The sequence below is a fragment of the Pseudomonas donghuensis genome, from assembly GCF_000259195.1.
Lineage (GTDB): Bacteria > Pseudomonadota > Gammaproteobacteria > Pseudomonadales > Pseudomonadaceae > Aquipseudomonas > Aquipseudomonas donghuensis.
Map to the genome: position 1 here is coordinate 1 of NZ_AJJP01000185.1, position 47186 is coordinate 47186.

Annotated in this window: 51 protein-coding genes, 1 pseudogene and 1 riboswitch; of the genes and pseudogenes, 17 read left to right on the forward strand and 35 right to left on the reverse strand. The window is 63.8% G+C overall.

Features of this window, described 5'->3' with window-relative positions:
• Positions 1-28: 28 nt before the first annotated feature.
• A complete protein-coding gene (locus UW3_RS0101305) occupies positions 29-961 on the reverse strand; it encodes a LysR family transcriptional regulator (RefSeq protein ID WP_010220335.1) in 933 nt (310 codons plus the stop codon).
• Positions 962-1078: 117 nt separating this feature from the next.
• Between UW3_RS0101305 and UW3_RS0101310 the strand changes: the two genes are divergently transcribed.
• Positions 1079-1342 (forward strand): DUF2798 domain-containing protein, encoded by a 264-nt coding sequence (locus UW3_RS0101310; protein WP_010220336.1) that lies wholly within the window; start codon positions 1079-1081, stop codon positions 1340-1342.
• Positions 1343-1348: 6 nt separating this feature from the next.
• Here the strand turns inward: UW3_RS0101310 and UW3_RS0101315 are convergent, their stop codons facing one another.
• The 14 genes from UW3_RS0101315 to cobO all read right to left on the reverse strand — a co-directional run bounded on the left by UW3_RS0101315 (position 1349) and on the right by cobO (position 12544).
• Complete coding sequence (locus tag UW3_RS0101315) at positions 1349-1900, reverse strand: glutathione peroxidase (RefSeq protein ID WP_010220338.1); 552 nt, start codon at positions 1898-1900, stop codon at positions 1349-1351.
• Between the two features lie 42 nt (positions 1901-1942).
• The gene (locus UW3_RS30045; protein WP_257792352.1) at positions 1943-2065 is read right to left on the reverse strand and encodes a hypothetical protein; all 123 of its coding nucleotides are present in this window, start codon (positions 2063-2065) and stop codon (positions 1943-1945) included.
• Positions 2062-3264 carry an MFS transporter gene (locus UW3_RS0101325; protein WP_010220339.1) on the reverse strand — a complete coding sequence of 401 codons (1203 nt, stop codon included), beginning with the start codon at positions 3262-3264 and terminating at the stop codon, positions 2062-2064. The genes UW3_RS30045 and UW3_RS0101325 overlap by 4 nt, the downstream gene beginning before the upstream one ends.
• Before the next feature lie 62 nt (positions 3265-3326).
• On the reverse strand, positions 3327-3731 hold the full coding sequence (locus UW3_RS0101330; protein WP_010220341.1) for a MarR family winged helix-turn-helix transcriptional regulator: 405 nt from the start codon (positions 3729-3731) through the stop codon (positions 3327-3329).
• A 50-nt stretch (positions 3732-3781) separates the two neighbouring features.
• Complete coding sequence (locus UW3_RS0101335) at positions 3782-4510, reverse strand: adenosylcobinamide-GDP ribazoletransferase (RefSeq protein ID WP_010220342.1); 729 nt, start codon at positions 4508-4510, stop codon at positions 3782-3784.
• 1 nt (position 4511) lies between these two features.
• Positions 4512-5081 (reverse strand): alpha-ribazole phosphatase family protein, encoded by a 570-nt coding sequence (gene cobC, locus UW3_RS0101340; RefSeq protein WP_010220343.1) that lies wholly within the window; start codon positions 5079-5081, stop codon positions 4512-4514.
• Positions 5078-6133, reverse strand: a complete 1056-nt coding sequence (gene cobT / locus UW3_RS0101345) for a nicotinate-nucleotide--dimethylbenzimidazole phosphoribosyltransferase (RefSeq protein WP_010220344.1) — start codon at positions 6131-6133, stop codon at positions 5078-5080. Before cobT ends, cobC begins: the two co-directional genes overlap by 4 nt.
• Positions 6130-6651 carry a bifunctional adenosylcobinamide kinase/adenosylcobinamide-phosphate guanylyltransferase gene (gene cobU / locus UW3_RS0101350; RefSeq protein ID WP_010220345.1) on the reverse strand — a complete coding sequence of 174 codons (522 nt, stop codon included), beginning with the start codon at positions 6649-6651 and terminating at the stop codon, positions 6130-6132. The genes cobT and cobU overlap by 4 nt, the downstream gene beginning before the upstream one ends.
• Position 6652: 1 nt before the next feature.
• Positions 6653-8107 carry a cobyric acid synthase gene (locus UW3_RS0101355; protein ID WP_010220346.1) on the reverse strand — a complete coding sequence of 485 codons (1455 nt, stop codon included), beginning with the start codon at positions 8105-8107 and terminating at the stop codon, positions 6653-6655.
• Complete coding sequence (gene cobD, locus UW3_RS0101360) at positions 8104-9096, reverse strand: threonine-phosphate decarboxylase CobD (protein WP_010220347.1); 993 nt, start codon at positions 9094-9096, stop codon at positions 8104-8106. The genes UW3_RS0101355 and cobD overlap by 4 nt, the downstream gene beginning before the upstream one ends.
• A complete protein-coding gene (gene cbiB, locus UW3_RS0101365) occupies positions 9089-9997 on the reverse strand; it encodes an adenosylcobinamide-phosphate synthase CbiB (RefSeq protein WP_010220348.1) in 909 nt (302 codons plus the stop codon). Before cbiB ends, cobD begins: the two co-directional genes overlap by 8 nt.
• On the reverse strand, positions 9997-10650 hold the full coding sequence (gene bluB, locus UW3_RS0101370) for a 5,6-dimethylbenzimidazole synthase (RefSeq protein ID WP_162471120.1): 654 nt from the start codon (positions 10648-10650) through the stop codon (positions 9997-9999). Before bluB ends, cbiB begins: the two co-directional genes overlap by 1 nt.
• On the reverse strand, positions 10641-11936 hold the full coding sequence (locus UW3_RS0101375) for a cobyrinic acid a,c-diamide synthase CobB (RefSeq protein ID WP_010220351.1): 1296 nt from the start codon (positions 11934-11936) through the stop codon (positions 10641-10643). Before UW3_RS0101375 ends, bluB begins: the two co-directional genes overlap by 10 nt.
• Positions 11933-12544 carry a cob(I)yrinic acid a,c-diamide adenosyltransferase gene (gene cobO / locus UW3_RS0101380; RefSeq protein WP_010220352.1) on the reverse strand — a complete coding sequence of 204 codons (612 nt, stop codon included), beginning with the start codon at positions 12542-12544 and terminating at the stop codon, positions 11933-11935. Before cobO ends, UW3_RS0101375 begins: the two co-directional genes overlap by 4 nt.
• 164 nt (positions 12545-12708) lie before the next feature.
• A riboswitch (cobalamin riboswitch) is annotated at positions 12709-12931 on the reverse strand.
• 148 nt (positions 12932-13079) lie between these two features.
• Between cobO and UW3_RS0101390 the strand changes: the two genes are divergently transcribed.
• Both UW3_RS0101390 and UW3_RS26360 read left to right on the forward strand, forming a co-directional pair.
• A complete protein-coding gene (locus UW3_RS0101390; RefSeq protein ID WP_010220353.1) occupies positions 13080-13658 on the forward strand; it encodes a hypothetical protein in 579 nt (192 codons plus the stop codon).
• A 68-nt stretch (positions 13659-13726) separates the two neighbouring features.
• Positions 13727-15043: pseudogene (locus UW3_RS26360) on the forward strand (PQQ-dependent sugar dehydrogenase).
• Between the two features lie 78 nt (positions 15044-15121).
• Here UW3_RS26360 and UW3_RS0101400 read toward each other — a convergent pair.
• The 6 genes from UW3_RS0101400 to UW3_RS0101425 all read right to left on the reverse strand — a co-directional run bounded on the left by UW3_RS0101400 (position 15122) and on the right by UW3_RS0101425 (position 20215).
• Positions 15122-15769 carry an O-methyltransferase gene (locus tag UW3_RS0101400; RefSeq protein WP_010220354.1) on the reverse strand — a complete coding sequence of 216 codons (648 nt, stop codon included), beginning with the start codon at positions 15767-15769 and terminating at the stop codon, positions 15122-15124.
• A gap of 17 nt (positions 15770-15786) precedes the next feature.
• The gene (locus UW3_RS0101405; RefSeq protein ID WP_010220355.1) at positions 15787-16320 is read right to left on the reverse strand and encodes a C40 family peptidase; all 534 of its coding nucleotides are present in this window, start codon (positions 16318-16320) and stop codon (positions 15787-15789) included.
• 133 nt (positions 16321-16453) lie between these two features.
• Positions 16454-17089, reverse strand: a complete 636-nt coding sequence (locus UW3_RS0101410) for a C40 family peptidase (RefSeq protein ID WP_010220356.1) — start codon at positions 17087-17089, stop codon at positions 16454-16456.
• Between the two features lie 115 nt (positions 17090-17204).
• Complete coding sequence (gene hda, locus UW3_RS0101415; protein WP_010220358.1) at positions 17205-17909, reverse strand: DnaA regulatory inactivator Hda; 705 nt, start codon at positions 17907-17909, stop codon at positions 17205-17207.
• A 157-nt stretch (positions 17910-18066) separates the two neighbouring features.
• The gene (locus tag UW3_RS0101420) at positions 18067-19140 is read right to left on the reverse strand and encodes an AI-2E family transporter (RefSeq protein ID WP_010220359.1); all 1074 of its coding nucleotides are present in this window, start codon (positions 19138-19140) and stop codon (positions 18067-18069) included.
• 25 nt (positions 19141-19165) lie between these two features.
• Positions 19166-20215 (reverse strand): DUF2066 domain-containing protein, encoded by a 1050-nt coding sequence (locus UW3_RS0101425; protein WP_010220360.1) that lies wholly within the window; start codon positions 20213-20215, stop codon positions 19166-19168.
• Positions 20216-20560: 345 nt separating this feature from the next.
• Here UW3_RS0101425 and purM point away from each other — a divergent pair, with 345 nt between their 5' ends.
• The 4 genes from purM to UW3_RS0101445 all read left to right on the forward strand — a co-directional run bounded on the left by purM (position 20561) and on the right by UW3_RS0101445 (position 23368).
• Positions 20561-21619 (forward strand): phosphoribosylformylglycinamidine cyclo-ligase, encoded by a 1059-nt coding sequence (gene purM / locus UW3_RS0101430; RefSeq protein ID WP_010220361.1) that lies wholly within the window; start codon positions 20561-20563, stop codon positions 21617-21619.
• Positions 21619-22272: a phosphoribosylglycinamide formyltransferase gene (gene purN / locus UW3_RS0101435; protein ID WP_010220362.1), complete on the forward strand. Its 654-nt coding sequence runs from the start codon at positions 21619-21621 to the stop codon at positions 22270-22272. The genes purM and purN overlap by 1 nt, the downstream gene beginning before the upstream one ends.
• Before the next feature lie 8 nt (positions 22273-22280).
• Entirely contained in the window at positions 22281-22991 is a 711-nt protein-coding gene (locus tag UW3_RS0101440; protein WP_010220363.1) for a DUF3108 domain-containing protein, read from the forward strand.
• Between the two features lie 194 nt (positions 22992-23185).
• A complete protein-coding gene (locus tag UW3_RS0101445; protein ID WP_010220364.1) occupies positions 23186-23368 on the forward strand; it encodes a hypothetical protein in 183 nt (60 codons plus the stop codon).
• Positions 23369-23413: 45 nt separating this feature from the next.
• Here UW3_RS0101445 and UW3_RS0101450 read toward each other — a convergent pair whose 3' ends face one another.
• The 7 genes from UW3_RS0101450 to UW3_RS0101480 all read right to left on the reverse strand — a co-directional run bounded on the left by UW3_RS0101450 (position 23414) and on the right by UW3_RS0101480 (position 31756).
• A complete protein-coding gene (locus UW3_RS0101450; RefSeq protein ID WP_010220365.1) occupies positions 23414-23953 on the reverse strand; it encodes a DUF2058 domain-containing protein in 540 nt (179 codons plus the stop codon).
• 23 nt (positions 23954-23976) lie between these two features.
• A complete protein-coding gene (gene mazG, locus UW3_RS0101455; RefSeq protein ID WP_010220366.1) occupies positions 23977-24807 on the reverse strand; it encodes a nucleoside triphosphate pyrophosphohydrolase in 831 nt (276 codons plus the stop codon).
• A 77-nt stretch (positions 24808-24884) separates the two neighbouring features.
• A complete protein-coding gene (gene relA, locus UW3_RS0101460) occupies positions 24885-27125 on the reverse strand; it encodes a GTP diphosphokinase (RefSeq protein WP_010220367.1) in 2241 nt (746 codons plus the stop codon).
• A gap of 99 nt (positions 27126-27224) precedes the next feature.
• Positions 27225-28583 (reverse strand): 23S rRNA (uracil(1939)-C(5))-methyltransferase RlmD, encoded by a 1359-nt coding sequence (rlmD, locus tag UW3_RS0101465; RefSeq protein ID WP_010220368.1) that lies wholly within the window; start codon positions 28581-28583, stop codon positions 27225-27227.
• Complete coding sequence (gene cysM / locus UW3_RS0101470; RefSeq protein ID WP_026001147.1) at positions 28583-29485, reverse strand: cysteine synthase CysM; 903 nt, start codon at positions 29483-29485, stop codon at positions 28583-28585. The genes rlmD and cysM overlap by 1 nt, the downstream gene beginning before the upstream one ends.
• Positions 29486-29697: 212 nt before the next feature.
• Positions 29698-31068 (reverse strand): sensor histidine kinase, encoded by a 1371-nt coding sequence (locus UW3_RS0101475; RefSeq protein ID WP_036995139.1) that lies wholly within the window; start codon positions 31066-31068, stop codon positions 29698-29700.
• Positions 31040-31756, reverse strand: coding sequence for a response regulator transcription factor (locus UW3_RS0101480; protein WP_010220372.1), 717 nt, complete (start codon positions 31754-31756; stop codon positions 31040-31042). Before UW3_RS0101480 ends, UW3_RS0101475 begins: the two co-directional genes overlap by 29 nt.
• Before the next feature lie 213 nt (positions 31757-31969).
• Here UW3_RS0101480 and UW3_RS0101485 point away from each other — a divergent pair, with 213 nt between their 5' ends.
• From UW3_RS0101485 to UW3_RS0101500, 4 genes are all read left to right on the forward strand, one after another.
• Positions 31970-34723 carry a response regulator gene (locus tag UW3_RS0101485; RefSeq protein ID WP_026001148.1) on the forward strand — a complete coding sequence of 918 codons (2754 nt, stop codon included), beginning with the start codon at positions 31970-31972 and terminating at the stop codon, positions 34721-34723.
• Positions 34724-34799: 76 nt separating this feature from the next.
• Positions 34800-35789 (forward strand): 2-hydroxyacid dehydrogenase, encoded by a 990-nt coding sequence (locus tag UW3_RS0101490; protein WP_010220374.1) that lies wholly within the window; start codon positions 34800-34802, stop codon positions 35787-35789.
• A gap of 31 nt (positions 35790-35820) precedes the next feature.
• Positions 35821-36258: a hypothetical protein gene (locus UW3_RS0101495; RefSeq protein WP_010220375.1), complete on the forward strand. Its 438-nt coding sequence runs from the start codon at positions 35821-35823 to the stop codon at positions 36256-36258.
• On the forward strand, positions 36255-36659 hold the full coding sequence (locus UW3_RS0101500) for an META domain-containing protein (RefSeq protein ID WP_010220376.1): 405 nt from the start codon (positions 36255-36257) through the stop codon (positions 36657-36659). Before UW3_RS0101495 ends, UW3_RS0101500 begins: the two co-directional genes overlap by 4 nt.
• A gap of 99 nt (positions 36660-36758) precedes the next feature.
• Here the strand turns inward: UW3_RS0101500 and UW3_RS0101505 are convergent, their stop codons facing one another.
• Positions 36759-37223 (reverse strand): TlpA disulfide reductase family protein, encoded by a 465-nt coding sequence (locus UW3_RS0101505; protein WP_010220377.1) that lies wholly within the window; start codon positions 37221-37223, stop codon positions 36759-36761.
• Between the two features lie 86 nt (positions 37224-37309).
• Between UW3_RS0101505 and arsC the strand changes: the two genes are divergently transcribed.
• The 3 genes from arsC to UW3_RS0101520 are packed head-to-tail and all read left to right on the forward strand — an operon-like array spanning position 37310 to position 38674.
• Positions 37310-37663: an arsenate reductase (glutaredoxin) gene (gene arsC / locus UW3_RS0101510; RefSeq protein WP_010220378.1), complete on the forward strand. Its 354-nt coding sequence runs from the start codon at positions 37310-37312 to the stop codon at positions 37661-37663.
• On the forward strand, positions 37660-38265 hold the full coding sequence (wrbA, locus tag UW3_RS0101515) for an NAD(P)H:quinone oxidoreductase (protein ID WP_010220380.1): 606 nt from the start codon (positions 37660-37662) through the stop codon (positions 38263-38265). The genes arsC and wrbA overlap by 4 nt, the downstream gene beginning before the upstream one ends.
• Complete coding sequence (locus UW3_RS0101520; protein ID WP_010220381.1) at positions 38258-38674, forward strand: DUF2069 domain-containing protein; 417 nt, start codon at positions 38258-38260, stop codon at positions 38672-38674. The genes wrbA and UW3_RS0101520 overlap by 8 nt, the downstream gene beginning before the upstream one ends.
• An 81-nt stretch (positions 38675-38755) precedes the next feature.
• On the opposite strand, the gene UW3_RS0101525 is transcribed toward UW3_RS0101520, so the two are convergent.
• Entirely contained in the window at positions 38756-39427 is a 672-nt protein-coding gene (locus UW3_RS0101525; protein ID WP_010220383.1) for a DNA-3-methyladenine glycosylase I, read from the reverse strand.
• A 5-nt stretch (positions 39428-39432) separates the two neighbouring features.
• Positions 39433-40257 (reverse strand): tRNA 2-thiocytidine(32) synthetase TtcA, encoded by an 825-nt coding sequence (gene ttcA, locus UW3_RS0101530; protein WP_010220385.1) that lies wholly within the window; start codon positions 40255-40257, stop codon positions 39433-39435.
• 266 nt (positions 40258-40523) lie between these two features.
• Between ttcA and UW3_RS0101535 the strand changes: the two genes are divergently transcribed.
• Positions 40524-41123: a Yip1 family protein gene (locus UW3_RS0101535; protein WP_010220386.1), complete on the forward strand. Its 600-nt coding sequence runs from the start codon at positions 40524-40526 to the stop codon at positions 41121-41123.
• 137 nt (positions 41124-41260) lie between these two features.
• Positions 41261-41755, forward strand: a complete 495-nt coding sequence (locus UW3_RS0101540; RefSeq protein ID WP_010220387.1) for a SprT family zinc-dependent metalloprotease — start codon at positions 41261-41263, stop codon at positions 41753-41755.
• A gap of 102 nt (positions 41756-41857) precedes the next feature.
• Here the strand turns inward: UW3_RS0101540 and UW3_RS0101545 are convergent, their stop codons facing one another.
• The 4 genes from UW3_RS0101545 to UW3_RS0101560 form a co-directional block, all read right to left on the reverse strand.
• Positions 41858-43180, reverse strand: a complete 1323-nt coding sequence (locus tag UW3_RS0101545; RefSeq protein WP_010220388.1) for a dicarboxylate/amino acid:cation symporter — start codon at positions 43178-43180, stop codon at positions 41858-41860.
• A gap of 271 nt (positions 43181-43451) precedes the next feature.
• On the reverse strand, positions 43452-44807 hold the full coding sequence (locus UW3_RS0101550; RefSeq protein WP_010220389.1) for an ATP-binding protein: 1356 nt from the start codon (positions 44805-44807) through the stop codon (positions 43452-43454).
• Entirely contained in the window at positions 44804-45481 is a 678-nt protein-coding gene (locus UW3_RS0101555; RefSeq protein WP_010220390.1) for a response regulator, read from the reverse strand. The genes UW3_RS0101550 and UW3_RS0101555 overlap by 4 nt, the downstream gene beginning before the upstream one ends.
• Positions 45482-45595: 114 nt before the next feature.
• Positions 45596-46198 (reverse strand): outer membrane protein, encoded by a 603-nt coding sequence (locus tag UW3_RS0101560; protein WP_010220391.1) that lies wholly within the window; start codon positions 46196-46198, stop codon positions 45596-45598.
• Between the two features lie 162 nt (positions 46199-46360).
• Between UW3_RS0101560 and UW3_RS0101565 the strand changes: the two genes are divergently transcribed.
• Positions 46361-47158 carry a dienelactone hydrolase family protein gene (locus UW3_RS0101565; RefSeq protein WP_010220393.1) on the forward strand — a complete coding sequence of 266 codons (798 nt, stop codon included), beginning with the start codon at positions 46361-46363 and terminating at the stop codon, positions 47156-47158.
• The last annotated feature ends 28 nt before the right edge of the window (positions 47159-47186 follow it).

The window sequence follows — 47186 nt, forward strand, 5'->3', positions numbered from 1 at the left end:
TTGCAAAAAATGGGGTGACCATAGATTTTCATGCTTGCTCGCAAGGCCAGAGGTGGGCCAGGCGGCCCTGTAAGTAGTCCATGAACAGCCGCACCTTGACCGTCATGGCAAAGCGGTCGGCCACGCACAGGTAGACGTCCATCGGCTCGGTCTGGGCATAGGCCCTGGCCGATTGCGAATATTCGAACAACGCCACCAGCTGGCCGCGCTCGAGCAAGGGCCGGGCGACAAACTCGGCCAGGCGGGCAATGCCGCCATCCTGCACGGCCATCTGGGTCAGCACGTCGATGTCATCGCTGATCAGCACCTTGTCGAACTCGGCATCGAAGCGCAGCCCTTCGCGGACAAAACCCCAGCGCAGAAAACGACCGTCCACCGGGTAGCGGAACACCAGGCAGCGATGCTCCTTGAGTTGCTCTGGCGATTGCGGCCAACCGGCTGCCGCCAGGTAACCCGGCGACGCACAGCAAATGAACGGCACCCGGGCGATGTGCCGGGCCAGCAGGCCATCTTCAAGTTGCGGCTGGATTCGCAGGCTGACATCGACACCTTCCTGAGCGTGGTTGACGCGCCGATCATTCGTAACCAACTCAATTGAAAGCTGCGGATAGCGCGCGCTGAACGCCGGAATCAACGGTGCCAGTACGTGACGGCCGAACGCCGAGGACGAAGCGATGCACAAGCGCCCTTTGGGCTCGCAATCCGGGGTTGTGACCGCCTGCTGCGCCTGCTCGAGGTCGCGCTCAATGTGTTTGACCTTGTCGTAGTACAGGCTGCCACTGGGGGTCAGGGCCATGCTACGGGTAGTACGCGCGAGCAGGCGCACCTGCAGGTGGGCTTCCAGGCGGGCGATATTCTGGCTCACGGCGGCGGCACTCAGGCCCAGGCTACGAGCGCCACCGGCAATGCTGCCGGCTTCGACAACCTTGATGAAACTCTTGATCGAACCAAGCAGGTTCATGACAGGCTTCCGGGCATTCGTAAGATCTTCTTTATAAAGACCTAAGTCCGAGGCGTCTACCCCGGCCACAGGCAGCCTTGTTAGGCTGCGCCCTCATCCACTGCCAACGGAGTCCGCATGACGACCCAGACCAGCGTCCGCAGCCGACGCAAGCTCGGCGTTCGCGCCACCCCTTACGTGTTCGCCTTCTACATGTCGGCGATCATGGCCCTGCTGATGTGCTTTGTGATTACCGCCGCCAACGCCGGCATCGACGAGCAGTACCTGGGCAACGTGCTCAGGGCCTACCAACTGGCCATGCCGGTGGCCTTCGCCTGCGTACTGGTGGTGCGCCCGATCGTGCTCAAGCTGGTGGCCTGGACCGTGCACGCCAGCCACTGAGGCAGCTCAGGGCTGGGAAGCGATGGCCTTCTCGATCGCCGCCTTGAACGCCGGATCATCCGGCTTGGTTCGGCTGGAGAAGTTAGCCACCACCTTGCCCTGGCGGTCGATCACGTACTTGTAGAAATTCCACTTCGGCGCGCTGCTCTGCGCAGCCAGCGCCTTGAACAGTGGCGTGGCATCACTGCCGCGCACCGGCTGGGCCTGGGTCATGGTGAACGTCACGCCGTAGTTGGCGTAACAGACCTTGGCGGTCTTCTCGGCGTCGGCGTCTTCCTGCTTGAAGTCGTTGGACGGCACCCCGAGCATTTCCAGACCCTGCCCGTGGTATTGCTGATAGATGCTCTCCAGCCCTTTGAACTGCGGGGCGAAGCCGCAATAGCTGGCAGTATTGACCACCACCAGCGGTTTGCCGGCAAAGCGCTCACAGAGGTTGATCTGCTCCTTGCCGCGCAGCTCCGGCAGCGTGCTGTCTAGCAGCGCCGGGCACTCGCCGGCCAGGGCATTGGCAGCGGCGGCCAGGGTCAACAGTGGAACCAACATCCAGCGTGTGCGCATCTTTTTTCTCCTTGAAACGGACCTGGAGAAATCAGAGTACTCCTAGCACACGCCCATGCCCAACTGCATCAACGCCAGACCGCCTTCATGCCAGCCCCACCAGGCCAGCGCCAGCACCAGCACGGCGGCGAGGCCGAGCACGGTGCGAATGGCCATAGGGCTCATGCCGCTTGCGCCTGCAAGCGCGCGACCGGGCGCTCGCGTACCGGCCAGTTGAGCGCTGCGGCGAGCAGGCTGAGAAGGATGGAAATCTGCCAGACAAGGTCATAGTTACCGGTCTGGTCATACACCACCCCACCCAGCCAGCCACCGAGAAACGCGCCCAACTGGTGAAAGAGGAAAACGATCCCACCCAGCATCGACAGGTTACGCACACCGAACAGGGTGGCCACGGTGCCATTGGTCAAGGGCACGGTCGACAGCCACAGCAGGCCCATGGCGATACCGAACAGATAGGCACTGAACGGGGTGATCGGTGCCCACAGGAACAGCACGATGACCACCGCGCGCAACAGGTACAGGGCGGTCAGCAGGCGCGGCTTGGACATCCTCCCGCCCAGCCAGCCGGCGGTGTAGGTGCCGACGATATTGAACAGCCCAACCAGCGCCAGCACGGTGGTGCCGATGGTGGCCGGCAGGTGCTGGTCGACCAGGTAGGCCGGCAGGTGCACGCCAATGAACACCACCTGGAAACCGCAGACGAAAAAGCCCAGGGCCAGCAGCCAGAAGCCTGAATGCGAGCAAGCTTCGCGCAGGGCCTGGCCGAGGGTCTGCTCATGGCCATCGCTGGGCAACGGTCGATCGCGCAACAACCCTACCAACGGCACGATAAAGGCCACCAGCAAACCCAGCACCAGCAAGGCCGCCGACCAGCCCAGCCAGCCGATCAGGCCCAGTGTGCCGGGCAACATGGCGAACTGGCCAAAGGAGCCGGCGGCACTGGCGATACCCATGGCCATGCTGCGCTTCTGCGCCGGTACGGCACGGCCGACCACGCCGAGGATCACCGAGAACGAAGTGCCCGACAGGCCGATACCGATCAACAGGCCGGCACTGAGCGACAGGGTCAGGGCCGAGTCGGACATACCCATCAGCACCAGGCCGACGGCATAGAGAATACCGCCGACCATCACTACCTTGGCCGCCCCCAGGCGATCGGCCAGGGCGCCGGCAAACGGCTGGGCCAGGCCCCAGATCAGGTTCTGCAAGGCAATGGCGAAGGCGAACACGCCACGGCCCCAGCCAAAGTCAGCACTCATCGGCGCCAGGAACAGGCCAAAGCCGTGCCTCACGCCCAGCGACAGCGCCAGGATCAGCGCCGCGCCAAGGAGAATCCACCCACTGGTTCGCCATACCGATGTCATTTTTGTTGTCTCCAGTGCCGCAAGGTTATGCGGGTATATACCCGCTTTTAATCGTAAAAAGCTCAGGCCAGCAACTCCAGCAGGCGCACCAGTTCGTCGCGCTGGCCCTCGCCAAGGGTGTTGATCAAATCGCTTTGTGCCTGCTCCCAGGCCGGTTCCGCTGCCTGTAGGCGGGCCCTGCCCTGCTCGGTCAACAGGACGATACGATTGCGCAGGTCCTGCCCTTCGGCCAACGCCACCAGGCCGTCGGCCTCCAGCACCCGCAGGTTGCGCCCCAGGGTGCTGCGGTCCAGGCCCATGGCCTCGGCCAGGGTGGAAATACTCGGTTGGTCCAGGCGCCGCAAATGGCGTAGCAGGGAAAACTGCGCAACATTGATCCCGAAGCCGTCGAGGGCCTCGTCATAGTGTCGGCTCACCCCGCGGGCGGCGCGACGCAGGTGGGTGCAGATGCATTCGCTGGTCAACATAATGCGTGTATATACCCGCACCTGGGCAACTGCAAGCCTTTATTCGCCGCTCACAGCACCAGGGCGATCAATACCGCCAGCTCCAGCAGCTCCAGCATGGCCCCGGCGGTATCACCGGTAGTACCGCCCAGACGACGGACCATCAACCGGCGCAGCCAGGCGAAGACCGCTGCGGCAACCAGCACAGCCCACAGCCCTTTGAGCCCTGCCAGCAGTCCACAGGCCAGCGCGCTGAGCAGCAAAACGAGCGTGCCCGACCGACGCGGCAGGTGATCCGCCAAGGCCTGGCCCAGCCCGCCGCTGCGCACATACGGCGTGCTGAGGAACAAGCCCAGCAACGCCGCACGGCCAATCAACGGCGCGAGCAACAGCAGCAGCCCCTCGCCGCGCTCGATCAGCGCCAGCAAGGCACAGAACTTGAGCAGCAGCACCAGCACCAGGGTAACCACGGCAATCGGCCCGCTGCGTGGGTCTTTCATGATCAGCAGGGTGCGCTCGCGGTCGCCGAAACCGCCCAGCCAGGCATCGGCGCTGTCAGCCAGGCCATCCAGGTGCAAGGCACCGCTGAGCAGCACCCAGGCACTGAGCAGCAAAGCACCATGAAGCAGCAACGGGCTGCCAGCCAGCAGCGCGTTCAGCCCCCAGAGCAGCGCCCCGAACAACAGCCCCACCAATGGGTAGAACAGCAGCGAGCGGCCCATCTGCTCCGGCGCCGGCATGCCCGGCAAGCGCACCGGCAAGCTGCTGAGAAACTGCAGGGCGATCCAGAACGCCAGCATCTCAGTGCACTTCCCGCAGGCTGCCGTCGGCCAGCAGCTCAAGGCGAAACAAGGCGCCATGGGCCACTTCGACCTGCAGTAATTGTTCTCGGGGCAGGCCACGGGCGCGGGCCAGCAACAGGCGCATCACGCCGCCATGAGTGACCAGTAGCAAGTGCTTGCCGGCATGCCCCTGGTGCAAGGCGCTGATGGCCTGCAATACCCGTGCGGAGAAATCCGCCACGGGCTCGCCGCCTGGCGGTGTGAAAGCATAAGGGTCAGCCCAGAATTGCCCGAGTTCGGCTTCGTGGGTGAGCATCAGGTCTGCCGCACTGCGCCCTTCCCACTCGCCGAAATGCAGCTCCTGCAGCCCCGGCGCCAGTTGCAGCGGCAGGTCCAGCTGGGTGCCCAACGCTTCGGCAAAGCGTGCGCAGCGTTGCAATGGCGAACTGACCAGCGCATCCCAGGGCCCCGCAGCCTTCACCGCCGCCTGCATCTGCGCCCAGCCCGTGTCGGTCAGAGCATCGTCGAGGCTGCCGCGCAGGCCGCCGCCCCGTTCGGTTTCGCCGTGGCGCAGCAGGTCGATGATCATGCCGGACGGTCCGCAACCGCGGCTTCGGCGAAGGTCGCCATCTGCCCGTGCAGGTCGCAAGCCAGGCGCAGTAGCGGCACCGCCAACGCCGCACCACTGCCCTCGCCCAGGCGCAAGCCCAGCTCCAGCAGCGGCTCGGCGTCGAGCGCGGCAAGCACCCGGCGATGCCCGGGCTCGGCGCCGCGATGGCCGAACAGCAGCCAGTCACGACACTGCGGGTTGATGCGCGTGGCTACCAGGGCGGCGACGGTGCAGATAAAGCCATCCACCAGCACCGCGACACCGGCCTGGGCGCACCCCAGGTAGGCACCGACCAGCGCGGCGATCTCGAAGCCGCCAAAACACAACAGCCGTTGCAGCGGGTCGTCGCCAAGGTCCGCGTGCTGTTTCAGGGCACGCTCGATGACCTCGGCCTTGTGCCGTACACCGGCGGCATCCAGGCCGGTGCCCGGGCCGCTGAGCTCGGTAGCCGGGCAACCGAGCAAGGCACAGGCCAAGGCGCTGGCGGCAGTGGTGTTGCCGATGCCCATCTCCCCGCCGATAAACAGCCGGGCACCGCTGGCAGCGGCGCGCAAGGCACTCTCGCGCCCGCCCTGCAGGGCCAGCAGGCCCTGTTCGTGAGTCATCGCCGGCACCTGGGCGAAGTTGGCCGTACCGGGGCCGACGCGCAGGTGGCGCACACCCGGCAGTTCCAGCGCCAGGTCGATGGTGCCCAGGTCGATCACTTCCAGTTGAGCATTCAACTGCCGCGCCAGCACACTGATAGCGGCGCCGCCGCTGACGAAGTTGTGCAGCATCTGCCCGGTCACCGCCTGCGGATAGGCGGAGATGCCTTCGGCGACCACGCCGTGATCGCCGGCGAAGATGGCGATCCAGACCTGCTCGACGCTCGGTTTGAGCTGGCCCTGCAGGCCGGCCAGTTGCACCGCCAGTTGCTCCAGGCGGCCCAGCGAACCGGCCGGCTTGGTCAGTTGCTGTTGACGCGCCAGGGCCTGTTCGCGAACAGCCTGGTCAACAGGACGGCAGGCTTCAAGCCACCAGGTTTGACTCATAGTGCAGGTCCTTTGAGGGTAAGTGGCAGGCCGGCGACGGTCAGCACCACGCGCTGGCAGCGCTCGGCAATGGCCTGATGCAGCCAGCCGGCTTCATCGACATAACGGCGGGTCAATTCGCCCATGGGCACCACGCCCAGGCCGGTTTCGTTGCTGACCAGGATGATTTCGCCCGGCAGGCCCGCCAGGCAGTCGAGCAGCGCCGAGCGTTCAGCCGCCAGGCGCTCGGGGTTGTCGAGCATCAGCAGGTTGGTCAGCCACAGGGTCAGGCAGTCGACCAGCAGGCAACGTTCGGCACCAGCAGTGGCGCAGAGCACCCGAGCCAGTTCCAGCGGTTCTTCGATCAATGCCCACTCGGCCGGACGCCGCTCGCGGTGCAACTGCACCCGCGCATTCATCTCGCCATCGAGCGGTTCGCTGGTGGCGATGTAGGTGACCGCCAAGCCGCTTTGGCTGGCCAACTGTTCGGCCAGGCGGCTCTTGCCCGAACGGGCGCCGCCAAGAATCAGGTTGAGCATGTCAGTTCAGTCCGCAGAGTTGGCGCAGGCGCGCGGTGTCCAGATGCTGCTCGACCAGGTCGGCCAGGCGCTCGATGTCGCGTTCGCGCAGGGCGTGATAGTCGATTTGCTCTACCTCCTGCAGCCCAGCCCAGCGCAACAGCGCGGCGCAGCTATGCGGCGCCTCGAACAGGCCATGCAGGTAGGTGGCGAAGATCTGCCCGTCGGCACTGAGGGCGCCGTCGGCGCGGCCATCGTCCAGTTGCACCGCCGGGCGCTGCAGGGCCGGCCCCTGGGTTACGCCAGCATGAATCTCGTAGCCGCTGATGGCTGCCTGTTCCAGTTGCAGGGTGCCAGCGACATTGCGCAACTGCTTCTCGGCTTCCAGCACGGTGACAAAGTCCAGCAGCCCCAGGCCATCGCTGGCACCGGCAGGCCCTTCCAGGCCCAATGGGTCTTCCACACGCTGGCCGAGCATCTGCAGCCCGCCGCAAATGCCCAGCACCTTGCCGCCATAACGCAGGTGGCGGCTGATCGCCTCGTCCCAGCCGCGCTCGCGCAACTGTGCCAGATCGCCGCGTACGCTCTTGGAGCCAGGCAGGATGATCAGGTCGGCCGGCGGAATCGGCTGGCCGGGGCCGATGAACTGCAAATCGACCTGCGGGTGCAGGCGCAGCGGGTCGAAATCGGTGTGGTTGCTGATACGCGGCAGCACCGGCACGATGACCTTGAGCTGACGCCCGGCCTTGATGCCCTGGCGCTGGTCGATGCCGTCTTCGGCTTCCAGGTGCAGGTCCAGCACATAGGGCAGCACGCCCAGCACCGGTTTGCCGGTACGTGCTTCGAGCCAGTCCAGGCCCGGCTGGAGCAAAGCGATATCACCGCGAAAACGGTTGATGACAAAGCCCTGGACCCGTGCCTGTTCGCTCGGCGAGAGCAATTCCAGGGTGCCGACCAGATGGGCGAAGACCCCGCCGCGGTTGATGTCGGCAATCAGAATCACCGGGCAGTCCACCGCCTCGGCGAAGCCCATGTTGGCGATGTCGCCGGCACGCAGGTTAATCTCGGCCGGCGAGCCGGCACCTTCGACCATCACCAGCGGATAGGCCGCGCTCAGGCGCTGGTGCGAGGCCAGTACCGCCTGCATGGCGATGGCCTTGTAGTCGTGATAGGCCACGGCATTCATGCTGGTGACCGCGCGGCCATGGACGATCACCTGGGCACCGGTGTCGCTGTTGGGCTTGAGCAGCACCGGGTTCATGTCGGTGTGCGGCGCCAGGCCGGCCGCCTGGGCCTGGACCGCCTGGGCCCGGCCGATCTCGCCACCTTCGGCGGTCACGGCGCTGTTAAGCGCCATGTTCTGCGGTTTGAACGGCACCACCGCAACGCCCTGGCGCAGCAGCCAGCGGCACAGCGCGGTCACCAGGGTGCTTTTGCCGGCATCGGAGGTGGTGCCCTGCACCATCAGGGTGGTCATGGTTGTTCCTTGCGGTATTCGCTGAAGGCCAGGGCCAGGCGCTGGAAGTCCTGCTCGCTGGCCGGCAGGCCGAAGCGCAGGCTGGGCGGCTGGGTGAACAGGCGCAGGAGGATGCCGCGCCGGGCCATGAATTCATGCAGTTGCGCCGCCTGATCGGTGACCAGGTACTGGAACAGGTCGCAGCTGCCGTGGGGGGCAAAACCTGCCGCGCTGAGTACCCCGGCCAAACGCTGGCTGGCAGCGGCGCAGCGAACAATCTGCTGTTGATGCGCGACGCTATCGAGCAGGCAGGCCTGGCCGAGGACCCGGGTCGGGCCGCTGATGGTCCAGGGCCCGAGCTGTTCGGCGAGCAGCTGCAACAGATGACGTTCAGCCAGGACAAAGCCCAGGCGTACACCGGCCAAGCCAAAGAACTTGCCGAACGAGCGCAGCACAATCAGCCCGGAGCGCTCGGCATGCGCGGCGATGCTGTGTTGCGGGGTGTTGTCCATGAAGGCTTCATCGACCAGCAGCCAGCCGCCCCGGCGAGCCAGGCGCGCGTGCCATTCCAACAGTTGCTCGGCAGATATCAACCGAGCGCTGGGGTTGTTGGGGTTGACCACCACCAGCACGTCGAGGCTGTCGAGGTAGTAATCGACCTGATCTTCAGGCAATTCGCGCACCCGGTGCCCGGCGCGGCGCCAGCCTTCGGCGTGTTCGGCGTAGCATGGCGACAGGACGCCGACCGTGCCGGGGCGGCGCAGACGCGGCAAGGCCTGGATCGCCGCCTGGGAACCGGCCACCGGCAGCAGTTGCTCGACCTGGTAATACTCGCAGGCCGCCCGCTCCAGGCCGTCGTCGGTCTCGGGCAGGCGCGCCCAGGCGCGCAGCGGGATCTCGGGGATTGGATAAGGCCAGGGAGCAATGCCGCTGGACAGGTCCAGCCAGTCTTCGCGGGCAATGCCGTACTGCTGCACTGCGCGTTGCAGGCGACCACCGTGTTCAAGCATAGAATTCAGCCCCCAGGCACACCAACAGCAACCACAACCACACGCCCTGGCAGACCAGGCGCCAGCCGCGCTCGATGGCCTCGGCATCGGCCTGCGGGCCTTCGCCCAGTTGCGGGCGCTGGTGCAGCTCGCCGTGGTACACCGCCGGGCCGCCCAGCTCGACACCCAGCGCCCCGGCGCCGGCAGCCATCACCGGGCCGGCGTTGGGGCTGTCCCACAACGGCGCCTGGCGCCGCCAGCAGCTCAGGGCCAGGCGGGTCTTGCCCAGCAGCGCGTAGGTCAGGGCCACCAGCCGCGCGGGAATATAGTTGAGCAAGTCGTCGATTTTCGCGGCGGCCCAGCCGAAGCGTTCGAAGCGTTCATTACGATAGCCCCACATCGCGTCGAGGGTGTTGCTCAGGCGATAGAGCACCACCCCCGGTACGCCAGCAACGACGAACCAGAACAGCGCGGCAAACACCGCATCGCTGCCGTTCTCCAGCACCGATTCGGTGGCGGCGCGGGCCACGGCGGTTTCATCCAGCTCGCGGGTTTCGCGGCTGACCAGATAACCTACGCGCTGCCGGGCTTTTTCCAGGTCGCCCTGGCGCAAGGCTTCGGCCACCGGCGTCACGTGCTCGCCGAGGCTGCGCAGGCCCAGGGCGCAGTACAACGCCAGCACTTCGACCAGCCAGCCAATGTACGGCAGCCAGGACAGCAGCATGGCCACGAAGGTCAGCGGCACCACCGCCAGGAACCAGGCGCTGACACCATGGCTGCGCCAACCACGGCCACCGGCATTCAAGCGTTGCTCCAGACGCCCGGCCAGGCGCCCGAAGGCCACCAGTGGATGCCGGCGCTTGGGCTCGCCCAGCAGCGCATCCAGCGCCACCCCGGCCACCGTCAGCAACGCCACACTCATCAAGACTCTCCCCAGTGATTTTCAAACAGCATGTCGTGCAGCGGTCGCGCCGTGGTCCAGCCTTCGAGCACCAGCATCGGCGCCGGGTAAAACGCCTGCACCGGGCCCAGGCAAAGGATCGCCAGCGGCTTGGCGCCGGCCGGCATGCCCAGCAACTCGGCCAGGGCCTGGGGCTCGAACAGCGACACCCAGCCCATGCCCAAGCCTTCGGCGCGGGCGGCCAGCCAGAGGTTCTGGATCGCACAGGACAGCGACGCCAGGTCCATCTCCGGCAAGGTCCGGCGGCCGAAGATATGCGCTTCGCGTTCATCCATCAGCGCGGCGACCAGCAGTTCGGCGCAGTCGTTGATCCCTTCGACCTTGAGTTTCATGAAGTCGTCGGAGCGCTCGCCCAGGGCTTGCGCGGTACGCAACCGCTCCTCTTCCACCAGGGCCTGGATACGCTGACGCAGTTCCCGTTGAGTGATGCGGATAAACCGCCAGGGCTGCATCAAGCCGACGCTGGGCGCCTGGTGCGCAGCCTCAAGCAAACGGGCGAGCAGTTCAGGGGCGACTTCGCCGCCGCTGAAATGGCGCATGTCACGGCGCTCGCCGATCGCGCGATAGACCGCCGCGCGTTCGGCTTCGGTAAAAGCATGTTCGTTCATGGACACAACAGCGCCGCCGACGCCTGGGGGTTGGAAGCAAAGTAGAAATGCACGTAGGACGCCGTCAGCCGCCCGTGGCGATAGACCGCCTCGGCACCGCGGCCACCGTTGGGGCTCTGGCCACGGGCAATCGGTTCAAGTTCGGTGCTGGTCAGCGAGTGATGGTAGGTGTGCCCGCGCAAGGTGCCTTCGGGCAGTTCCACCGCCTGCAGAGCCAGGGCGGCCAGGCGCTTCTGCATCACCGCCTCGCCGGCCAGCAGGCCGAGCAGTTCGGCACGCTCGCCGCCGACATCGGTAAGGGCCTCGAGCAGGTAAAGCATGCCGCCGCATTCGGCCAACAATGGCTTGCCGGCGTGATGGTGGGCGCGAATGGCTTCGAGCATCGGTGTGTTGCTCGCCAGAGCCTGGTGATGCAGCTCCGGGTAACCACCGGGCAGGTACAAACTGTCAGCATCCGGCAGGTTGGCATCATGCAGCGGCGAGAAGAACGCCAGCTGCGCCCCCATGGCCCGCAGCAGGTCGAGGTTGGCGCCATAGGTGAAGGCAAAGGCTTCGTCGCGGGCAACCGCGATGCGCACACCCTGCAACAAGGGCTCGATCGCCCGCTCGGTCGGCGCGGCGAACCTCACCGCCGGCGGCAAGGCCGCATCGCAACTGGCACCCAGGGCGGCGGCAGCCGCATCCAGGCGGGCATCGAGGTCGTTCAGCTCACTGGCCTGCACCAGGCCCAGGTGGCGGCTGGGCAGCTCGATGCCGGTTTCCCGTGACAGACCGCCATACCAGCGCAAGCCTTCGGTCAGGCTGCCTTCGAGCAACTGGGCATGGCGCAGGGTACCGACGCGGTTGGCCAGTACCCCGGCAAACGGCAGGTCCGGCTGATAGCGCGCCAGGCCCAGGGCCAGGGCGCCGAACGTCTGGGCCATGGCCGTGCCATCGATCACCGCCAGCACCGGCACGCCAAAATGACGGGCCAGGTCAGCGCTCGATGGCGTGCCATCGAACAACCCCATGACCCCTTCGATCAGGATCAGGTCGGCCTCAGCCGCCGCTTCCCACAACAACCGGCGGCTTTCCTGCTCGCCGACCATCCACAGGTCAAGCTGATACACCGGCGCACCGCTGGCGCGCTCAAGGATCATAGGGTCGAGAAAATCCGGGCCGCACTTGAACACCCGGACCTTGCGCCCCTGGTTGCGATGCAGGCGCGCCAGCGCGGCGGTCACTGTGGTCTTGCCCTGGCCGGAGGCCGGTGCGGCAATCAATACCGCCGGGCAATGGCGCGCGTCACTCATAGTTCGACGCCCTTCTGGGCGCGAATACCGGCCTGGAAAGCGTGCTTGATCATGCCCATTTCGGTGACGGTGTCGGCCAGTTCGATCATTTCATCCTTGGCCGCACGACCGGTGACGATCACGTGCTGCATCGGCGGGCGCGCCTGCAGGTCGCTGAGGACCTGGTCCAGATCGAGGTAACCGTGCTTGAGGGCGATGTTCAGTTCATCGAGCACCACGAAGGCGATCGACGGGTCCTGGAGCATCTGCCGCGACACCGCCCAAGCGGCTTCGGCGGCGGCGATATCACGCTGGCGGTCCTGGGTTTCCCAGGTAAAGCCCTCGCCCATCACGTGGTAGCGCACCTGCTCGGGAAAACGGCGGAAAAACAGCTCCTCACCGGTGCTGTTGCGGCCTTTGATGAACTGCACCACACCGCACTGCATACCGTGGCCCATGGCCCGGGCAAGCATGCCGAAGGCCGAACTGCTCTTGCCCTTGCCGTTGCCGGTGAGCACCAGCAGCAGGCCGCATTCGTTGGGCGAATTGGCGATGCGCTCGTCGATGACGGCCTTCTTGCGCTGCATACGGGCCAGGTGGCGCTCGTCGCGCTCGGTGGATTCAGTCATGAGGTTCTCCGCAAACCACTGTCGGCCGGCCCGCAACGAGCCTGGCAGCCTGTGGCTGCTCAAGGATCGCGAAGGAAACGGCGTGACAGATGAATGGATATGGCAGACGGAAAACGCGCAGGGCTGCGGCACAGGCCGGAGGAACCGCGCATCACCCTCCGTGATGCCGTTGGCTGTTACAGGCCGGTCTCCGGGCTTGTGAGCGGGGCCATGAACACCCGGGACCGCGCGCCTTCCCGGGTTGAACACCCAGTGGCCCTGCGCGGCCTTGACTCACCTACCGTTGCGGGGGCAGCGCCGGATTCGCGCGCCTTGCACGCCCACCGGCTTCCCTGTTTCACCCTGCCAGGCCATAGCCCACAGAGCACCTGAAACAAGTCGCGAAGGTTAGAGGGTTGCACCCGGAGCGTCAATGAAAGGCGCTGAACTGGCCTGGATCAATGGCGCCTTTGTCATCTTGTGTAACACTGACTTCAGTGATATCAAATAGCCATAACTTCGGCTGTACTCGATCACAACTATAAGGGAGAGCAGCATGCAAGGCCTGATCATCAATAACGCGCGCCTGGAGTTCCTGCGCCCCGCCCTGGAACGTTGGGTTGATTGCATCGACCGCTTCAACCAGACCCTCGGCGATGGCGAGGCGCCCTACTGGCACGGCGCCCAGGCCAACCTCGGCCTGCTCTCGGCCGCCGCCTGGCAAGCCGAGCTGGTGACCCTGCAACAGCACCAGAGCAAGAAACAGCGCGAGGACGGTGATCGTGAAGGCCGCTGCGACCTGTACATCGCCAACCACGAAGAAGCCGCCTACCTGCAAGGCAGCCAGCGCTGGCCAAAGATTGCCAAGCTCGATTTGAACAACGCCCTGGCCGAGACCGTTTACGCCGCCCGGCAGATCGCTGCGCCCAGCCAGCTCAAGGTTGCCGCGCTGTTCGCCAGCCCCTGGAAAGCCGGCCAGCACGCCAGCCCCGAAGAGCTGCAGGACCTGGTCGACGACCTGCAAAAGCACAACGCCTGCGCCATCGCCTGGTACTTCCCCTACGCTTACCGCAAGCTGCACAACGAAGCCGGCCAGTATTACCCCGGCATCGCCCTGCTGCTCAAGCAGGCCTGAAGCGGGGAACCTCCCACGCCTGGCCCGCCTCTACTGGCAATAGCGGCCAATGTTGCGAGAGAAACGACATGGGTATCAAGCCGATTGCACTGCTGCTGGCAGTGACCGCGGGGTTAAGCGGCTGCGGCGAGCACGCGCGCCTGGATGTCAGCGACGGGGTTGGCCCGTCGCCGCAGTTGCCTGAACCCAACAAGACCCTGATCCCCACCGTCAACATCGCCCCTGCCATAGGCTGGCCCCCGGGCATGACGCCCAAGGCCGCCCCCGGCACCCAGGTAGTGGCCTTCGCCGAAGGCCTGGACCACCCGCGCTGGCTCTATGCCCTGCCCAATGGCGATATCCTGGTTGCCGAAACCAATGCCCCACCCAAGCCCGATAACGGCATAGGCATTCGTGGCTGGGTGGTGGGCAAGATCATGGACCGGGCGGGCGCCGGCGTCCCCAGTGCCAACCGTATCAGCCTGCTGCGCGACAGCGACCATGACGGCGTGGCGGAAACCCGCACGACCTTTATCGAGCACCTCAATTCGCCCTTCGGCATGGCCCTGGTTGGCAATGACTTTTACGTCGCCGACACCGATCGCCTGCTGCGCTTTCACTACCAACCCGGCGCCACCTCGATCCACGGCCCCGGCACGCCGGTGGCTGACCTGCCGGGCGGTACGCTGAACCATCACTGGACCAAGAACGTGATCGCCAGCCGGGATGGCAAGAAGCTCTACGTCACTGTCGGCTCCAACAGCAATGTCGGCGAGAACGGCATGGACCAGGAAAAAGGCCGTGCGGCGATCTGGGAAATCGACCCGGCCAGCGGCCAGCAGCGCATCTTCGCCTCTGGCCTGCGCAACCCCAACGGCCTGGCGTGGGAACCACACACCGGCCAGCTGTGGACCGCGGTCAACGAGCGCGACGAGATCGGCAGCGACCTGGTGCCCGACTACATCACTTCAGTCAAGGATGGCGGCTTCTATGGCTGGCCTTACAGCTATTTCGGTCAGCACGTCGATCAGCGGGTCAACCCTTCCGACCCGAACCTGGTGGCCAGCGCCATCGCCCCGGACTATGCCGTTGGGCCGCATACGGCTTCGCTGGGCCTGACCTTTGCCGAGCCCGGCGTGCTGCCGCCGCCGTTCGAGCAAGGCGCATTCATCGGCCAGCATGGCTCATGGAACCGCAAGCCGCACAGTGGCTAAAAAATGATCTTCGTGCCCTTCAGCACCGCTGGCAGGCCCGCAGGCAAACCGATTGACCTGCTGAGCGGGTTTCTCAATGACGAGGGCAAGGCCATGGGCCGGCCGGTGGGGGTGATCAATGACCAGCGTGGTGGCGTGCTGGTGGCTGATGATGTGGGCAACAAGATCTGGCGGGTGAGCAAGGCCAAGTGATCCGGAGGCCGCTATGCGGCCCATCGCCGGCAAGGCCGGCTCCCACACAGATCGCATGCACTATTACCCTGCGCCCTCTCAGCGCTTGCGGCACAAGGTCAAGCCATCGCCAATCGGCAGCATCGACAGGTCCACCCGCGGGTCATCCTTGAGCTTGTGGTTCAGTGCCTGGATGGCCCGGGTGTCTTCGCTGTCCGGCTTTTTCTCAAGCACCCGTCCGCTCCACAAGGTGTTGTCGAACAGCACCAGCCCGCCAGTACGCAGCAAGCGCAGGGACTCTTCCAGGTACTGCGGGTAATTGGCCTTATCGGCATCGATGAAGATCAGGTCATAGCGTTCTGACGGCAGTGTCGCCAGGGTTTGCAAGGCGGGTGCCAGGCGTAGTTCAATGCGCTCAGCGACTCCGGCCTCCTGCCAGTAGCGCCAGGCCACGGCGTTATAGCTGCCTTCAAGGTCGCAACAGAGCAACTGCCCATGCGCCATGGCCTGGGCCATGCACAAGGCGCTGTAGCCGGTGAACGTGCCCACCTCGATGATCCGCTGGGCGCCGATCAGGCGCACCAGCAGCGCCAGCAACTGGCCCTGCTCCGGCGCCACCTGCCAGCGCGCTTCAGGCAAGGCCTGGGTTTCGGCACGCAAGCGGGCGAGCAAGGGCGATTCGCGCAGCGATACGCTTTGCAGGTAGTGGTAGAGCGGGTCGTCGAGGTAGAGCGTCTGAGCGGTCATCGTCTACCTCGCGAAAGTCAGGGGTTACGCGCCAGGTGTGCCGGCTGCAGGACGCGCTTGGCGTTCAGGTAGGTTTTTTGCCAGTAACTGTTGGACAGGTAGTCCAGGCGCACCGTTCCACCGGTGGCCGGGGCATGGACGAAGCGCCCCTCGCCGACATAGATACCGGCATGGCTGACTTGCGATCCACCATTGGTGGCGAAGAACACCAGGTCACCGGATTGCAGCTCGTTGCGCTCGATGCTCGGCGCACGGATGCCGATCATTTCGCGGGTCGAACGGGGTAGCGAGATACCGGCGGCATCGCGATACACATAGCCAATCAGGCCACTGCAATCGAAACCCGAATCCGGGGTATTGCCGCCCCAGCGGTAAGGCGTGCCGACCAGGCCCAGGGCGCGGAACAGCACGTCTTCGGCAACCGGGGAGAAGTACACTTGCGGCGCCATCACCGCAGGCTCGACCACTTTACGCGGGGCCGGGGCATGGCTTGAGCAGGCACCAAGCAGTGCCGCGAGGGAAAGTACCGCGAAGCGCGCCATCATCGCCATGGTCAGAACATCCTGTCTGAAGCCGCTCCGGCCAGAGCCGAAAAGAGTTGAGAGTTTAGATTAGACGCTTTCTGTAAACACGCACGGCGACGAGCTTTTCAGCTGCGTCGCCGTGGTCGAACCTGTCGAAGGATCAGTTGCGCGAAATGGTGGTCGCGGCCGGAGCCATGGCCAGTGCACGCTTGGCTTCGATGAAGGTCTTGCTCCAGTAGCGATCACCGAGCTTGTCGATGCGCACACCACCGCTGCGGCGGCTGCTGGAGTGGATGAACTGGTCGTCACCGAGGTAAATCCCGGCGTGGCTGACGCGCCCGCGACCATTGGTGCTGAAGAACAGCAGGTCGCCTGGCTTGAGGTTGTTGCGAGCAACCAGCGGGGCCTTGACGTTGATCATTTCGCGGGTGGAGCGCGGCAGGTTGAGGCCGGCTTCTTCGCGGAACAGGTAGCCGATGAAGCCGCTGCAATCAAAGCCGGTGTTCTCGGAGGTACCACCGAAACGGTAGCGGGTACCGATCAGCGACATGCCGCGCTCGAGAATGTTGTCGGCCAGGGCTGGCAGCTGGTAAGGCTTGCTGCTGGCGAAATCTTGCAGCTCTGCTTCGGTGGCCAGCTCTTCCTCGAGCGTCGCCTGGACGGAGGACTTGGTCGAAACCTGAGCGGAAACCGGTTGCTGCTGAACCTGCTGCTGCGATACGGGACCGGTGGTCGCGCAGCCAAAAAGCAGGGTCACGAGTGCGAGGGGCACGAGGAGTGCGAAGCGATTTAGCATGGGCACGACCGTGTCTGGAATTTAAAGAAGCCGAGACTATGCCTTCTATCGCATCGATTTGCAAATTCAATCGAAAAAAATGTGACTTTTATGTGCCGAGGCTCTAGCCCCTGCCTTACCAGCCCAACGTTTCTTTCAAAAACGGGATGGTGAGCTTGCGCTGAGCCTGCAACGAGGCCTGATCGAGGCGCTCGAGCAGGTCGAACAATGCACTCATGCTGCGGGTACCACGGGTGAGAATGAAGTGCCCGACCTCGTCGGTCAGGTGCAGGCCACGGCGCGAAGCGCGTAATTGCAGGGCGCGCAGCTTGTCTTCATCCGACAGCGCACGCATCTGGAAGATCAGTGCCAGGGTCAGGCGCGACTTCAGGTCAGCCAGTTTGATCGGCAGTTCGCGGGGCGAGCTGGAGGCGGCCAGCAGCAGGCGCCGGCCACTGTCGCGCAGGCGGTTGAAGAGGTGGAACATGGCCTCCTCCCACTCCGGCTTGCCGGCAATCACGTGCAGGTCGTCGAGGCAAACCAGTTCGTACTGCTCGAGGTTGTCGAGCAGTTCGACGCCGCGGTCGAGCAATTGCGCCAGGGGCAGGTAGACCGCCGGCTCCCCCAGTTGCTCGAAGCGCAGGCAGGCAGCCTGCAGCAGGTGGGTACGGCCTACACCTTGCTTGCCCCACAGGTAGATCAGGCTTTCGGTCCAGCCGGCGTCGGCTTCGCAGAGTCGCTCGACGTAGCCCAAAGCGGCGGCGTTGGCACCCGGATAGTAGTTGATGAAGGTGGCGTCATCACGCAGACGCACACCCAGGGGCAACTGGATCGGTTTCATGCTGGCTGGGCAGTTCCGGGGAACCGCAAGGGGCCTTTTGTGAAAAGTCTGCAAAGTTTATACCCGTGGCGCCGGTCGCACAATCGGCGCAGACCACAAGTAAAATCAAAGGCTTGCATAAGCGTACAAGCGCCAATACAAGCCAGGTGCTATCAAGCTAGAGATCCGGGTCGATTTCGCCGGCGTAAATATCCGACTCTTTATACAGGTCATGCACATGGCGCAGCAGCACCATGATCACCGCCGCCACCGGCAGGGCCAGCAGCACCCCGGTAAAGCCGAACATTTCGCCACCGGCGAGAATCGCGAAAATCACCGCCACCGGGTGCAAGCCGATACGGTCACCCACCAGCAGCGGCGTCAGCACCATGCCTTCGAGCGCCTGGCCGACCATGAACACGGCAGCGATACCAAGCAATGGATAGGGGGCGCCACCGAACTGGAACAGCCCGGCGATCATCGCCGCGCTGATACCGATGATGAAGCCCATGTACGGCACGATCGCCGCCAGGCCCGCCAGCAGACCGATCAACAGGCCAAGCTCCAGGCCCACCAGCATCAACCCCGAGGCATAGATGATCCCCAGGGCCAGCATCACCAACAGCTGGCCACGGACGAAGGCGCCGAGCACCTCGTGACATTCACCGGCAAGCGCCACCGCCCGCTCCTCGCGCTGACGCGGCAGCAGGCTGCGGATCTTGGCCATCATCAGGTCCCAATCGCGCAACAGGTAGAAGCTCACCACCGGAATCAGCACCAGGTTGGCCAGCCAACCGATCAGGGCCAGGCCCGAAGCCGTGGCCTGGGACAGGATGATCCCGACGATGTCGGTGGTCTGGCCCATGTGCTCGCTGATGGCGGCCTTGATCTTGTCGAACTTCCAGAAACCGTCGGCCAGGCCCAGGCGCGCCTGCACCCAGGGCAAGGCCACATGCTGCAGCCAGTCGAGCATCTGCGGCGCCAGCTCGTACAGGCGCACCAGTTGCTTGGCCAGCATCGGCACCAGCACCAGTAGCAACACGGTCAACAGCAGGGTGAACAGGGCAAAGACCACCACCACGCCCCAGGTGCGCGACAGGCCGGCGCGCTCCAGGCGATCGACCAGCGGGTCGGCCAGGTAGGCCAGCAGGATGCCGACCAGAAACGGCGAAAGAATCGGGTGCAGCCAATAGAGCAAGGCCGCGCACAGCAGCGCCCCGCCTACCCATACCCAGCGGCGTGTATCAGTCATGAACGGCTCCCGGCCAGGTCAGGGTTTACCAACGGAAACGCAACCCGTTGAAGGCTTGCGCAGCCGCAGCCTGGGTTGCCCCGGGGTGGGCCGGATCGACGGCGGCAGGTGTCGCTGGCGCTTCGGGCGGCAGTTCCTGCAATTTGGCCAGGCCCAGTTGCGCGCGCAGCTGATCGCTGTTGCCAGTGACCTGGTAGGTCAGGGTATCGCCCTGCACGGCCTTCAGGCGTGCACCGTAGGGCTCGAGCACCCGCCCCAGTTCGGCATAGCGCTCCAGGGTCATGCCCTGGACCTGCACCTGCATCTCGCTGCTGGCGCCTGGACGGGCCACAAAACGCGGAGCCAGGCGGCTACTGACCGCAAGCATCACCGCATCGGCCAGGGCAGCCTGATCAGCGCCTTCGGCAGTGCCCTGCTCGCGTTGCTCCCCCAACCACAGGCGCCATTTACCCTGCCATTTGCCATCGGCTTCGCTGGCGTGCACCGCCAGCAAGGCATCGGCGCCATAACGCTCGGAAGCCTCACGCAGCGGCGCCGGGTCTGTGCCTTCAAGGTTCTTGCCGGTGGCCACCAGTTGTTCCTGCAAATCGGCCAGTGGCAAGCGCAGCGGCAAGCCGCGATGCTGGGCGGCACGACGCAGCGGTTCGGCACTGCCCTGGCCGTCGCCAACCAGGCTCGAGCCTTCGGCGCTGTCGTTCAACCACCAACCGAGGATCGATGGCCGGTTGTTCCCCCACAGGGCCAAGCCAGCCTGGCGCAAGGCGCGCTCGGTACTGCCCGGGTCGAAGTCGACCAGCACGGTTTCCGGCGGACCGGCCTCGAAACCGAACTGACTGATGATTTGTTGCGGATCTTTACGCAGTGCCGCCAGGCCCGGGCTTTGCGCCGCCTTGGCATCGCCGGTCAGGCGCAACACCAGGGTCTCGAGGGCTTTTTCGGTGGCCTGGGTACGGGCCTCGGCGCCCTGACCGCTGACCGGTTCGCGGACCTGGTACAGGCCGGAGAGGGTTTCGGCCTGAGCCGAGAGGCCGAACAGGGCCAGACAGCTGGCGGCCAGGTAATTACGCAAACGCATGAAGGATTCCTGTCCTGAAAATAAAGAAGCGTGGGCTCAACAAACGGATGCAGCTCAGACCGCAGCCCCCGGCAAATCATTCAACCGCGAGCACTAAATTGTGCCCATCGCCTTTGCTATACCTTATACAGCCTGCGCCGTGGCAACCAGTCGCGCACTGTTAAAGCGTATTTTTAGCCAGATAATAGCTCTGCCCGTCGGCCTGAGGATGGCCGCTACCGGGCAACCCTGATAAAATCGCGCGCCTTCGCAGACCGGCGACGGTCGGGCAGCCGGATTTCCCTCCGCCTTGCCTGGCAGGTCACGGTCGATTCCCCCGAATCCCTCCCCCTAAAGGCCTGGATCATGAGCAAGCAACCCTCCCTGAGCTACAAGGACGCCGGTGTAGACATCGACGCCGGTGAAGCATTGGTCGAACGCATCAAAGGCGTTGCCAAGCGCACGGCGCGCCCGGAAGTCATGGGCGGCCTGGGCGGTTTTGGCGCCCTCTGCGAAATCCCGGCCGGCTACAAGCAGCCGGTTCTGGTCTCCGGTACCGACGGCGTCGGCACCAAGCTGCGTCTGGCGCTGAACCTGAACAAGCACGACAGCATCGGCCAGGACCTGGTCGCGATGTGCGTCAACGACCTGGTGGTCTGTGGTGCCGAGCCGCTGTTCTTCCTCGACTACTACGCCACCGGCAAATTGAATGTCGACGTTGCCGCCACCGTGGTTACCGGTATCGGCGCTGGCTGCGAACTGGCTGGCTGCTCCCTGGTCGGCGGTGAAACCGCTGAAATGCCAGGCATGTACGAAGGCGAAGACTACGACCTGGCCGGTTTCTGCGTCGGCGTGGTGGAAAAAGCCGAAATCATCGACGGCTCCAAGGTTGCCACCGGCGACGCCCTGATCGCCCTGCCATCGTCCGGCCCGCACTCCAACGGCTACTCGCTGATCCGCAAGATCATCGAAGTCTCCGGCGCCGATATCGAAACCGTACAGCTCGACGGCAAACCGCTGACCGAACTGCTGATGGCCCCGACCCGCATCTACGTCAAGCCGCTGCTCAAGCTGATCAAGGACACCGGTGCGGTCAAGGCCATGGCCCACATCACTGGTGGCGGTCTGCTCGACAACATTCCGCGGGTGCTGCCAAAAGGCGCCCAGGCCGTGGTTGACGTGGCCAGCTGGGAACGCCCGGCGGTATTCAACTGGCTGCAGCAGCAAGGCAACGTCGACGAGCACGAAATGCACCGCGTGCTGAACTGCGGCGTCGGCATGGTCATCTGCGTTGCCCAGGACCAGGTCGACAACGCCCTGAACGTCCTGCGTGAAGCCGGCGAGCAGCCATGGGTGATCGGCCAGATCGGCGTAGCCGCCGAAGGCGCTGCCCAGGTCGAGCTGAAGAACGTCAAGGCGCACTGATGCCGAGCACGACCTGTGATGTCGTGGTGCTGTTGTCCGGCACCGGCAGCAACCTGCAAGCGTTGATCGACAACACCCGCACCGGCGACAGCCCGGTGCGGATCTGCGCGGTCATCTCCAACCGCGCCGACGCCTATGGCCTGCAGCGCGCCAAAGACGCCGGCATCGCCACCGCCGTGCTCGACCACAAGGCCTTTGACGGCCGCGAGGCGTTCGACACGGCGCTGGTCGAGCTGATCGATGGCTACCAGCCGCAGCTGGTGGTACTGGCCGGCTTCATGCGCATCCTCAGTGCCGGTTTCGTCCGTCACTACCAGGGCCGCCTGCTGAACATCCACCCTTCCCTGCTGCCCAAATACAAAGGCCTGCACACCCATCAACGGGCGCTCGAGGCCGGCGATGCCGAGCATGGCTGCAGCGTGCACTTCGTCACCGAGGAACTCGATGGCGGGCCGCTGGTCGTACAGGCAGTAATACCGGTAGAGTTGGATGACACGCCAGAACGTCTGGCACAGCGGGTTCACAGCCAGGAACACCTGATCTATCCGCTGGCGGTGCGCTGGTTTGCCGAGGGCCGTTTGCGCCTGGGCGAACACGGTGCTCTACTGGATGGCCAGCCTCTGGCGGCCAGCGGCCACTTGATTCGACCCTAGGAGAAATTATGCGTCGTGCCCTGCTCTTCGCTCTCGCCGTGCTCGCCTTGCCGCTGCAGGCAGCCGATCTGAAGCCGTTCTCGGCCAGCTACACCGCCGACTGGAAGCAGCTGCCCATGAGCGGCACTGCCGAGCGCAGCCTGGAAAAGAACGCCAACGGTACCTGGAACCTCAATTTCAAGGCGTCGATGATGATCGCCAGCCTGACTGAGCAAAGTACCCTGCGCCTGGACAAGGACACCCTGCTGCCTCAGACCTACCACTTCGAACGTGGCGGCCTGGGCAAGGCCAAGAAGGTCGATCTGGATTTCGACTGGAACAGCAAGAAGATCACCGGCACTGACCGCGGCGACGCGATCAACCTGCCGCTCAACCGCGGCGTGCTGGACAAGTCCACCTATCAACTGGCCCTGCAGCACGACGTGGCAGCGGGCAAGAAGAGCGTGAGCTACCAGGTGGTCGATGGCGACGAGATCGATACCTACGACTTCCGTGTCCTGGGTACGGAAAAGGTCACCACCAAGACCGGCCAGGTCGAAGCCATCAAGGTCGAGCGCGTGCGCGACCCGAGCCAGAGCAAGCGCATCACCGAACTGTGGTTCGCCAAGGACTGGGACTACCTGCTGGTACAACTGCGTCAGGTCGAAACGGACGGCAAGGAGTACGTGATCGTGCTGCAGGACGGTACGGTCGATGGCAAGGCGGTCAAGGGCAACTGATAGCCCTGATTGCTGGTAGCAACCGAAACCCCGCCTGGTGCGGGGTTTTTTATTGCCCTTGGCCAGTCAGCCCCAAGAGCCCGCGCCTACGTGAAAGATGTTTCATGCGCCAGTCATTTACTTAGCCTGCTAACAAATTCTATAAAAGAGTCCTGCGACACGGTGCCGCAGTTAACTGAAAGTGGAGTTTGCAGATGACTGTCAAAGTAACTGAGCGCGACGAAAGCAAAATGTCTCACGAAGGCCTGGCTGCAGGCGTGCGCATCTGGGATGTGCATCAGCAGGGCGAGCTGGTCGGCATGTTCCACAACGAGCACGAGGCCCACAGCTACCGCATCGAGCTGGAATACCTCGAGACCAGACGGCAACAGCAATAACCCCATGCAAAAAAACAAACCCCGCCGAAGCGGGGTTTGTCGTTATTACCACATCAGATCGTCAGGGATCACGTAGGCCGCGTACGGATCGTCGGCATCCGGCTCTTCAACCTGGGTGTTGAGCAGGACGATACGCTGTGGGTCGCGCTCCTGGATCTTCAGCGCCGCCTCACGGGGGATCACTTCATAACCGCCAGCATGGGCAACGATGGCCAGTGAGCCGCTGCTCAGCTTGCTGCGCATCAGCGCGTTGACCGACAGGCGCTTGACCTTCTTGTCGTCGACGAAGTTGTAGTAGTCCTCGGTGGTCAGCTTGGGCAGGCGCGAGACCTCGATCAATTGCTTGACCTGGGCGGCGCGGGCCTTCTGCTCGGCCTTCTCCTGCTGCTGGCGGTTGAGCTCCTGGTCGCGCTTGGCTTTCTCGGCCATGGCTTCCTTGGCCAGCCGCTGCTGGGTATCGTCGACTTCGACCTGGCCTTTGTGCTCCAGGCGCTTTTGTTTCTTCTGTTCTTTACTGACCTGCTTGACCTGTTTCTGGTTGACCAGACCGGCCTTGAGCAATTGGTCGCGAAGGGAAAGGCTCATCGTTCACTCACTTATGCAACAGCTCAGCCGCAGCTGGGCAGGTTCTTTTCCTGACGTTTGGCTTCGCCCCAGAGCGCGTCCATGTCTTCGAGGGTGCAATCTTCGATCGGACGGCCTATGTCGCGCAATGCCTGTTCGATAAAACGGAAACGTCGTTCAAACTTTTTGTTGGCCCCGCGCAGGGCGTTTTCCGGGTCGACCTTAAGGTGCCGGGCCAGATTCACTGCTGCGAACAACAGGTCACCGAGCTCATCGGCGAGGGCCACGCTGTCGTCGTCGGCCATGGCCTGGAGCACTTCATCGAGCTCTTCACGGACCTTGTCGAGCACCGGCAAGGCATCCGGCCAGTCGAAACCGACCTGGGCCGCGCGCTTTTGCAGTTTGGCCGCCCGCGACAACGCCGGCAAGGCTGCCGGCACATCATCGAGCAACGACAACTGCTCGGGCTCGCCCTTCTCGGCGCGCTCCTGGGCCTTGATTTCTTCCCAGCGCTGCTTGACCTGGGTGTCGTCGAGCTTGGGCGTGTCGAGCGCGGCGTAGAGCTCACCGTTAGGGAACACGTGCGGGTGACGGCGGATCAGCTTGCGGGTAATGCTGTCGACCACGCCGTCGAATTCGAAGCGGCCCTCTTCCCGTGCCAGCTGGCTGTAGTAGACCACCTGGAACAACAGGTCGCCGAGTTCTCCCTGCAGGTGCTCGAAGTCGCTGCGTTCGATGGCGTCGGCCACTTCGTAGGCTTCTTCGAGGGTGTAGGGGACGATGGTCGCGTAAGTCTGCTTGAGATCCCAGGGGCAGCCGTGCTGCGGGTCGCGCAGGCGGGCCATGAGGTGGAGCAGGTCGTCTAGGGTATACATCTTGGGTTCCTTATCGCGGGTCAAGCCCGCTCCCACAGAGGATGCTGTGGGAGCGGGCTTGACCCGCGATAGCAGTCTTACGGCGTACGGTTACGCCGCGTCTCGATGATGTTCGGCAGCTGCGAGATCCGCCCCAGCAAGCGCCCGAGGGCATCCAGGCCAGGGATCTCGATGGTCAGCGACATCAATGCGGTGTTGTCTTCCTTGTTCGAGCGGGTGTTGACCGCCAGCACGTTGATCCGCTCGTTGAGCAGGACCTGGGAAACGTCACGCAACAAGCCCGGACGATCGTAGGCACGGATGATGATATCCACCGGATAGGTCTGCACCGGCACCGGCCCCCAGCTGACCTGAATGATCCGCTCCGGCTCGCGTCCGGCCAGTTGCAGCACCGAGGCGCAATCCTGGCGGTGGATGGTGACGCCGCGGCCCTGGGTGATGTAGCCGACGATCGCATCGCCCGGCAACGGCTGGCAGCAACCGGCCATCTGCGTCAGCAGGTTGCCGACACCCTGGATCTGGATGTCGCCACGCTTGCCCGGCTTATAGCCGGTGGCCTTGCGTGGCACCAGCTCGACATGGTCGCTGCGCTCCGGCTCCACCAGTTGCTGGGCGGCGTTGACCAGGTGCGCCAGGCGCAAGTCACCGGCGCCCAGCGAGGCAAACATGTCCTCGGCGGTGCGCAGGTTGGCTTTTTCCGCCAGGCGCTCGAAGTCGACCTGCGGCAGGCCCAGGCGGTTGAGTTCGCGCTCGAGCAGGGTCTTGCCGGCGGCGACGTTCTGGTCGCGGGCCTGCAACTTGAACCAGTGGACGATCTTCGCCCGCGCCCGCGAGGTGGTGACATAGCCCAGGTTCGAGTTCAGCCAGTCGCGGCTGGGGTTACCGTGCTTGCTGGTGATGATCTCGACCTGCTCACCGGTCTGCAAGCTGTAGTTGAGCGGCACGATACGGCCGTTGATCTTCGCCCCGCGGCAGTTATGGCCGATCTCGGTGTGCACCCGGTAGGCGAAGTCCAGCGGCGTGGCGCCCTTGGGCAGGTCGATGGCGTGGCCATCCGGGGTGAACACGTAGACCCGGTCCGGCTCGATATCGACGCGCAACTGTTCGGCCAGGCCGCCGATGTCCCCCAGTTCTTCGTGCCATTCCAGCACCTGACGCAACCAGGAGATTTTCTCCTCGTAGTGGTTGGAGCTGGATTTGACGTCGGTGCCCTTGTAACGCCAGTGCGCGCAGACGCCGAGCTCGGCCTCTTCGTGCATGGCATGGGTACGGATCTGCACCTCGAGCACCTTGCCCTCAGGGCCGATCACCGCCGTGTGCAACGAGCGGTAGCCGTTCTCCTTGGGGTTGGCGATGTAGTCGTCGAACTCTTTGGGGATGTGCCGCCAGAGGGTGTGGACGATGCCCAGCGCGGTGTAGCAGTCGCGCATTTCCGGGACCAGCACGCGCACCGCGCGCACGTCGTAGATCTGGCTGAATTCCAGGCCCTTGCGCTGCATTTTGCGCCAGATCGAATAGATATGCTTGGCCCGGCCGCTGATATCGGCATTGACGCCGGTGGCCAGCAGCTCGTTCTGCAGTTGGCTCATCACGTCGCTGATAAAGCGCTCGCGGTCCAGCCGGCGTTCATGCAAAAGCTTGGCAATCTGCTTGTACTGGTCGGGTTCGAGGTAGCGGAAGGACAGGTCTTCCAGCTCCCACTTGATATGACCGATACCCAGGCGATGGGCCAGCGGCGCATAGATATCGAACACTTCGCGGGCGACGCGGTTGCGCTTCTCGTCGTCGGCGCCCTTGACCGCGCGGATCGCGCAGGTACGTTCGGCCAGCTTGATCAATGCCACACGGACATCGTCGACCATGGCCACGAGCATCTTGCGCAAGTTCTCGACCTGCGCCTGGGAGCCCAGCACCAGCGACTGGCGCGGGCTGAGGCTGGCACTGATGGCGGCCATGCGCAGCACACCGTCGATCAGTTTGGAGACCACCGGGCCAAAGCGCTGGCCGACTTCAGCCAGGGTTACCTTGCCTTCGCGCACGGCGCGGTAGATGACCGCGGCAACCAGCGAGTCCTGGTCGAGCTTGAGGTCGGCGAGGATTTCGGCGATTTCCAGGCCGGCCTGAAAACTCGACGTACCATCGGCCCAGGAATGCTTGGCCGGGTTGCCCTTCTTCTCGACGTCCTGGGCGAACTCGCAGGCGGCCTTGAGGGCCTCCCGGTCCAGCGCCAGGTCGACGCTCACCACATGATCCAGCCATGCTTCGAGATTGATACTGCCGTCGGTATTGACCGGCTGGTGCACTCTCACCTGTACCATCTTTGTTTAACTTTTCCTACAGCGCATTCGCGATGCGCTTGAAATCACTGGTGCTGCCCCTGCCGGACCCAAGGTGCAGCGCCGAACGCGTCAGCCTGGCTAACCCGCTTCGAATAACGCCATGGCTTCGACATGCGCCGTCTGAGGAAACATGTCGAGAATCCCGGCACATTTTAACCGGTAACCCTGCCTGACCAGTTCGACGGTGTCGCGGGCCAGGGTCGCCGGGTTGCACGATACATAAACAAGACGTTTCGCCCCAAGGTCTGCGATTTTTCGCACCACCTCATAAGCGCCGTCGCGCGGTGGGTCCAAGAGTACCGCAGAAAAGCCTCCTGCGGCCCAGCCCGACGCCACCAAAGGCTGCGATAAATCGGCCTGAAAAAACTGCGTGTTATGCAAATTGTTGCTACGAGCATTGGCTGCCGCCCGCTCGACCATTGCCTGTACCCCTTCCACCGCCACCACTTCCCGCGCCTGCCGGGCCAGCGGCAGAGCGAAGTTGCCCAGCCCACAGAACAGGTCAAGCACGCGTTCATCCGCCTGCGGCGCCAACCAGGCCAGGGCCTGCTCGATCATCGCGGTGTTGACCTGGGCGTTGACCTGGACGAAATCGCCGGGCCGGTAGGCAAGCTCAAGGTTCCAGGGTTCAAGGTAAAAACCAAGACTCTGACCGGCATCCACTGGCGAAGGTTCACCTTCGCCTTGCAACCACAGTTGTACACCCGCCTCGACGCAGAACGCCTGCAGGCGCGCCAAGTCACCCTCGCCCAATGGCCCGGTATGACGCAACAGCAGCGCCAGCGCGGTACCGCTGAACAGCTCGACGTGGCCAACCACCTGCGGCTTGCTCAGGCTACGCAACAGCGTCGGCAGGTGGCGCATGATCGACTGCAAGGGTTGTACCAGCACCGGGCAATCGTCGATGGCGACGATGTCCTGACTGGCTTCGGCGCGAAAACCCACTTCGAGATTTTTCGCCTTGTTGTCCCAACGCACGGCAACCCGCGCCCGACGCCGGTAGCCGAACTCCGGCCCGGTCAGCGGCGCTGCCCAGTGCTCGGGTTGCACGCCCGCGACCCGCTGCAACTGCTCGGCCAGCAGGCGCTGCTTGAGCGCCAGTTGATCGGCATGGGGCAGATGCTGCAGGTTGCAGCCACCACAGCGGTCGAAGTACTTGCACGGGGCCTCGCGGCGCGCCGGGCTGGCAATGAACACCCGCTCCAGACGGGCCTCGACCACCTTGCCGTGGGTATTGAGCACCCGCGCTTCGACCTCTTCCTCGGCCAGGGCGCCACTGACGAACCAGGTGCGGCCGTCGAGAAAGGCAATACCGCGGCCATCACCGGCCAGGCGCTCGATGCTCAGGCGCTGTTTTTTACCGGTAGGGATCTGTGGCGCGCGGGTGCCACCGGCCGGCTGAAAGCGCAGGCCGCTGTTACGTTTGTTCTTGGACATCAGTTCACTGAATCGAAAATGCCGGTCGACAGATAACGGTCGCCACGGTCGCAAATGATCGCCACCATCACGGCGTTTTCCAGCTCGCGGGACAAGCGCAGCATGGCTGCCACTGCACCACCGGAGGACACGCCACAGAAAATGCCCTCTTCTCGGGCCAGCCTGCGGGTGGTTTCTTCGGCTTCGCTCTGGGTCATGTCGACCACGCGGTCAACGCGCTCGGACTGGTAGATTTTCGGCAGGTATTCCTGCGGCCAGCGACGGATGCCTGGGATGGCCGAGCCCTCCATCGGTTGCAGACCGATGATCTGCACCGCCGGGTTCTGCTCCTTGAGGTAGCGCGAGCAGCCCATGATGGTGCCGGTGGTACCCATGGAGCTGATGAAGTGGGTAATGGTGCCCTGGGTCTGGCGCCAGATTTCCGGGCCGGTGCTCACATAGTGAGCTTCAGGGTTGTCGACATTGCCAAACTGGTCGAGCACCAGGCCACGGCCTTCCGCCTGCAGACGGTCGGCAAGATCACGGGCGCCTTCCATGCCCTCTTCCTTGCTGACCAGGATCAGCTCGGCGCCATAGGCCGTCATCGCCGCCTTGCGCTCGGCGCTGGAATTGTCGGGCATGATCAGGATCATCTTGTAACCCTTGATCGCCGCCGCCATGGCCAGCGCGATGCCGGTGTTGCCCGAGGTCGCTTCGATCAGGGTATCGCCCGGCTTGATCTGCCCACGCAGCTCGGCGCGGGTGATCATCGACAACGCCGGCCGGTCCTTGACCGAGCCTGCCGGGTTGTTGCCTTCGAGCTTGAGCAGGAGGGTATTGCTGGTGTCGCCGGCAATGCGCTGCAGGCGGACCAGAGGCGTGTTGCCGACGCAATCGGCGATGGTTGGGTACTGCAAGGTCATGGCGTATTCGCAATCCAGACTGCGGGGGCGCCTATCATACCGGCAAACGGGATTTGCCCATATCACGCAATGTGTTGGGGTTATAGCTGCAAGCTATAAGCAAGAGTTTATGGCCCTATCACTGGCAAGCCAGCTCCCACAGTGGATTTGCATGCACCTAGTACCTGTGGGAGCCGGACTTGCCGGCGATGGGCCGCGAAGCGGCCCCGGGATCACACCGCCGGCAGTTGCATGTTCAGCCGCAGGCCCTGGCCAGTGTTTTGCGCCCACAATCGCCCGCCCTGGCGGACGATGGCATTGCGGGCAATGCTCAGGCCCAGCCCGAAGCCGCCATCGCCGGGCCGCGAACCGTCCAGGCGGGTAAAGGGCGCGAAAATGCGCTCAAGCTCGCTTTGCGCCACCCCACCGCCCTGGTCTTGCAGCCAGATCAACCAGTGATCGCCCTGACGCCGCCCGTCCAGGCGGATAACGCTCCCGGCGGGGGAATGCCGAATGGCGTTGCGCAAGATGTTCTCCAGCGCCTGGGCCAGGCTGTTGAGGTTACCCTGCACCCAGCACGAGGCCTCCAGCGCACAATGCAGTTGCGCGGCGGGCCAGCCACTTTCATAGCAGGCATCTTCGGCCAGCATGTCCCACAAGGCCTGGACCTGGATGGGCTCCTTGCTCAGCGGCGCACGCTCGGTGTCCAGCCAGGCCAGTTGCAGCGTATCTTCGACCAGCCGCTGCATGCAGTCGATCTCCCGCCCCAGGCGCTCGCGCAGGTGCTGCGCATCGGCTTCGCTGTCACAGGCCACGCGCAAACGGCTCAACGGTGTGCGCAACTCATGGGAGAGGTCACGCAACAGTTGTTGCTGCAGGGCGACCGTGCCCTGCAGGCGCTCGGCCATGTCATCGAAAGCGCGGCCCAGTTCACCCAGCTCGTCCTGCCGGCTGGTGGTGCTGCTGGCCACCCGTGCCGAGAGCTGGTCGGCACGCCAGGCATTGGCCTGCTCACGCAACTGGATCAGCGGCACAATCAGCATGCGGTAGAGGCCAACGCACAGCAGCAAGGTGAACAGCCCGGGGATGATGCCGTTGGTGACTACCCGCCACAGCACCCGGTACTGCCCCGGCGCCAGACGTTGCGGCAGTTCCATGACCAGGGTGCCCAGGTGCGGCTGCTCGGTAAACGGCAGGCGCATCCATGGCATGCCGATCGACCGCGGGCTCACCGGCCAGTCGATACCGCGCAGAAAGGTCAGGCGCCGGTTTTCAACCTCGTTGAGCGGCGTGCTGCTCAGGGACTGCAGGTCCGGGCCGATCACCCCGACCCAGCCGGACTCCTTGTCGCGGACTGCCGCCAGCCAGGCGTCGATACCGGCCTGCCCTCCACGCGCCCAGGCCTGCTCGGCTTCACTGGCATAGCCTTGCAACGTGCCTTTGGCCTGGTCCGAGAGGAACGCGTTCTGGGTTTCCATATGCCGGCCCCAGGTCCAGCTCAGGCCGATCATCAGCAGGCAGAAGCCGACCAGCAAGATCGCCAGTTTCCAGAACAATGAATGACGGTTGGGCACTTCAGTGCACCTCTGCGCCACTGAGCACATACCCCTTGCCCCATACCGTCCGCACTTCGCGCTCGAGATAACCGATGGCCTTGAGCTTGCGGCGAATCTGGCTGACATGCATGTCCAGGCTGCGATCATGGCGGGCATAGCCGCGCTGCAACACGTGCTGGTAAAGGAAGGCTTTGCTCAGTACCTCCTCATCGCTGCGGTGCAGGGTATCGAGCAGGCGGTATTCGCTGAGGGTCAGCCCCGCCCATTGCTTGCCGTAACAGACATCACTGGTCGTTTCATCGAAGTGCAATTTCCCGGCCTGTACCTGTGCCGGTTGGTGATGGCGTCGCTCCAGCGCCACGCGGCGCAGGATCGCCTCGATACGTACCTGCAGCTCGACCATGCTGAAGGGTTTGGGCAGGTAATCATCGGCACCGCGCTGGAAGCCGGTGATGCGGTCAGCTTCGGCCCCCAGGGCGGACATCAGAATCACCGGTGTCGAACTGTTCTGCCGCAGCTGCGCCAGCACATCCAGGCCGTTGAGGCCGGGTAGCAGGATGTCCATCAACACCACGTCAAAGCTGCCGCGCTGGGCAACCTGCAGGCCATCGCTGCCATTCTGGCACCAGGTGACCTTGAAGCCGCCGCGCTGCAGCTCCTCACGCAGGTAGGCGCCAAGGACCGGATCGTCCTCGATGGCAAGGATGTTGGACGCGGAAGTAGATACAGGAGTCATTGGCCGATGCTAGCAATTCTCAATCACGCGATTATTGGGTATTCACTGCGCACAGGCAACCAAGGCTCGGGCAAAGCCTGGCTTATCGCTTGGAATAGACAAAAGCAGATACAAATGAGTGCATTACGCGAGTAGGCGCGGTACTTTTCCGACTTGGTCTGTCAGCAGGAGCTGGCGGGGACTTACAGCGCTTACCGCGCACAGGAGAGTGGCGTGCTGAATAGATTGGGGATCAGAAGCCGCGTGCTGTTGCTCGCCTTGTTGCCGGCCAGCCTGATGGCACTGGTGCTGGGCGGCTATTTCACCTGGTTGCAGCAGAACGAGCTGCAAACCCAACTGCTGCAACGCGGCAAGATGATTGCCGAACAACTGGCACCGCTGGTGGCGCCGGCGCTGGTACGTCACGACCCGGCGCAGCTGGAGCGCATCGCCGCCCAGGCCCTGGAGCAGTCCGATGTACGGGCCGTGGCCTTCCTCGGCCCTGATCGCAACGCCCTGGCCCACGCCGGCCCGAGCATGCTCAACCAGGCGCCCACCGGTGGCGGCACGCAACTGCTGCAACGCACCGGCAATGACGCCACCCGTTATCTGCTGCCGGTGTTCGGCCGTCACCGCGACTTGGCCGGCGAGCTGATTCCTGGCGAAGCCGATCGCCTGCTGGGTTGGGTGGAAATCGAGCTGTCCCACGACGGCACCCTGTTGCGTGGCTACCGCAGCCTGTTCACCAGCCTGCTGCTGATTCTACTGGGCCTGGCCGCCACCGCGCTGCTGGCCTTGCGCATGAGCCGCACCATCAACGGCCCGATCGGCCAGATCAAATATGCCGTCACCCAGCTCAAGGACGGCAACCTGGAAGAACGCCTGCCGCAAATGGGCAGCTACGAGCTGGACGAACTGGCGGCGGGCATCAACCGCATGGCCGAAACCCTGCACAACGCCCATGAAGAACTGCAGCACAGCATCGATCAGGCTACCGAAGACGTTCGCCAGAACCTGGAAACCATCGAGATCCAGAACATCGAGCTGGACATGGCGCGCAAGGAGGCCCTGGAGGCCAGCCGGATCAAGTCCGAGTTCCTGGCCAACATGAGCCACGAAATCCGTACGCCGCTCAACGGCATCCTCGGCTTTACCCACTTGCTGCAAAAAAGCGAACTGACCCCGCGCCAGCTCGACTACCTGGGCACCATCGAAAAGTCCGCCGGCAGCCTCTTGGGCATCATCAACGAGATCCTCGACTTCTCCAAGATCGAGGCCGGCAAGCTGGTGCTCGACAGCATTCCGTTCAACCTGCGCGACCTGATCCAGGACACCCTGACCATCCTCGCCCCGGCCGCCCACGCCAAACAGCTGGAGCTGGTCAGCCTGGTGTATCGCGATACGCCGCTGTCGCTGGTCGGTGACCCGCTACGGCTCAAGCAGATCCTCACCAACCTGGTCAGCAACGCCATCAAGTTCACCCGTGAAGGCACCATCGTCGCCCGGGCCATGCTCGAGGACGAGCGCGAAGACAGCGTGCAGTTGCGCATCAGCGTTCAGGACACCGGTATCGGCCTGTCCAACCAGGACGTGCGAGCGCTGTTCCAGGCCTTTAGCCAGGCTGACAACTCGTTGTCGCGCCAGCCCGGCGGCACCGGCCTGGGCCTGGTGATTTCCAAGCGCCTGATCGAACAGATGGGCGGCGAGATCGGCGTCGACAGCACGCCAGGCGAAGGCTCGCAGTTCTGGATCAGCCTGAGCCTGCCCAAGGCCCGTGACGATGCCGAAGACCTGCCCATGCAACCGCTGGTGGGCCGCCGGGTGGCGATTGTCGACAGCCACGAACTGGCACGCCAGGCCCTGGAGCATCAACTGGAAGACTGCGGCCTGAGCGTCAGCCTGTTCGCTACCGTCGAACAATTGCTGCACGCGGTCGAGGCCGCCACCCTTGCCGGGCAACCCTTCGAGCTGGCGGTGCTCGGGGTCAACCTCGACAGCCTTTCGCCGGAACGCCTCGGCCAGCACATCCAGCAACTGGAGCACCTTGCCTGCCAGGCCCTGGTGCTGTGCCCGACGACCGAGCAGGCGCTCTACCATCCGTACCTGCCCAACCCCCACAGCCAGTTGCAGGCCAAGCCTGCGTGTACACGTAAATTGCGCCGGGCCCTGATGGAGATGGTCCAACCGCGGCGCCCGGGCAGCGAAAGCAAGCCGGTGTCCGACCAGCCGTTGCCGAAAGTGCTGTGCGTCGACGACAACCCGGCCAACCTGCTGCTGGTGCAAACCCTGCTGGAAGACCTCGGTGCCGAAGTGCTGGCGGTCGACAGCGGCTATGCGGCGGTTCAGGCCGTGCAGGACGAGCGTTTCGACCTGGTGCTGATGGATGTGCAGATGCCCGGCATGGACGGGCGCGAATGCACCGAGCAGATCCGCCAGTGGGAAAGCAGCCAGAGCGGCGCACCCTTGCCGATCGTCGCCCTGACCGCCCACGCCATGGCCAACGAAAAACGCGCACTGCTGCACAGTGGCATGGATGACTACCTGACCAAGCCGATCAGCGAACGCCAACTGGCCCAGGTGGTGCTCAAATGGACCGGCCTGACCCTCGGCGCACCGCGCCCGGAACGACTGCTGGAGCGCATCCCCGACAGCAGCGAATTGAAGGTCCTCGACCCCGAGGAGGGCCTGCGCCTGGCGGCGGGCAAACCGGACTTGGCCGCCGACATGCTGGCGATGCTGCTGGCGTCGCTGGAGTCCGACCGCGAAGCGATTCGCACCGCCCGCGAGGCAGCCGACCGCAATGGCATGATCGAGCGCGTGCACCGGCTCAATGGCGCCTCGCGCTACTGCGGCGTGCCACAACTGCGCGCGGCCTGCCAACGCAGTGAAACCTTGCTCAAGCAAGATGACCCACAAGCCCCGCAAGCCCTCGACGAACTGGACCGGGCCATTACCCGGCTCACGGCCCAGGCGCGCATGAGCGCCTGAACCCTGGCTGACCTGGGGCAAGGCTTGATCCTTGCCCCTTGGTTAAACTTTCAGGCAAAGCCTTCAGGAGGATCCCATGCGCGTACTGTTTTTCAGCAGCCAGACCTACGACCAGGACAGCTTCACCAGTGCCGCCCCCGCTCCGGGGCTGGAGCTGCACTTTCAGCCCGCACGCCTTAGCGAAGACACCGCACCGCTGGCCGCCGGCCATGAAGTGGTCTGCGCCTTCATCAACGATGACCTCGGCGCTGCCGTACTGCAACGCCTGGCGGCCGCCGGCACGCGCTTGATCGCCCTGCGTTCGGCCGGCTACAACCATGTCGACCTGGCCGCCGCCAAACGCCTGGGCCTGGCCGTGGTGCGAGTACCGGCCTACTCGCCCCACGCCGTGGCCGAACATGCCGTGGCACTGATCCTGGCACTCAACCGGCGCCTGCACCGGGCCTACAACCGCACCCGCGAGGGCGACTTCAGCCTGCACGGCCTGACCGGCTTCGACCTGCATGGCAAGACCGTCGGTGTGGTCGGCACCGGGCAGATCGGCGCGGCCTTTGCGCGAATCATGGCCGGCTTCGGTTGCCAACTGCTGGCGTACGACCCCTACCCCAACCCCGAACTGCTGGCCCTCGGCGCACGCTACCTGAGCCTGCCAGAGCTGCTGCGCCAGGCGCAGGTGATCAGCCTGCATTGCCCGCTGACCGACGCCACCCGCCACCTGATCAACGCCCAGAGCCTGGCTGACCTTAAGCCTGGCGCCATGCTGATCAACACTGGCCGTGGCGCACTGGTGGACACCCCGGCATTGATCGAGGCGCTGAAAAGCGGCCAGCTCGGCTACCTGGGCCTGGATGTCTATGAAGAGGAAGCCCAGCTGTTCTTCGAGGACCGCTCCGACCTGCCGTTGCAGGACGACGTGCTGGCGCGGCTGCTGACCTTCCCCAATGTCATCGTCACCGCCCACCAGGCCTTCCTCACCCGCGAGGCACTGGCCGCCATTGCCGCCACCACCCTGGACAACATAACCCGCTGGGCGGCAGGCAATCCGCAGAACTTGGTCGAGGGTTGATGCTAGGATACGCGGCAGATTTGGAGGACCCATGGTCGAACACGATTTCCGCTACACCCTGTTTAACCCGCAACACACCCTGATCGAGTGCCGCGCCCTGGTGCCAGGCCGCTATCAAGTGACCGGCAACGGCGGCTCGATCCAGAAGAACGACGTTCTGCTGGTGACCCTCAAGGGCAGCAAGGACTTGTCCATGCGCCTGACCGTGGAGTCCGTGCGTCACCTGATCAACCCCACCGGCCAATGGGTCGCGGTGGCCAGCGGCCCGGTATTCGGCGAACTGGCGATCCACACCTGGGAGGTCAACTGCGACAGCTGCCAGGCGAACCTGAGCTTCGAATTCGCGGTCGATGCCAAACTGGGCAAAAAGGCCCAACAACCGGCCGCCAGCGCGCGCATTGCCGAACTGGGCTGGGTCAGCCGTGGCGACAAGCACCTGTGCCCGAAATGCAAGGAGACGGCCCAGTGAAAACGCTGTTGCTCTCAGCCCTGATCGGCACGGCCCTGCTGGGTTGCGCCGCCGAGCCGATGAAGCTGGAACAGGAACGCAGCTACCTGCTGGAGTGGATTGGCGAACGTCCGCTGATGGACTACAGCCACCTGACCCTGACCCTGGCCGCCGACGGCCGCGCCTATGGCAACGCCGGCTGCAACCACTGGTTCGCGCCGTATCAGCTGGAGGGCGAGAAGTTGACCTTCGGCAAGGTCGGCAGCACCCGCAAGCTCTGCGCGCCGGCACTGATGGAGCAGGAAAAACGCTTCCTCCAGGCGCTGGAGACCGTGCAACGCTGGGACATCTCGCCGATCGAGCAGGTGCGTTTCTGGCCGGCCGAGGGCAAGCCGCTGCGTTTCTGGCCTGAGGAAGGCTGACTTAAGCGGCAAGCCACAAGCTTCAAGCAGCAAGTAAAAGCAGACTGTGCGCGGTCTTGCTCTATCTTGCAGCTTGTCGCTTGTAGCTTGAATCTGCTGTCAAGCGCCCTTGAGCGCCTCGATCTTCTGCTTCAACCCCTCAAGCGTCTGCTCGCCCATCAACTGTTCGCGCACCTTGCCCTTGTCATCGATGATGTAGGTCACCGGCAAGGCTTCGCTAGGCGGCAGCTCGTAACGCTCGGCCGGGTCGCTGGCGAGTACCGTGAAGCCGATGCCCAGCGCCTCGCTGGCTTTCTTCAGGTCTTCACCCTGCAGGCCGTCGAAGTTCACCCCGAGCACCTGCACGCCCTGCCCCTGCCATTGCTTGGCCGCTGCGTTGAGTTCGGGAATTTCCGTACGGCATGGGCCACACCATTCCGCCCAGTAGTTGAGCACCAGCCAGTGCCCTTCAATCTGCTCGGCCTTCACCGCCTGGCCGTGCTGGTCCAGGCCGTAATCCGCACCGCAACCACCGAGCAACAGGCTCGCGGTGATGGCCAGTGCTGCTGCCAAACGCCTTGTCATGGGTCAATCCTTCTCGAAGATTCAAACAAAATGCGAAGTCGCTACGGTTAGAATAGCCGCCACACCCTGCTGGATGCGACCCGAACATGACTGACCTGACCCTCTATCACAATCCGCGCTGCTCCAAATCCCGTGGCGCCCTCGAGCTGCTCGAAGCCCGCGGCCTGGCCCCGACCGTGGTGCGCTACCTGGAAACCCCGCCGACTGCCGTCGAGCTCAAGGCCCTGCTCGGTAAGCTGAACATCAGTGCACGCCAGTTGCTGCGCAGCGGTGAAGACGAATACAAAACGCTCAACCTGGCCGACGCCAGCCTCAGCGAGGCGCAGTTGATCGACGCCATGGCCCAGCACCCCAAGCTGATCGAGCGGCCCATCCTGATTGCCGGCGATAAAGCCGTGATCGGCCGGCCACCGGAGAAGGTGCTGGAGATCCTGCCGTGAGCGCCCCGTACATCCTGATTCTGTTCTACAGTCGCCACGGCTCGACCAGCGAGATGGCCCGGCAGATTGCCCGCGGCGTCGAAATGGCCGGCCTGGAAGCGCGCATCCGCACGGTACCGGCGATTTCCACCGAGTGCGAAGCCGTCGCCCCGGACATCCCGGAAACCGGCGCCCTGTATGCCACCCTGGATGACCTGCGCCATTGCTCGGGCCTGGCCCTGGGCAGCCCGACGCGCTTTGGCAACATGGCTGCGCCGCTCAAGTACTTCATCGACGGTACCAGCAGCCTGTGGCTGAGCGGCGGCCTGGTGGGCAAGCCGGCGGCGGCGTTCACCTCCACCGCCAGCCTGCACGGCGGCCAGGAGTCGACCCTGCTGTCGATGCTGCTGCCACTGATGCACCACGGCATGCTGATCATGGGCCTGCCCTACAGCGAGTCGGCGCTGCTGGAAACCCGCGGCGGCGGCACGCCTTACGGCGCCAGCCACCATGCCGGTGCCGACGGCAAGCGTGACCTGGATGCCGACGAAATCGCCCTGTGCCGCGCCCTTGGTCAACGCCTGGCGAGCACCGCCAAACTGCTGGAGAACGGCCGTGGCTAAAAAGCCCAAGGTGCTGCCCCCGATCGAATGGCTGACACCGCGCCTGCGCCTGACCCGGGCGTTGAGCCTGGCGAGCTTTTTCGGCCTAATCGCCTTGCTGACCCTGAACAACCTGCTGTTCGCCGACCTGCACGGCGCACGGGTCGGGGTGATCCTGGCAATCGAACTGGTGCCGCTGGCCCTGCTGCTGCCGGGCATGCTGCTGGGCAACGCCCGTGCGCATGCCTGGACCTGCTTTGTGGTCAACCTGTACTTCATCAAAGGTGTACTGGCCGCATTCGACCCGGCCCGGGCGCTGTTTGGCTGGCTGGAAGTGGCGATCAGCCTGGCGCTGTTCGTCAGTGCCCTGCTGTATGTGCGCTGGCGCTTTCAGTATGAGCGGCGGCTGGCGGGGGAAGGTTCGAACTAAGAGTTGAATTCATCGCTGGCAAGCCAGCTCCCACAGGGTTTTGTGGGAGCTGGCTTGCCAGCGATGATGGCACCACCGATCTCAGTGATTGACGGTATGCGCCAGCATCACCGACAGCTGACACAGCGGCCGCCCACTCTCGGCATGCCACTGATTGAAGGCATCCTGCACCAGGGCCAGATCGCGCTGGCTGGTCGGCGGCTTGTCGATGATGTCCTGGGCGATCAACGCCGCAGCCATGTCATTGGTAGGGATGAACGTGTCCTTGCCGCACATGCGCAAAAAACGCGGCGCCGACAGCCCGCCCAACTGGTTGCCATGCTTGGCCAGGTACTTCCACAGGCCGACGATATCGGTCACCGGCCAATCGGCAATGAACCCACCGAAACTGCCGAATTCCTTCTCGACATCGAGGATCATCTGCGCATTGCGCGGCACGCTCTTGAGCTTGCCCAAATGGCGGATGATCCGCGTGTCCTGCATCAGCCGCTCCAGGTGCTCGGCGCCCATCAGCACGACCTTTTGCGGGTCGAACGCGAAGAACACCTGCTCGAAGGCCGGCCATTTGGCGTCCACCAGGCTGTGCTTCAAACCGGCGCGAAACACCCGCAGGGCCAGGGTCGACAGGTAACGGTCGGCGCCGATCGCGCGCAACTGCTCGGGGCTTTTCGCCTGGGGCAGGTGCGCTTCGAGGGCCGCGGCCGAGCCGAAGCGGTTCAGACAGTACTCATGCAGCCATTGGTAATCGCGCATGGCGGTCAGATGTTCAACACGTCGACAAACCGCGGGGTGGCGGTCTCGTCGATCTTCAGGCTGGTGAAGTCGAACAGATTGCGGTCCGCCAGTTGCGACGGCACCACGTTCTGCAGGCCACGGAAGATATTCTCGGTACGCCCCGGGGTCTTGCGCTCCCACTCCACCAGCATGTCCTTGACCACCTGGCGCTGCAGGTTTTCCTGCGAGCCGCAGAGGTTGCACGGGATGATCGGGAATTCCTTCATGTCCGAGTAGGCCTGGATGTCCTTCTCGCTGCAGTAGGCCAGCGGGCGGATCACCACGTTACGCCCGTCATCGGCACGCAGCTTGGGCGGCATGGCCTTGAGGGTGCCGTTGAAGAACATGTTGAGGAAGAAGGTTTCGACGATGTCGTCGCGGTGATGCCCCAGGGCCATCTTGGTCGCGCCGATCTCGTCGGCAAAGGTGTACAGGGTGCCGCGACGCAGGCGCGAGCACAGCGAGCAGGTGGTCTTGCCTTCCGGGATCAGCTCCTTGACCACCGAGTAGGTGTCCTTCTCGACGATGTGGTACTCGACGCCGAGGGTTTCCAGGTAAGCCGGCAACACGTGCTCGGGGAAGCCCGGCTGCTTCTGGTCCATGTTCACCGCGACGATGTCGAACTTGATCGGCGCCACTTTCTGCAGGTGCAGCAGAACATCGAGCATGGTGTAGCTGTCTTTGCCGCCGGACAGGCAGACCATGACCTTGTCACCGTCTTCGATCATGTTGAAGTCGGTGATGGCTTCGCCAGCGAGACGACGCAGGCGTTTTTGCAGTTTGTTCTGGTTGACCGAAAGGGTGCCCATAGCGCTTGGAATCCGCGAGGTGTGACAAAAGCCGAACATTTTACCCTTAAACCAACAGCGGGCGTAGGCCAATCCGATAAAGACTGCATCGTGATTAAGCAGCGCCCTGACAGCGCGATTTGCTCTAAAAAGCCGGCTTTATGCAGCGAACGCCTTTCTATACTGCGACATAAGGCCACACAAAGGTGACCTCCAACCTCTGGCCCAGACTTGGGGCCGCAGCGCTCCGCTGGGGGGCGATGGCAACAGCGATAGGAGTGACCGGCATGATCCATCACGTTGTTGGGCTATTTACCCATCCCGATCAGGAATGGAAAGAAATTCGCGGTGAAGAAGAAAGCATCAGTCACATGTACCTGACCCACACGCTGATCCTCGCCGCGATCCCGGCGATTTCGGCGTTTATCGGCACCACCCAGGTCGGCTGGGTCATCGGCGATCGCGCTCCGGTCATGCTCACCCAGGAAAGCGCGCTGTGGATGACCATCATGTCCTACCTGGCCATGCTGGGCGGCGTGGCGGTCATGGGCGCATTCATCCACTGGATGGCCCGCACCTACGACGCCAACCCCAGCCTGGCGCGCTGCATCGCTTTTGCCACCTACACCGCAACGCCGCTGTTCATCGGTGGCCTGGCGGCGCTGTACCCGCACCTGTGGCTGGGTATGATCGTTGGCACCGCAGCGGTGTGCTACACGGTGTACCTGCTGTATGTCGGCTTGCCGACCTTCATGAACATTCCATCCGACGAGGGCTTCCTGTTCTCGAGTTCGGTACTGGCAGTAGGGCTGGTGGTGCTGGTCGCTATCATGGCCTTCACCGTAATTGTCTGGGGACTGGGCGTGGGGCCCGTCTATACCAACTGACGCAAACTATTAGAACAGCAACATAGGTGCACCAACCCTCAGGCCGCCGCAAGGCGGCCTGATACTGTGCGCTGACAGGTGGCTCGGCAGCGTCGCTGCGGTTGCGGCATAATCGTCGGCCAGGAGTGTTCCCCGATATGCCCGAACTGCTCAAATCCCGCGTCGAAACCTGTTACCAGCAAGCCGAAACCTTTTTCAAACGCCCCTTCCCGCGCCCCGAAGTCAGCTTCAAGCTGCGCGGACAAAAGGCTGGCGTCGCCCACCTGCACGAGAACCTGCTGCGCTTCAACCTGCAGCTGTACCGCGAAAACAGCGAAGATTTCCTCAAGCAGACGGTGCCCCACGAGGTCGCCCACCTGGTGGCGCACCAGCTGTTTGGCGACCGCATCCAGCCCCATGGCGAGGAATGGCAGCTGATCATGCGCGGCGTCTATGAACTGCCGCCCCACCGCTGCCATAACTACGCCGTCAAGCGCCGCACGGTGACCCGCTATATCTACCGCTGCCCGTGCGCTGGCAGCGACTTCCCGTTCTCGGCGCAACGCCATAGCCTGGTGCGCCAGGGGCGGCGCTATCTGTGCCGGCGCTGTCGCAATACCCTGGTGTATAGCGGCGAGACCCGGGTGGAATAAAGCATCGCAGGGCACGCCCGCTCCCACCCAATCTGTGGAAGCCCCCGCAGACACAAAAAAGCCCATCCGAAGATGGGCTTTTTGCGTTACACCGCCTGCATCTTAGCGAGCAGGACCTTCAGCCACGCCCAGGTCATCCATCGGGCGGGTATCGGTCAGCGGCGAGCCACCGGAAGCCAGTTCGGCCTGCAGCTTGTCTTCGTCCAGCTCATTGACCCACTTGGCCACGACCACGGTGGCCACGGCATTGCCGATCAGGTTGGTCAGGGCACGGGCTTCGGACATGAAGCGGTCGATGCCGAGGATCAGCGCCAGACCGGCAACCGGCAGGTGGCCAACGGCCGACAGGGTCGCGGCAAGCACAATGAAACCACTGCCGGTAACGCCCGCAGCACCCTTGGAAGCGACCAGCAGCACCAGCAGCAGGGTGATCTGGTGGGTGATGTCCATGGTGGTGTCGGTCGCCTGGGCGATGAACACGGCGGCCATGGTCAGGTAGATCGAGGTACCGTCGAGGTTGAACGAGTAGCCGGTCGGGATCACCAGGCCAACCACGGATTTCTTCGCCCCCAGACGCTCCATCTTGGTCAGCATGCGTGGCAGCGCCGATTCCGAAGACGAAGTACCCAGCACGATCATCAGCTCTTCACGGATGTAGCGGATCAGCTTGAGGATGCTGAAGCCGTGAGCGCGGGCGATACTGCCGAGCACCACCAGGATGAACAGCACGCAGGTGACATAGAAGCAGATCATCAGCTGGCCCAGTTGCACCAGCGAACCGACGCCGTACTGGCCGATGGTGAAGGCCATGGCACCGAAGGCACCGACCGGCGCCAGCTTCATGATCATGTTGATGATGTTGAACATGACATGGGCGAAGCGGTCGATCAGGTCCAGCAATGGCTTGCCGTAGGCACCCAGGCGATGCAGGGCGAAGCCAAAGATCACCGAGAACATCAGCACTTGCAGGATGTCGCCGTTGGCGAAGGCGCCGACCACGGTGTTGGGGATGATGTTGAGCAGGAAGCCCACGGTGGTCTGCTGCGCGCCGGCGGCGGCATAGGCGGCCACACTGCTGGCGTTCAGGGTGCTGACATCGATGTGCATGCCGGCGCCAGGCTTGACCACGTTGACCACGACCAGACCGATGATCAGGGCAATGGTCGAGACGATTTCGAAGTACAGCAGCGCGTAGCCACCGGTCTTGCCGACCGATTTCATGTTCTGCATGCCAGCGATGCCGCTGACCACGGTGCAGAAGATGATCGGGGCGATGACCATTTTGATCAGTTTGACGAACCCGTCACCCAGTGGCTTCAGGGCTACGCCGGTTTCAGGGTAGTAGTGGCCCAGCAGGATACCGATGGTGATCGCTACTAACACCTGGATATACAGCGATTTGTACAGTGGCTGACGCGTCGTCATGGCTAATTCCTCAAGGGTACCGGCTCATCCTTGCCAGGATGCGGGGTACCTAAAGCGCGAACCCTCCTGCACTGGAGGGATTTGTTGTGTCGAGCTGCCTGGCAGAACTCTGATGAGTCCATAGCAAGCCCGATGCCAAAATGCGCTTTAACGGTGCAAGCCCCGGTTTTACGGGGCTGTCATGCACAAAGAGGTTGCAGGTTGACGGGGTGGGGTTGGCGGATTTCCGCACGCTGCAGAAAAGATTCCAACAATGATGGCGATAATCCGCCTAGGGGTTGCGCTCCAGTTCAAAGCGAATCCGAAAGGCAGCACCGCCCAGCGGCGAGTCATCGAGGGTCAGGGTCGCGTCGTAGCTTTCAATGATGTCCTTGACCACCGCCAAGCCGATGCCCTGCCCCGGGTTCTGCCGGTCCAGGCGCTCGCCACGCTGGAGAATCCGCTCACGCTGGTTGGCGGGCACGCCGGGGCCGTCGTCCTCGATACACAGTACAACCTGCGCCTGGTTGGCCAGCAGGCTGATGCGAACCTGGCTCAGACACAGGCGGTAGGCGTTTTCCAGCAAGTTGCCGAGCAGTTCCAGCAAGGCCCCCTGCTCCATCGGTACCCTTGCGTTCGCTGGCAGATCCACGCTGATGTGCACGTGCTTGTCGCGGTAGACCTTGGCCAGGGTGCTGCACAGGCTGTCAAGCAACGGCCGCAGTTGCACCTGGTGGCGCACCAGGCCGCTCTTGCGCAGGCTGGCGCGTTGCAGTTGGTAGTCGATCTGCTGGCTCATGCGTTCGATCTGGCTTTGCAGCACCCGTGCCTGCTCACGGTCTTCGCGGCGCTGGGCCATGCTTTCGCTGACGCCCTGAAGCACGGAGAGCGGTGTTTTCAGGCTGTGGGCCAGATCCCCCAGGGAATCACGGTAGCGGCGGCGCTGCTCGCGCTCGCTGCGCAACAGGCGGTTGAGCGAGTCGGTCAGGCGCAGCAGTTCACGTGGATGCTCGCTGCTCAAGCCTTCGCGGGCGCCGGACTCGACATCATCCAGCTCGCGGCTCATCTGCCGCAGCGAACGCAGCCCCCAGGTCAGGCCGGCCCAGAGCAGCGCCAGCAGCGCCAGCAACGCCGCGCCGAAGCCCAGGTAGAGCTTTTCGCGCAGGCCGTCGAGGGTGTGCTGGTATTCACGTACCGGCTGCAGGGCGACGATACTGAAGGCGGCGGTCTTGCCACCGAGCAGCTTGACCTCGACGTCATAGACGAAAAACTCCTCGCCGTCGTCCTGACGAATCCGTGCGAACTCGTTGCCACGCCCGTCGTAGCGCGGGGTGTAGTTGATGTTCTCGTCCGCGGTGGCCCGCGAACGCCACACCAGGTTGCCCTGGCGGTCATAGATGTAACCGAGCAGGCGGCTGTCGGGCAGGTTGAATTTTTCGTCGGGCAACAACACCGGCATCTGCAGGTTGCCGTCTTCAATGCGTGCGGCAGAGATCAACGTGGTGACGTCCGACGCCAGGCGCTGCTCGATCGACTCCTGCAAGGCCAGGCTGAAGGCCTTTTGCAACGCCGGCAGCAAGCCGAGCATGAACAGCAGCGCCAGCACCGCGGCCGCCAGCATCAGACGCAGGCGTAGCGAACGGATCATCGGCAACGCTCGGTGAACAGGTAGCCCAGACCACGCACGGTATCGATCGGCTTGAAGCCGTTGCTGCCCTCAAGCTTGCGCCGCAAACGGCCGACCAGCACCTCGATGACGTTCGGATCGCGCTCGTCATCGTCCGGATACAGCTGCTCCATCAAGCGGTCCTTGGCCACCACCTGCTGGTGATGACGCATCAGGTATTCGAGGATGCGGTATTCATAGGCGGTCAGCGCCAGGGGCTGTTCGTCGAGGGTTGCCTGCTTGCGATTGAGGTCGAGTACCAGGGGGCCTGCGGCGATGGTCGACTGGGTAAAGCCGCTGGAGCGGCGCAGCAAGGCGTTGAGGCGGGCTTCGAGCTCTTCGAACTGGAAGGGCTTGACCACATAATCGTCGGCGCCGGCGGCCAGGCCTTCGACCTTGTCCTGCCAGTTGCCGCGAGCGGTGAGGATCAGGATCGGGAAGCTCTTGCCCTGGGACCGCAACTGGCGGATCAGGTCGAGCCCGCTCATGCCCGGCAGGCCCAGGTCGATCACCGCCAGGTCATGGTTGAACTGCTCGGCCTGGTACAGGGCCTCCTCGGCATTGGCCACCGCTTCGACCACATGCCCGCTTTCCGTCAAGCGGCTGTACAAGTGATGACGCAGAAGTGCTTCATCCTCGACCACCAGCAGTTTCATACGCTCCTCCAGACCCGTGCCGGCCTTCATTGGCCAGTCAATTTGTAGACCGAATGCAGAATAACAGCGAACCGGCCGTGCGCATGCAGGCCGGTTCGGACATCGCCAGGCGACTTAGAACGCGTAGTTGGCCGACAGGTAGGTCTGGGCGCTGCTGTTCAGGCGCAGGCTGCCGACTTTCGGGCCGTCATGCTCGGACAGTTCGGTGCTGGCATTGCTGCGCAGGTAACGGTAGCCCAGTTCCACCGAAGCATTGTCGGTGACTTGCTGCAGCAGGCCGGCTTGCAGGCCGATGGCGTAGCCGGTGTCGGTGTCGCGGCTGTAGCCGGAGGACTCCATGCTCATCTTGGTCAGGCCGGCGCTGGCGCCACCGAACAGCTTGGTGGTGCTGCCCAGCGGGTAGAACAGGTCGTAGCTGCCCAGCAGGTTTTCCTGACGCACTTTCAGGCCGCTGTGGTCGTTGGAGACGTTGTCGTAGGTGAGGTAGTAGCGGCCCTGGTCGTTCATCTGGCCGACGCGGATGCCGTAGGTGCTGTCCTTGCTGATGATGCCGTCGGTGTTCAGGTGATCCGTGTTGCGGCTCAGCAGGCCGGATTTTTTGATCTTGTCGCTGGTCTGACCATAAGTGACGCCAGCGAAGGTGGTGTCAGCGGCCTGGGCGGCGGCGCTGGCGCCAAGGAAAGCAACGGTGAGCAGCAGGGTGTTGAGCTTTTTCATCGTGTGGTACTCCAGGTGATGCACTGTGTTGGTGTGGAAGCTAGAGTAAGCAAGCCGTCCTGAACCGCCGCTGAACCCTGGCTGAACCTCGGCTGAACAGCTGCACCGATTGCAAAAAACCGACTGCACGAGCCGCCCGAAGAAAAAAAAGGAGTACCGACCATGCGTTGTCTGCTCGCTCTGGCCCTGATCGGCGCCGCCAGCCTGGCCCAGGCTGCAGTGCAAACCCGTGAGATTCCCTACCAGGACGCCGACGGCAAGCGCCTGGTCGGCTATTACGCCTACGACGACGCCGCCAAGGGCAAGCGCCCGGGCGTGGTCGTGGTGCATGAACTGTGGGGGCTCAACGACTATGCCAAGCGCCGCGCCCGCGACCTCGCTGGCCTCGGTTACAGCGCCCTGGCCATCGACATGTATGGCGACGGCAAGAACAGCGAGCACCCGGCCGAAGCCAAGGCATTCATGGCCGCAGCGCTGAAAAACCCGAACACTGCAGCCCAGCGCTTTGATGCCGGGGTTGAACTGCTGAAGATCCAGCCACAGACCGATACCAAGCGGATCGCCGCCATTGGCTACTGCTTTGGCGGCAAGGTGGTGCTCGATGCCGCGCGCCGCGGTGAGCCACTGGCCGGGGTGGCCAGCTTCCACGGTGCGCTGGTCACCAATGCGCCAGCGACGCCGGGCAGCGTCAAGGCCAAGGTGCTGGTAGAGCATGGCGCCAGCGACAGCATGGTGACGCCGGAGCAGGTGGAAAAATTCAAGGAAGAAATGGACGCGGCCGGGGCGAGCTATGAGTTCGTCAGTATTCCCGGGGCCAAGCATGGCTTTACCAACCCCGATGCCGACCGCCTGAGCCACGGCGGGCATGGTGGGCCTGATATTGGCTACAACAAGTCGGCGGATGAGAGCTCCTGGGCGGATTTGCAGGCGTTCTTCAAAAAGATCTTCACTAAAGGTTAACCCCTGTAGGAGCGGGCTTGCCCCGCGA

Coding starts and splice junctions, on each gene's coding strand:
- UW3_RS0101305 (WP_010220335.1), bottom strand. CDS start 961: ATGAACCTGCTTGGTTCGATCAAGAGTTTCATCAAGGTTGTCGAAGCC.
- UW3_RS0101310 (WP_010220336.1), top strand. CDS start 1,079: ATGACGACCCAGACCAGCGTCCGCAGCCGACGCAAGCTCGGCGTTCGC.
- UW3_RS0101315 (WP_010220338.1), bottom strand. CDS start 1,900: ATGCGCACACGCTGGATGTTGGTTCCACTGTTGACCCTGGCCGCCGCT.
- UW3_RS30045 (WP_257792352.1), bottom strand. CDS start 2,065: ATGAGCCCTATGGCCATTCGCACCGTGCTCGGCCTCGCCGCCGTGCTG.
- UW3_RS0101325 (WP_010220339.1), bottom strand. CDS start 3,264: ATGACATCGGTATGGCGAACCAGTGGGTGGATTCTCCTTGGCGCGGCG.
- UW3_RS0101330 (WP_010220341.1), bottom strand. CDS start 3,731: ATGTTGACCAGCGAATGCATCTGCACCCACCTGCGTCGCGCCGCCCGC.
- UW3_RS0101335 (WP_010220342.1), bottom strand. CDS start 4,510: ATGCTGGCGTTCTGGATCGCCCTGCAGTTTCTCAGCAGCTTGCCGGTG.
- cobC (WP_010220343.1), bottom strand. CDS start 5,081: ATGATCATCGACCTGCTGCGCCACGGCGAAACCGAACGGGGCGGCGGC.
- cobT (WP_010220344.1), bottom strand. CDS start 6,133: ATGAGTCAAACCTGGTGGCTTGAAGCCTGCCGTCCTGTTGACCAGGCT.
- cobU (WP_010220345.1), bottom strand. CDS start 6,651: ATGCTCAACCTGATTCTTGGCGGCGCCCGTTCGGGCAAGAGCCGCCTG.
- UW3_RS0101355 (WP_010220346.1), bottom strand. CDS start 8,107: ATGACCACCCTGATGGTGCAGGGCACCACCTCCGATGCCGGCAAAAGC.
- cobD (WP_010220347.1), bottom strand. CDS start 9,096: ATGCTTGAACACGGTGGTCGCCTGCAACGCGCAGTGCAGCAGTACGGC.
- cbiB (WP_010220348.1), bottom strand. CDS start 9,997: ATGAGTGTGGCGTTGCTGACGGTGGCCGGGGTGGCGCTGGATGCGCTG.
- UW3_RS0101375 (WP_010220351.1), bottom strand. CDS start 11,936: ATGAGTGACGCGCGCCATTGCCCGGCGGTATTGATTGCCGCACCGGCC.
- cobO (WP_010220352.1), bottom strand. CDS start 12,544: ATGACTGAATCCACCGAGCGCGACGAGCGCCACCTGGCCCGTATGCAG.
- UW3_RS0101390 (WP_010220353.1), top strand. CDS start 13,080: ATGCAAGGCCTGATCATCAATAACGCGCGCCTGGAGTTCCTGCGCCCC.
- UW3_RS0101400 (WP_010220354.1), bottom strand. CDS start 15,769: ATGACCGCTCAGACGCTCTACCTCGACGACCCGCTCTACCACTACCTG.
- UW3_RS0101405 (WP_010220355.1), bottom strand. CDS start 16,320: ATGGCGATGATGGCGCGCTTCGCGGTACTTTCCCTCGCGGCACTGCTT.
- UW3_RS0101410 (WP_010220356.1), bottom strand. CDS start 17,089: ATGCTAAATCGCTTCGCACTCCTCGTGCCCCTCGCACTCGTGACCCTG.
- hda (WP_010220358.1), bottom strand. CDS start 17,909: ATGAAACCGATCCAGTTGCCCCTGGGTGTGCGTCTGCGTGATGACGCC.
- UW3_RS0101420 (WP_010220359.1), bottom strand. CDS start 19,140: ATGACTGATACACGCCGCTGGGTATGGGTAGGCGGGGCGCTGCTGTGC.
- UW3_RS0101425 (WP_010220360.1), bottom strand. CDS start 20,215: ATGCGTTTGCGTAATTACCTGGCCGCCAGCTGTCTGGCCCTGTTCGGC.
- purM (WP_010220361.1), top strand. CDS start 20,561: ATGAGCAAGCAACCCTCCCTGAGCTACAAGGACGCCGGTGTAGACATC.
- purN (WP_010220362.1), top strand. CDS start 21,619: ATGCCGAGCACGACCTGTGATGTCGTGGTGCTGTTGTCCGGCACCGGC.
- UW3_RS0101440 (WP_010220363.1), top strand. CDS start 22,281: ATGCGTCGTGCCCTGCTCTTCGCTCTCGCCGTGCTCGCCTTGCCGCTG.
- UW3_RS0101445 (WP_010220364.1), top strand. CDS start 23,186: ATGACTGTCAAAGTAACTGAGCGCGACGAAAGCAAAATGTCTCACGAA.
- UW3_RS0101450 (WP_010220365.1), bottom strand. CDS start 23,953: ATGAGCCTTTCCCTTCGCGACCAATTGCTCAAGGCCGGTCTGGTCAAC.
- mazG (WP_010220366.1), bottom strand. CDS start 24,807: ATGTATACCCTAGACGACCTGCTCCACCTCATGGCCCGCCTGCGCGAC.
- relA (WP_010220367.1), bottom strand. CDS start 27,125: ATGGTACAGGTGAGAGTGCACCAGCCGGTCAATACCGACGGCAGTATC.
- rlmD (WP_010220368.1), bottom strand. CDS start 28,583: ATGTCCAAGAACAAACGTAACAGCGGCCTGCGCTTTCAGCCGGCCGGT.
- cysM (WP_026001147.1), bottom strand. CDS start 29,485: ATGACCTTGCAGTACCCAACCATCGCCGATTGCGTCGGCAACACGCCT.
- UW3_RS0101475 (WP_036995139.1), bottom strand. CDS start 31,068: ATGTGCTCAGTGGCGCAGAGGTGCACTGAAGTGCCCAACCGTCATTCA.
- UW3_RS0101480 (WP_010220372.1), bottom strand. CDS start 31,756: ATGACTCCTGTATCTACTTCCGCGTCCAACATCCTTGCCATCGAGGAC.
- UW3_RS0101490 (WP_010220374.1), top strand. CDS start 34,800: ATGCGCGTACTGTTTTTCAGCAGCCAGACCTACGACCAGGACAGCTTC.
- UW3_RS0101495 (WP_010220375.1), top strand. CDS start 35,821: ATGGTCGAACACGATTTCCGCTACACCCTGTTTAACCCGCAACACACC.
- UW3_RS0101505 (WP_010220377.1), bottom strand. CDS start 37,223: ATGACAAGGCGTTTGGCAGCAGCACTGGCCATCACCGCGAGCCTGTTG.
- arsC (WP_010220378.1), top strand. CDS start 37,310: ATGACTGACCTGACCCTCTATCACAATCCGCGCTGCTCCAAATCCCGT.
- UW3_RS0101525 (WP_010220383.1), bottom strand. CDS start 39,427: ATGCGCGATTACCAATGGCTGCATGAGTACTGTCTGAACCGCTTCGGC.
- ttcA (WP_010220385.1), bottom strand. CDS start 40,257: ATGGGCACCCTTTCGGTCAACCAGAACAAACTGCAAAAACGCCTGCGT.
- UW3_RS0101535 (WP_010220386.1), top strand. CDS start 40,524: ATGATCCATCACGTTGTTGGGCTATTTACCCATCCCGATCAGGAATGG.
- UW3_RS0101540 (WP_010220387.1), top strand. CDS start 41,261: ATGCCCGAACTGCTCAAATCCCGCGTCGAAACCTGTTACCAGCAAGCC.
- UW3_RS0101545 (WP_010220388.1), bottom strand. CDS start 43,180: ATGACGACGCGTCAGCCACTGTACAAATCGCTGTATATCCAGGTGTTA.
- UW3_RS0101550 (WP_010220389.1), bottom strand. CDS start 44,807: ATGATCCGTTCGCTACGCCTGCGTCTGATGCTGGCGGCCGCGGTGCTG.
- UW3_RS0101555 (WP_010220390.1), bottom strand. CDS start 45,481: ATGAAACTGCTGGTGGTCGAGGATGAAGCACTTCTGCGTCATCACTTG.
- UW3_RS0101560 (WP_010220391.1), bottom strand. CDS start 46,198: ATGAAAAAGCTCAACACCCTGCTGCTCACCGTTGCTTTCCTTGGCGCC.
- UW3_RS0101565 (WP_010220393.1), top strand. CDS start 46,361: ATGCGTTGTCTGCTCGCTCTGGCCCTGATCGGCGCCGCCAGCCTGGCC.